This window comes from Pseudomonas batumici, assembly GCF_000820515.1.
Classification (GTDB): Bacteria; Pseudomonadota; Gammaproteobacteria; order Pseudomonadales; family Pseudomonadaceae; genus Aquipseudomonas; species Aquipseudomonas batumici.
The window spans coordinates 111,705-156,520 of sequence record NZ_JXDG01000045.1 but is presented as its reverse complement, the minus strand read 5'-3'; the positions used below and the strand labels follow the sequence as shown (position 1 = coordinate 156,520).

The window sequence follows — 44,816 nt, the reverse complement described above, 5'->3', positions numbered from 1 at the left end:
CCATGGCCTGGTGCGGCAGATCACTGAAATGACCGCGCAACTGACCGCGCTGGTTTCCCAGGTCAGTGATCAGGCCCAGCGTTCGGAACAGGCGATGGAGCGCCAGCGCCACGAGACCGACCAGGTGGCCACGGCGATCAACCAGATGTCCTCGGCGGCCCAGGAAGTGGCCCGTAGCGCCCAAGGTGCCGCGGTTGCCGCGCAGCAGACCGATGCCGAAGGCCAGACCGCCAAGCGGGTGGTCGATGGCAGCATCCAGCAGATCCATGCGCTGGTGCAGGACATTCGCCACAGCGGCACCTCCCTGGACAGCCTGCAGCAGGACGTGACTTCGATCGTCAGCGTGCTGGGGGTGATTCGTTCCATCGCCGAGCAGACCAACCTGCTGGCGCTCAACGCCGCCATCGAGGCGGCGCGGGCGGGTGAGGCCGGGCGTGGTTTCGCGGTGGTGGCCGATGAAGTACGGGCGCTGGCCAGCCGGACCCAGCAGAGTACCCAGGAAATCCAGGGCATGATCGACCGTCTGCAACAGGGCACGCAGGTGGCGGTTGAGGCCATGCGCCGTTCCAGCGAGGCTGGCGACGGCACCTCGGACCGGGCCAACGAGGCCGGTGCGTCGCTGGATACCATGGCGCAGCTGATCGGCACCATCAACACGATGAACGCGCAGATCGCCAGCGCCGCCGAGGAGCAGACCGCGGTGGCCGAAGAGATCAACCGCAGCGTGCACCAGATCGCCACGGCAGTGGACAGCGTGGCCGACGAAACCCAACGGGGTGCCCAGACCTCCCGCAGCCTGGCGGAACTGGGGCAGCGCCTGGGCAAGCAGGTGGGACAGTTCCGGATCTAAAAGCATCGCCGGCAAGCCGGCTCCCACAGGTTTTTCGGTCGTACACAAGACCCAGGTACGACGCGGACATTGTGGGAGCCGGCTTGCTGGCGATAGCGCCCGCCCAGGCGCCCGATGCCTATGAGGCCTCCACCAGATCCCGCATCAACAACCCAAACCGCAACTCCAGCTCATCCGGAACCGGCAGGTACACCGTGTGCCCATCCCCGGGCGCCACCTCGATCCGCTCGCCGCGCTCATTGCGCAGCTCATCCAGATCAAAATGCAGATTACCCCCCGGGGTCATCAGCTCCAGATGATCGCCAACCCCGAAGCGGTTCTTCACCTTGACCTGCGCCAGTCCCTCGCGACGTTCGCCGGTCAGTTCGCCGACAAACTGCTGGCGTTCCGAGACCGAACTGCCGTGCTGATAGTTCTGATACTCGTCATGCACATGTCGACGCAGGAAACCTTCGGTGTAACCGCGCTGGGCCAATGATTCGAGGTCATGCATCAGGTTGCGGTCGAACGCTCGCCCGGCCACTGCATCGTCAATGGCCCGGCGATAGACCTGGGTCGTTCGCGCACAGTAGAAATGCGATTTGGTCCGGCCTTCGATCTTCAGCGAATGCACGCCCATGCGGGTCAGACGCTCGACATGCTGCACGGCGCGCAGGTCCTTGGCGTTCATGATGTAGGTGCCGTGCTCGTCTTCGAAGGCCGGCATCGACTCGTCCGGTCGCTGGGACTCCTGGAGCAGGAACACCTGGTCGGTCGGCGCGCCCAGGCCCAGGGTCGGCTCGACGGGGTCGAACGCCTGGACAATCTCGCCCAACAGGTTTTCCGCCGCCGGCTGTGCCTTGTACTGCCAGCGGCAGGCATTGGTGCAACTGCCCTGGTTGGCGTCGCGGCGGTTCAAGTAGCCGGAGAGCAGGCAGCGCCCGGAGTAGGCCATGCACAGCGCGCCGTGGACGAACACCTCCAGCTCCATGTCCGGCACCTGCTCGCGGATTTCGCCGATCTCCTCCAGGGACAGCTCCCGGGAGAGGATGATCCGGCTCAAGCCCAGTTGCTGCCAGAACCGCACGCTGGCCCAGTTCACCGTATTGGCCTGCACCGACAGGTGAATCGGCATCTGCGGGAAATGCTCGCGCACCAGCATGATCAAGCCGGGGTCGGACATGATCAGCGCGTCCGGGGCCATGGCGATCACCGGTGCCAGGTCCTTGAGAAAGGTCTTGAGCTTGGCATTGTGCGGGGCGATGTTCACCACCACGTAGAAGCGCTTGCCCTGGGCCTGGGCTTCGCGAATGCCGAGGGCCAGGTTGACGTGGTCGAACTCGTTGTTGCGCACCCGCAGGCTGTAGCGCGGCTGGCCGGCGTAGACCGCATCGGCGCCGTAGGCGAAGGCGTAGCGCATGTTTTTCAGGGTGCCGGCGGGCGCCAGCAGTTCGGGGGAGGGGAGGGGCATGGTCGGATCGTTCGCAAAAGGTCGCGAGGCTAAGGCATCCGATCTTGCGCGATATTGACCTGGGTCTATGCCAGAAACAAAACACCCCGCCGGAGTTGCCTCGGGCGGGGTGTCGGGTACAACGGGCGGCTGCTTAGCTTGCCAGTACCGCGTGTTGCACCAGTTCCAGCAGCGGTTGCGGGTACAGGCCGAGGAAGAAGGCCAGTACCGCGATCGCCAGCAGCATCACGCCGCCAGCACGCTGTTCCCAGTGCAGCTGGGCATCGACACGACGCAGGTTCGGTTCGACCAGGTACAGGGTGACCATCACACGCAGGTAGTAGAACACGCCGATGGCACTGCCCAGTACCAGCGAACCGATCAGCCACCAGTGTTGCGACTCGACACCGGTCGCGATGATGTAGAACTTGCCGATGAAGCCGGCGGTCAGCGGGATACCGGCCAGGGACAGCATCATCACGGTCAGTACGGCGGTCAGGTACGGACGGCGCCAGAACAGGCCGCGGTACTCGTACAAGGCGTCCGCGTCACGGCCCTTGTAAGGCGAGGACATCAGGGTGATCACACCGAAGGCGCCGAGGCTGGTGATCACGTAGGTGACCAGGTACACGCCCATGGCTTCCATGGCCAGGCCCTTGCTCGCCACCAGGGCGATCAGCAGGTAGCCGAAGTGGGCGATGGACGAGTAACCCAGCAGACGCTTGAGGTTGTTCTGGGTCAGCGCCAGCAGGTTGCCCATCAGGATCGAGGCGATGGCGATCACTGCCAGCACATTGCTCAGTACGCCACTGCTGGCCACCGGCGAGAGCTGGAACAGGCGGATCATCACGGCGAAGACCGCGACCTTGCTGGCGGTGGCCAGGAAAGCCGCCACCGGCGCCGGGGCGCCTTCGTACACGTCCGGGGTCCAGAGGTGGAACGGCACCAGCGACAGCTTGAACGCCAGGCCCACCAGCATCATGCCCAGGCCCAGCTGGGCAATCGGGCTTGGCAGGCCGGTGGCCGCAAGGGCCTGGCCGATACCGCTGAAGCTCAGGGTGCCGGCTTCGGCGTAGAGCAGGGCCATGCCGAACAACAGGAAGGCGGAACCGGCGGCCGACAGCACCATGTACTTGATGCCGGCTTCCAGCGAACGCTTGTTGAAGAAGGCGTAGGCCACCAGGCCGTAGACCGGTACCGAGAGCAGCTCCAGGCCGATGAACAGGCTGGCCAGGTGCTGCGCGCTGACCAGGACCATGCCGCCGGCGGCGGCGGTCAGGATCAGCAGGTAGAGTTCTTCACGGTTGCCCGGGTAGCCGTCGCCGCCATCGCCCAGGTAGGCATGGGCGAGGGTGACGCACGCCAGGGTGGCGACCAGGATCAACGCCATGTACAGGCAGGAGAAGTCGTCGATCTGGATCAGCGCCGTCACCGCCAGTGGCGAGACTTTCAGCGCCGGCAGAATCGACAGCAGGGCCAGGTTGAGACCGGCCACCGAGAGTAGGAAGGTCTGTGAATGGTTGCGGCGCCAGGCGATCGCCAGCATCACCACGACAGCGGTGAGGCTGGTGATCAGCAGCGGAGCAAGCGCAATAAAGTGTTGAGTCGTCAGGTCCATAGCGCTCTTACCGGGCCGAAGCGAGTTGAGTGAAGGCGGTGCCGAACCACTGCTGCACGCCATGCATGGTGGCGGCGGAGGTATCGAGGAACGGTTGCGGGTAGACGCCGAGGTAAATCAGCAGCACCGCCAGTCCCAGCACCATGATCAGTTCGCGACCATCCATGCCATGCAGCACGGCATCGGATTTGGACGGGCCGAAGTAGGCACGGTGAATCATGATCAGCGAGTAGACCGAACCGAACACCAGGCCCGACGTGGCAATCGCGATGACCCACGGTGCCGCGGCGAAGGTACCGATCAGGATCAGGAACTCGCCGACGAAGTTACCGGTGCCCGGCAGGCCCAGCGACGCGGTGGCGAAGAACAGGCTGATGGCCGGCAGGTAGGCGATCTTCGACCACAGGCCACCCATCTCACGCATGTCGCGGGTATGGGTACGCTCGTAGAGCTGGCCGCTGAGGATAAAGAGTGCCGCCGCCGACAGGCCGTGGGCCAGCATCTGGATCACCGCGCCTTGCAGGGCCTGCTGGCTGCCGGAGTAGATCCCGATCAGCACGAAGCCCATGTGCGAAACGCTGGAGAAGGCGATCAGGCGCTTGATGTCGGTTTGTGCGAAGGCCAGGAACGCGCCGTAGAAAATCCCGATCAGACCCAGGGTCATGGCAAACGGCGCGAACGCCGCCGAAGCATTCGGGAACAGCGGCAGGGCGAAACGCAGCAGACCGTAGGCCGCGGTTTTCAGCAAGATACCGGCCAGGTCCACGGAACCGGCGGTCGGCGCCTGGGCGTGGGCATCCGGCAGCCAGGAGTGGAACGGCACCACCGGCAGTTTCACCGCGAAGGCGATGAAGAAGCCGGCCATCAGGATGTACTCGGTGCTCAGCGACATCTTGGTTTTCAACAGGTCGGCGTAGTTGAAGCTGATCACGCCGGTGCTGTTGAAGTGGACCAGGACCAGACCGAGGATCGCCACCAACATGATCAGGCCGGAAGCCTGGGTGAAGATGAAGAACTTGGTCGCCGCGTAGATCCGGGTTTTCTTGCCGTCCGAAGAACTGTGACCCCAGAGCGCGATGAGGAAGTACATCGGCACCAGCATCATTTCCCAGAAGAAGAAGAACATGAACAGGTCGAGGGCCAGGAACACGCCGACGACACCGCCCAGGATCCACATCAGGTTCAGGTGGAAGAAGCCCACCCGACGCTGGATCTCTTTCCACGAGCAGAGCACCGAGAGGACGCCCAGCAGGCCGGTCAGCAGGACCATCAGCAGCGACAGGCCGTCGAGGGCCAGGTGCACGTTGATGCCGAAGCGCTGGATCCAGACCTGCTTGAACTCGATCGCCCAGGTCGGATCGGCGCCGGGAGCCGGTGCCAGGTGGAATTCCCCGTGGGCCCACAGCCAGAGGCCGAGGGCGAGTTCGAGGGACATGGTCAGCAGCGCAATCCAGCGGGGGAGGGTGGCGCCGAAGCGCTCACCCAGCCAGCACAGCAGGCCGCCGATAAAGGGGATCAGGATTAGCCAAGGCAGAATCATGACGGGCTCAATTCCTTTCGCAATGTCGCAAGGTTCATAGTCAGACCGCTACCAGCACGATGGCGCCCAGCACCACGACTGCACCGGCGGCGAGCGACGCGGCATACCAACGCAGTTGACCGGTCTGGGTGCGGCTCAGGGCGGTGTTGCCGCCTTTGGCCATACGCGGGATCAGGCCGATGGTCTGGTCGAGCGGGTCTTTGCGCAGCATATGGATGATCGCCAGGTACGGCTTGACGAACAGCTTGTCGTAGATCCAGTCGAAGCCCCAGGCGGCGAACCACCAGGCCGACAGGACACGACCGATGCCGCTGTTGGCGACCGCGGTGGCGAAGCGACGCTTGCCGAGGAACAGCACGGCCGCCAGCAGGATACCGGCCAGGGCGATGGCACCCGAGGCGATTTCCAGGCTGTGCTTGGCTTCGCCGCCGGCATGACCGGCGCTTTCCGGCAGGACGCCCGCCAGTGGCGGATGAATCCAGGCACCGATGAAGGTCGACAGCACGATCAGCACGCTCAGCGGCAGCCAATGGGTAATCCCGTGGCCGGCGTGGGCTTCGGTCTTGGCTTCACCGTGGAAGGTGATGAAGATCAGGCGGAAGGTGTACAGCGAGGTCATGAACGCGCCCACCAGACCTGCATAGAGCAGATTCTGGTTACCGCTGGCGAAGGCTTCCCAGAGGATTTCGTCCTTGGAGTAGAAACCGGCGGTCACGATCGGCAGGGCGGCCAGGGCGGCGCCACCGACGATGAAGCTGGCGTAGGCCAATGGCAGTTTCTTCCACAGGCCGCCCATCTTGAAGATGTTCTGCTCGTGGTGGCAGGCCACGATCACCGCACCGGAGGCAAGGAACAGCAGGGCCTTGAAGAAGGCGTGGGTCATCAGGTGGAAGATCGCGCCTTCCCAGGCACCGACGCCCAGGGCCAGGAACATGTAGCCGATCTGGCTCATGGTCGAGTAGGCGAGGATCCGCTTGATGTCGGTCTGGACCAGGGCGGCGAAGCCGGCCAGGACCAGGGTCACGCCACCGACGATGCCGACCAGGTGCAGGATCTCCGGCGCCAGGGCGAACAGGCCGTGGGTACGGGCGATCAGGTAGACACCGGCGGTCACCATGGTCGCGGCGTGGATCAGTGCCGAAACCGGGGTAGGACCGGCCATGGCGTCCGCCAGCCAGGTCTGCAGCGGCAGCTGCGCGGACTTACCGACCGCGCCGCCCAGCAGCATCAGGGTCGCCAGGACGATCCAGAAGTCGCCGACCTTGAAGTGCTCGGGCGCCTTGACCAGCAGTTCCTGGATATTCAGCGTGCCCAGCTGCGTGAACAGGATGAACAGGCCGATGGCCATGAACACGTCGCCGACGCGGGTGACGATAAAGGCCTTGAGGGCGGCGTTACCGTTGTTGCGGTTGCCGTAGTAGAAACCGATCAACAGGTAGGAGCACAGGCCCACGCCTTCCCAGCCGAAGTACACGAACAACAGGTTATCGGCCAGTACCAGGAACAGCATGCTGGCGATAAACAGGTTGGTGTAGGCGAAGAAGCGCGAGTAACCGTCTTCACCGCGCATGTACCAGGAGGCGAACAGGTGGATCAGGAAACCCACGCCGACCACCACGCCGAGCATGGTGATCGACAGGCCGTCGACGTACAGGGCGAAGTTGGGGGCGAAGCCCTCCACCGACATCCACTGCCACAGCACCAGGGTGTAGTGGCCGCCCTCGGGCGGTGCGACGTTGAATTGCCAGATCAGGTAGGCGGCGACGATGGCCGACAGGCCGACGGAGCCGACCCCGATCAGGGCCGAGCCGTTTTCCGAGAGGCGTCCACGGGAGAACGCCAGCAGCAGGAAACCGATCAGGGGGAATACGAAAGTCAGAAAGATCATGTTCATCCGCGCATCTCACTGGCAGCGTCGATATCGAGCGTGTGGAAGCGGCGATACAGCTGCAGCAGGATCGCCAGGCCGATACTGGCCTCGGCGGCTGCCAGGCTGATCACCAGGATGAACATGACCTGTCCATCCGGTTGCGCCCAGCGTGCGCCCGCGACGATGAAGGCCAGTGCGGCGGCGTTCATCATCACTTCCAGGCTCATCAGCACGAAGAGGATGTTGCGGCGGACCATCAGGCCGATCAGGCCGAGGCAGAACAGGATGCCGGCGACAGCCAGGCCATGTTCCAAAGGGATAGCAGGCATGAGTTACTCCTTCGCCTCGTTGCGGCCCAAGTGGAATGCCGTGATGGCTGCGGCGAGCAGCAGCATCGAGGCAAGTTCGACCACCAGCAGGTACGGACCGAACAGGCTGATGCCCACGGTCTTGGGGCCCACGGTGGTTTGACCGATCGCGCCGCCGTTGCCGTGGCTGAACAGCACGTACAGCAGTTCGGCCAGCAGCAGGGCGGAGAGGATCACCGGCCCGATCCAGATCCCGGGCTTGAGCCAGTCGCGCTCTTGCAGCACCGAGGTCGGACCCAGGTTCAGCATCATCACCACGAACACGAACAGCACCATGATGGCACCGGCGTAGGCGATCACTTCCAGGGCGCCGGCAAAGGGTGCACCGAGGCTGAAGAACGTCATCGCCACGGAGAGCAGCGAGATAATCAGGTAGAGCAGGGCGTGCACAGGGTTGGTGTTGGTGATCACGCGCAGCGTGGCCAGAACAGCGACACCCGATGCGAAATAGAAAGCGAATTCCATCGTTCTTCCTTAAGGCAGCAAGCTCTTCACGTTGATCGGCTCGGCTTCGTTCTGGGCAGAGCCTTTCGGCTTCCCGGCAACCGCCATACCTGCAACACGATAGAAGTTGTAATCAGGGTTCTTGCCGGGGCCGGAGATCAGCAGATCTTCTTTCTCGTACACCAGGTCCTGACGTTTGAACTCGCCCATCTCGAAATCCGGTGTCAGCTGGATCGCGGTGGTCGGGCAGGCTTCCTCGCAGAGGCCGCAGAAAATGCAACGCGAGAAGTTGATGCGGAAGAACTCCGGGTACCAACGACCGTCGTCGGTCTCGGCTTTCTGCAGCGAGATGCAGCCCACCGGGCACGCCACGGCGCACAGGTTGCAGGCTACACAGCGCTCTTCGCCGTCGGGGTCGCGGGTCAGCACGATGCGACCGCGATAACGTGGCGGCAGGTACACCGCCTCTTCCGGGTATTGCAGGGTGTCGCGCTTGCGGAAGCCGTGGCCGAAAATCATCACCAGGCTTCGCAGCTGGGTACCGGTACCCTTAACGATGTCGCCAATATATTTGAACATGGGTCAAATCCTCACTGAACCGCGCCCGCAGGCGTGTTCAACAACACAATCGCAGCGGTCACCAGCATGTTGATCAGGGTCAGCGGCAGGCAGAATTTCCAGCTGAAGTCCATCACCTGGTCATACCGTGGGCGCGGGATGGAGGCGCGCAGCAGGATGAACATCATGATGAAGAACGCGGTCTTCAGGGCGAACCAGATGAACGACAGTTGCGGCAGGATGCCGAACGGACCGTGCCAGCCACCGAAGAACAGGGTGACCAGCAAGGCCGAGATCAGGATGATGCCGATGTACTCGCCGACGAAGAACATGCCCCATTTCATGCCGGCATATTCAATGTGGTAACCGTCGGCCAGTTCCTGTTCCGCTTCCGGCTGGTCGAAGGGGTGACGGTGAGTCACGGCCACGCCGGCGATGAAGAAGGTCAGGAAGCCGAAGATCTGCGGAATCACGAACCACAGGTGCTGGGCCTGGTAGTCGACGATGTCGCGCATGTTGAACGAGCCGACCTGGACCACGATGCCCATCAGCGACAGGCCCATGAACACTTCATAGGACACGGTCTGCGCCGAGGCGCGCAAGCTGCCCAGCAGGGCGTACTTGTTGGCGCTCGACCAACCGGCGAACAGCACCGCGTACACCGACAGACCGGCCATGGCGAAGAAGAACAGCAGGCCGATGTTCAGGTCCGCGACACCCCAGGTCGGGGTGATCGGGATGATCGAGAAGGCGATCAGCAGGGCGCTCATGGCCACCACCGGTGCCAGGGTGAAGATCACCTTGTCGGCGAACGGTGGCGTCCAGTCTTCCTTGAAGAACATCTTCAGCATGTCGGCGGCGATCTGGAACATGCCGAACGGGCCGACGCGGTTCGGACCGTAGCGGTCCTGCCACCAGCCCAGCAGGCGACGTTCGACGAAGCTCAGCAAGGCGCCGCAGACCACGACGGCCAGCAGCACCACGATGGCCTTGACGACCGAGAGGATCACGTCGATCACTTCAGGGGTGAACCAGGTCATTGAGCTGCCTCCTGCAGGCCGTCAACGGATTTACCGAAAAACGCCGGGGGAATGCCCGCCAGGCCGGCCGGCAAGGCCACCAGGCCAGCGCCCAGCTCGTCGTTGATTCGCAGCGGCAGACGCAGGGTGGTACCGGCTACGTTCAAGCTGAGCAGGGCACCGTCGTTGACGCCCAGGCGATCGGCTTCGGACTTGGCCAGCGACACGTAGGCTGCCGGGATGCGCTCTTGTACCGGCGCGGCCCTGGAAGAGTTCTCTTCGCTGCCGAACAGGTGGAAGAACGGCACGGCTTGCCAGGTGCCCTGGGCCGGGTTGAAGGCGCGCGGCACACTGGCGAACCAGTTCAGCGAGTCGCCCTGGCTTTCGATCAGGCGGGTGCCCGGGTCGCCGGCACGGATATGGCCACCGACTTCGTCCTGGAACTTGTTCCAGGCTTGCGGCGAGTTCCAGCCCGGCGACCAGGCGAATGGCACCTGCTGACGCGGTTCGGCGGAGCCCGAGTAACCTTCCATGGAGAAGGCGAACGCGGTGTCGACGTCCTGGGAGGTACGCGGTTCGTGCACGCTGATGTTGGCGCGCATGGCGGTACGGCCGGAGTAACGCAGCGGTTCGCGGGCCAGTTTCATGCCCTTGATGCGGAACGCGGCGGACGGTGCGGCGTCGACGATGCGGGCCAGTTGCGGAGTGCTGGAAGCGCAGGCCGCGGTGACGTGGTCCAGCTGGGTCCAGTCGATCGGCTGGTTCAGCAGGGTCGCGCGCAGGGCATGCAGCCAGCGCCAGCCTTCGTGAACCAGGATGCTGGCATCGAGGTACTTCGGATCGAAGACCTGGAAGAAGCGCTGGGCGCGGCCTTCCTGGCTGACCAGGGTGCCGTCGCCTTCAGCGAAGCTGGCAGCCGGCAGAACCAGCTGGGCGCGGTCGCTGGTGGCGGTTTTCTGGTGGTCGGCGACGATCAGCACTTTCGCGGCGTTCAGTGCGGCGTCGACCTTGGCTTTGTCGGTGCGGGTGTACAGATCGTTTTCCAGCACGACGATGGCGTCGGCCTTGCCGTCGATCACCGCTTGCAGGGCAGCGTCCACCGACTCGCCGCCGAACATGGCCAGGCCGAGGCTGTTGGCTTCCGGCACGATCAGGCTGATGGAGCCGTTCTTCTCGCGCAGCTTCAAGGCCTTGGCAATGTTGGCCGCCGCTTCGATCAGCGCCTTGGAACCCAGGGAGGTACCGGCGATGATCAGTGGGCGCTTGGCCGCGAGCAGGGCATTGGCGATACGCTGGGCCAGTTCCAGGGCTTCGGCGTCCAGGCCTTCGACGGCCGGTGCGCTGGCGTCGAGGGCATGAGCCACGGCGAAACCGAGGCGGGCCAGGTCGTCGGGCGCGGCGTGCACGCACTCTTCGGCGATGTCGTCGAGCTTGGTTTCAGCGAGGCTGGCGATGAACAGCGGGTTCAGCGCGTGCTGGCCGATGTTTTTTACCGCGGCGTCGAGCCAAGGCTGGACGCGCATGGCGTCGGCCATGTCCTCGGCCTTGCCCTTGACCGACTGGCGCAGGGCCAGGGCCATGCGGGCGGCGGTCTGGGTCAGGTCTTCACCGAGGACGAACACGGCGTCGTGGTCCTCGACCTCGCGCATGTTCGGCACCGGCAGCGGGCTGTCCTTGAGGACTTGCAGGACCAGGCGGATACGCTCCAGCTCAGCCGCTTCGATACCCGAGTAGAAGTGCTCGGCACCGACCAGCTCGCGCAGCGCGTGGTTGCTTTCCAGGCTGGCGCGGGGCGAACCGATACCAACGATGTTGCGACCGCGCAGCAGCTCGGCGGCTTTATCCAGCGCTTCGTCCAGGCTCAACTTGGCGCCATTGGCCAGCAGCGGCTGACGTGGACGGTCCTCGCGGTTGACGTAGCCATAGCCGAAACGGCCACGGTCGCAGAGGAAGTACTGGTTCACCGAACCGTTGTAGCGGTTTTCGATCCGGCGCAGTTCGCCGTAGCGCTCGCCCGGGCTGATGTTGCAACCGCTGGAGCAGCCATGGCAGATGCTCGGCGAGAACTGCATGTCCCACTTGCGGTTGTAGCGCTCGGAGTGGGTCTTGTCGGTGAACACACCGGTCGGGCAGACCTCGGTGAGGTTGCCGGAGAATTCGCTTTCCAGGGTGCCGTCTTCGACGCGACCGAAGTACACGTTGTCGTGGGCACCGAACACGCCGAGGTCAGTACCGCCGGCGTAGTCCTTATAGAAGCGCACGCAGCGATAGCAGGCGATGCAGCGGTTCATCTCGTGGGCGATGAACGGGCCGAGCTCCTGGTTCTGGTGGGTCCGCTTGGTGAAGCGATAACGGCGCTCGTTGTGGCCGGTCATCACGGTCATGTCTTGCAGGTGGCAGTGACCGCCTTCCTCGCAGACCGGGCAGTCGTGCGGGTGGTTGGTCATCAGCCATTCGACGACGCTGGCGCGGAACGCCTTGGACTCCTCGTCATCGATGGAGATCCAGGTGCCGTCGGAGGCCGGGGTCATGCAGGACATGACGATGCGACCACGGGTGTCGTTCTCGTCGTTGTACTGCTTGACCGCGCACTGGCGACAGGCACCGACGCTACCGAGCGCGGGGTGCCAGCAGAAATAAGGGATGTCGAGGCCTAGCGACAGACAAGCCTGTAACAGGTTGTCTGCCCCATCGACTTCGAGCGCTTTGCCGTCTACGTGGATAGTGGCCATGGTTCAAAGTTCTTCGTTGGCCCGCGTCTGCGGGCGTGGCTAATGGAATCCTGGTCCTCGCCTGGCGCATCGAAAGTGCGTCTTCAGGCGAGCAAGAGGGCGGCACGGACCGCCCTCCCTTTCGATACGTTATGCGCCGACTACGATCGGCCGTGCCAAAGGCGGGACGGCAGCACTTTTGGGTGCGATGCCGGCCTCGAACTCCGGACGGAAATACTTGATGGCGCTGCCCAGTGGCTCGACGGCACCCGGTGCGTGGGCACAGAAGGTCTTGCCCGGGCCGAGGAAACCGACCAGACCCAGCAGGGTCTCGATGTCGCCGGCCTGGCCTTCGCCGTTTTCCAGCGCGCGCAGCAGCTTGACGCTCCACGGCAGGCCATCGCGGCAAGGGGTGCAGAAACCGCACGACTCACGGGCGAAGAACTCTTCCATGTTGCGCAGCAGCGAGACCATGTTGACGCTGTCGTCCACCGCCATGGCCAGGCCCGTACCCATACGGGTGCCGACCTTGCCGATGCCACCGGCGTACATTTGCGCGTCCAGGTGCTCCGGCAGGAGGAAGCCGGTACCGGCGCCGCCTGGCTGCCAGCACTTGAGCTTGAAGCCATCGCGCATGCCGCCGGCGTAGTCTTCGAACAGCTCGCGAGCGGTGATGCCGAACGGCAGTTCCCACAGGCCGGGATTCTTCACCTTGCCGGAGAAGCCCATCAGCTTGGTGCCGTGGTCTTCGCTGCCTTCGCGGGCGAGGGCTTTGTACCAGTCGACGCCGTTGCCGATGATCGCCGGCACGTTGCACAGGGTCTCGACGTTGTTCACGCAGGTCGGCTTGCCCCAGACGCCGACGGCGGCGGGGAAGGGCGGCTTGGAGCGCGGGTTGGCGCGGCGGCCTTCGAGGGAGTTGATCAGAGCGGTTTCTTCACCGCAGATATAACGCCCGGCGCCGGTGTGGACGAACAGCTCGAAGTCGAAGCCGCTGCCGAGGATGTTCTTGCCCAGCAGGCCCGCTGCCTTGGCTTCTTCCACCGCACGGTTGAGGTGCTTGGCGGCGGTGACGTATTCGCCGCGCAGGAAGATGTAGCCACGGTAGGTTTTCAGCGCGCGGGCGCTGATCAGCATGCCTTCGATCAGTTGATGGGGCAGTTGCTCCATCAGCATGCGGTCTTTCCAGGTGTTGGGCTCCATTTCATCCGCGTTGCACAGCAGGTAGCGGATGTTCATGGATTCGTCTTTGGGCATCAGGCCCCACTTCACCCCGGTGGGGAAGCCTGCACCGCCGCGACCCTTGAGGCCGGAGTCCTTCACGGTCTGGACGATATCGTCCGCGGCCATGTCGGCGAACGCCTTGCGGGCGGCGGCATAGCCGTTCTTGGCCTGGTACTCGTCGAGCCACACGGGCTCGGCGTCGTCACGCAGGCGCCAGGTCAGCGGATGGGTTTCCGCCGAGCGCGCGATGCGGTTGGCAGGGCCGAAGGAAGTCAGGGTCATACGTAGCCCTCCAGCAGTTTGGCAACGCCGGCCGGCTGGACGTCGCCGAAGGTGTCGTCATCGATCATCAGCGCCGGGGCCTTGTCGCAGTTGCCGAGGCAGCAGACGGGCAGCAGGGTGAAGCGACCGTCGGCGGTGGTCTGACCCAGGCCGATGCCGAGCTTGCTCTGGATTTCGCCGACCACCGACTCGTGGCCGCCGATGTAGCAGACCATGCTGTCGCAGACGCGAATGATGTGACGACCCACCGGCTGGCGGAAGATCTGGCTGTAGAAGGTCGCAACGCCTTCGACGTCGCTGGCCGGAATGCCGAGGATCTCGCCGATGGCGTAGAGCGCGCCGTCAGGCACCCAGCCACGTTCCTTCTGGACGATCTTCAGGGCTTCGATGGACGCCGCGCGCGGGTCTTCGTAGTGATGCAGCTCGTGCTCGATGGCCGAGCGCTCGGTTTCGCTCAGGGCGAAACGGTCTGTCTGGATAAGCGGGCTGTTCATGCTTAGCGGTCCACGTCGGCCATAACGAAGTCGATACTACCCAGGTACGCGATCAAGTCCGCGACCATGCTGCCTCGGATCACCGAAGGGATCTGTTGCAGGTGCGGGAAGCTCGGGGTGCGGATCCGGGTACGGTAGCTCATGGTGCCGCCGTCGCTCGTCAGGTAATAACTGTTGATGCCCTTGGTCGCTTCGATCATCTGGAAGGATTCGTTGGCCGGCATGACCGGGCCCCACGAAACTTGCAGGAAGTGCGTGATCAGGGTCTCGATGTGCTGCAGTGTGCGCTCTTTCGGCGGCGGCGTGGTCAGCGGGTGGTCCGCCTTGTACGGGCCTTCCGGCATGTTGCGCAGGCACTGGTCGATGATCTTGATGCTCTGGCGCATTTCTTCGACGCGAACCATGCAGCGGTCATAGGCGTCGCCGTTGGCCGCCAGCGGGACTTCGAACTCGAAGTTCTCGTAGCCGGAGTACGGACGGGCCTTGCGCAGGTCGAAATCGCAACCGGTGGAACGCAGGCCGGAACCGGTGACGCCCCATTCCAGGGCTTCCTTGGTGTTGTAGGCGGCGACACCGATGGTCCGGCCCCTGAGAATGCTGTTCTGCAGGGCGGCCTTGGTGTACTCGTCGAGGCGCTTGGGCAGCCAGTCGACGAACTCCTTGACCAGCTTGTCCCAGCCGCGCGGCAGGTCGTGGGCGACGCCGCCGATGCGGTACCAGGCCGGGTGCAGGCGGAAGCCGGTGATGGCCTCGATCACCTTGTAGGCGCGCTGGCGGTCGGTGAAGGTGAAGAACACCGGGGTCATGGCGCCGACGTCCTGGATATAGGTACCCAGGAACAGCAGGTGGCTGGTGATCCGGAAGAACTCGGCCAGCATGATGCGGATGGTGTCGACCCGGTCCGGCACCTTGATGCCGGCCAGCTTCTCGACCGCGAGCACGTACGGCAGGTTGTTCATCACCCCGCCGAGGTAGTCGATACGGTCGGTGTAGGGGATGAAGCTGTGCCAGGACTGGCGCTCGGCCATTTTCTCGGCACCGCGGTGGTGGTAGCCGATGTCCGGGACGCAGTCGACGATCTCTTCGCCGTCCAGCTGCAGGACGATACGGAAGGCACCGTGGGCCGAAGGGTGGTTCGGACCCAGGTTGAGGAACATGTAGTCCTCGTTGCTGCCGGAACGCTTCATGCCCCAATCTTCCGGACGGAAGCGCGCGGCCTCTTCCTCGAGCTGCTGCTTGGCCAGGGTCAGGCTGTACGGATCGAATTCGGTGGCGCGGGCCGGGTAGTCCTTGCGCAGCGGGTGACCTTCCCAGGTCGGCGGCATCATGATGCGCGACAGGTGCGGGTGACCTGTGAAGTCGATGCCGAACATGTCCCAGACTTCACGTTCGTTCCAGTTGGCGTTCGGCCAGATGCCGGTGACGCTCGGCAAGCTGAGGTCGCTCTCGGACAAGGCGACCTTGATCATTACGTCACTATTACGCTCGATCGAGAGCAGGTGATAGAAGACGCTGAAATCGGCGCTCGGCAGGCCCTGGCGCTTGGTGCGCAGACGCTCGTCCACGCCGTGCAGGTCATAGAGCATGACGTACGGCTTGGGCAGGTTGCGCAGGAAGGTCAGGACTTCGACGAGCTTGGCCCGGGTCACCCACAGCACCGGCATGCCGGTGCGGGTGGCCTGGGCGGTAAAGGCCTCGGGGCCGAAACGGTTGTTCAGTTCGACGACCACATCCTGGTCGTCAGCCTTGTAAGGCGGGATGTACAGAGCACTGCCTGTAGTCATGGTTTCTTATCGCTTTCGGTCAACGTAAAGAATGAAGCCAGCTTCTCGTTTCTTTAATACAGAGCGGATCTGGATCAGACTTCGTCGGGGCTGCGCAGGTTGGTGACCTGAATACGCTGTTCGCGGCGCTGTTCCTTTTGCGACGGCATCTCGGCGCGGTACACGCCTTGATCACCGACGACCCAGGAAAGTGGGCGACGCTCCTGGCCAATCGATTCCTGCAGCAGCATCAAGCCTTGCAGGAATGCCTCGGGACGGGGCGGGCAGCCAGGCACGTAGACGTCCACGGGCAGGAACTTGTCCACCCCCTGGACCACGGAGTAGATGTCGTACATGCCGCCGGAGTTGGCGCACGAACCCATGGAGATGACCCACTTGGGCTCGAGCATTTGCTCGTAGAGACGCTGGATGATCGGCGCCATCTTGACGAAGCAGGTGCCGGCAATAACCATGAAATCCGCCTGGCGCGGCGATGCCCGGATAACCTCGGCGCCGAAGCGGGCGATGTCGTGGGGCGCCGTGAAGGCGGTGGTCATTTCCACGTAGCAGCAGGACAAGCCGAAGTTGTACGGCCACAGGGAGTTCTTGCGCCCCCAGTTGACCGCGCCGTTCAGCACGTCTTCCAGCTTGCCCATGAAGATGTTCTTGTGGACTTGATCTTCTAACGGATCGGAAACGGTTTCCCGTTGGCCAATCGGGTACTGCTCGTTAGGAGCATCCGGGTCGATTCGGGTGAGATTGTATTGCATTGCCAAAGCCTCATTGTTTCAGCTTCGCCTGCCGCTTATGACGAGCTTGCGGAGCCCAATCAAGCGCCCCCACTCGGTAAAGGTAGACAAGACCTGCCAACAGAATTGCTATGAAAACGAGTGCTTCGACGAATCCGGCCCAGCCGCTTTCGCGTACCGACACAGACCATGCAAAGAGAAAGAGGGCTTCGATATCGAAGATCACGAACAGCATCGCGACCAGATAGAATTTGGCGGAGAGCCGCAAGCGGGCGCTACCGGTGGGTAGCATGCCGGACTCGAACGGTTCGTTTTTGCTGCGTCCCCAGGCTTTTGACCCGAGCAGGCTGGATACACCGAGCATGAAGGCACAGAGGCCGGCGACGCCGAGCAGGAAAATGGCAAAGCCCCAGTTGTGGGCCATGAGTCCGGTCGCTTCGGTCATGCGGGTAATCCTTAACAGAGCGCAAGGGCTCTGAGCGTGATAAAGAAGTAAAAGCAGTGACGATATGTCGCAGTGCAATCTATCCCGGTGATTTTATGGCTAAACACCGGGCAAGTAAATTTTCTATAGCGAAATTATTGGCTGGAATAAGGACATGCTGAGGTCTCGATGGCTCGCAGGCCATGCGGCGTGGGCATTAGGGGCCTTTTTGTTAATTATGTTTTATCCAGGCTGTAATGAACGAAGTGAATATTGAATGATAATTGATATCGTTTAGCGGATTCCTATGAAGGTTGTAGGCGGTGAAGGGAGTGTAGTGGGTTTAAACGCACTCGCGATGAAAGTTGCGTCGCGCGTCGTTTTAGCGCTTTTTGTCGCAATTGATACCGCCCTGGATCAATGTTTTCGCGATCGGACGGGCAAAAAAACGCCCCGAACCAGTCGGGGCGTCAGTTTTTCAGGCATTCCAGTTAATTCTTGACCGCTCTGGAATGGCCGCTTGCTCGCTGCGGACTCAGTGGAACTGTTCTTCTTCGGTCGAACCGGTCAGCGCGGTCACCGAGGACGAACCGCCCTGGATCACGGTGGTCATGTCGTCGAAGTAGCCGGTGCCGACTTCCTGCTGGTGCGCCACGAAGGTGTAGCCCTTGGCCGCGTCGGCGAATTCCTGCTCCTGCAGCTTCACGTAGGCGGTCATGTCGTTGCGGGCGTAGTCGTGCGCCAGGTTGAACATGCTGTGCCACATGTTGTGGATGCCCGCCAGGGTGATGAACTGGTGCTTGTAGCCCATGGCCGACAGTTCGCGCTGGAACTTGGCGATGGTGGCGTCGTCCAGGTTCTTCTTCCAGTTGAAGGAAGGCGAGCAGTTGTAGGACAGGATCTGGTCCGGGTATTCCTTCTTGATGGCCTCGGCGAAACGACGGGCTTCGTCCAGGTCCGGCTTGGCGGTTTCGCACCAGATCAGGTCAGCGTACGGCGCGTAGGCCAGGCCGCGGGCAATGGCTTGATCGAGGCCGGCGCGGACCTTGTAGAAGCCTTCCTGGGTACGGGTGCCGGTGACGAACGGCTGGTCGTACGGGTCGCAGTCGGAGGTCAGCAGGTCGGCGGCGTTGGCGTCGGTCCGGGCCAGGATGATGGTCGGTACGCCGGCCACGTCGGCTGCCAGGCGAGCAGCGGTCAGCTTCTGCACGGCTTCCTGGGTTGGCACCAGGACCTTGCCGCCCATGTGGCCGCATTTCTTCACGGAAGCCAGCTGGTCTTCGAAGTGCACGCCGGCGGCGCCCGCTTCGATCATGCTCTTCATCAGCTCGTAGGCGTTCAGGACGCCGCCGAAACCGGCTTCGGCGTCGGCCACGATCGGTGCGAAGTAGTCGATGTAGCCGTCATCGCCCGGGTTCTTGCCAGCTTTCCACTGGATCTGGTCGGCGCGACGGAACGAGTTGTTGATGCGCTTGACCACGGTCGGCACGGAGTCCACCGGGTACAGCGACTGGTCGGGGTACATGGATTCGGCGGAGTTGTTGTCCGCGGCCACTTGCCAGCCCGACAGGTAGATCGCCTGGATACCGGCCTTGACCTGTTGCACGGCCTGGCCGCCGGTCAGGGCGCCCATGCAGTTGACGAAATCCTTGTCCGGACGGAAGGACGGCTTGGCGCCCTGGGTGACCAGGTTCCAGAGCTTCTCGGCGCCCATGCGGGCCAGGGTGTGCTCAGGTTGAACCGAGCCACGCAGGCGGACCACGTCAGCGGCGGAGTAAGTGCGTGTCACGCCTTTCCAGCGCGGGTTTTCAGCCCAGTCTTTTTCAAGGGCTGCAATTTGCTGTTCGCGTGTCAGTGCCATGGAGATAAACCTCGTCGCATAGGTCTTGGGTAGAAAATTCCTTGCTCCACCGGATGCGCAACTTGTTGTGCAAACGGCTGCTCGCTGACCAGAAGCTTAGGCACTCAGGTGCGGTCTGGCGGGGAATGCGACGATTGAACGATGGGGCTCAAGGGGGAAGTGAGCGAGGCGAGGGCGATCCGTCGGGCGCATTGGGGCGTCGTGGGCCTTCATGCGGACTTCAGAGGTCTTGCCGTTCTACCTGATTACGCTTCCGTCCCTCGGGACAACTTCGTTCCAGTCGCAATCTCGTCAAACACACCTTGTGGGCGGTACAGACACGAATCGGCTCAGGTGGGTAGGTTAGAGCGGCGATCCGAAGGCCCTTGCCAGGGCCCCTGATTAGCGGGAGCGAGGCCATCATGCCTTCGGTTTTTTGGCGCGTCAAACGTTTTGTAGTGCTTTTTTATCAGCACTACATCTTTGGTCTAATACGACTCATCGGTCAGTTTTTGGTGCCTTAGTCCAAGGTGTCGACTTTCACCCGCAAAGTCATGTCATTACGCCCGGAGGTCGAGTAGCTGCGGGTTAGCGCCTGCCGGTCGGCCTGGCTCTGGCCATTGACGCCGGCCAGGGTGATCCACTCGCCCAGGCGTCCGCTGACGGTTGTGTCGGTGCTTTGCACGTTCACTACATCCTGACGCTCCTGGCTGATCCGGTCACGATTGGTACTGATGGACAGGTGAACGATGTCGCCGGTGACGCTGGCGGTGACGTAGAACCCCTGGGTCACGTTGCGGTACTGGTTCTGGATCTGCGTCAGTGGCTGTTGGTTCGGGTTCAGGGTTTGCGTCGTGCCAGTGCCGGCGGCGGAGCCGGCACTTGTGCTGGTGCCGAAGGACTGATTGGTGCTGATGGCGGTGGTCAGTGGCACGCTCTGGCCGACCTGGATCAGCGCCGGGGCGCCTTCGACGGTCTGCACCTGTTGCAGGCCTCCGTCGCGACTCGCGGTGCCATAGTTGATGATGCGGGTCTGGTTCTGGCCGTTGATGGCTTCGTTCTGGTCGTTGTTTTCACTGGTGTCGACGCTGATCAGCAGGCGCTTGGCGGGTTTATCCAGCTGGCCGAGGAAATCGCGCAGTTCATTGATCTTGTCGGGTTCGGCATTGACGATCAGTTGGTTCTGGTAGGCGCTGACCTTGCCGTCCTTGCCGATGAAATCCCGGGCGACCGGCAGCAGGTCGGCGCTGGTGCGGTAGTTCAGGGGGATGATTTCGGTGGCGGCCTGGGCGCTGAGGGTGCAGGCCAGCAGCAGGCCGGTGAGCAGGGTGCGTAGGGACATGTCCGTTATCTCCGCGGTGGACTTGGCAATGGCTTGAGTTTGACAGTTTCTCGGCCATTGGTGGGTCAAGTTGAATCGCGGACGGCAAAACGCCCCGGCATCGGGGCGTTTTAGGGTGGCACGCTTCTGTAGGAGCCGGCTTGCTGGCGATAGGGGTAATGCGGTCTTTCAGGAGGTCCGCGTTATCGTTCATCGCTGGCAAGCCAGCTCCCACAAGGGGCGTCGGCGTCAGGCGGAGTTGCGCACCATGTCCACGTGGGGAATCCCGGCTTCGAGAAACTCCTCGCTGACAATGCTGAATCCCAGGCGCTCATAGAACCGGGTCGCCTGGACCTGGGCGCTGAGCATCTGTTGCTTGAGGCCGCGTTTCTCGGCCTCGCCGATCACCGCCTGCATCAGCGCGTCACCGACCTTCAGCCCGCGCCAGTCCCTGAGGACCGAAACCCGGCCGACATGGCCGTCCGGCAGTAGCCGTGCGGTGCCGATCGGGAAGTCGCCCTCGAAGGCCAGGAAATGCACGGCGCTGCTGTCATCGGCGTCCCACTCCAGTTCCGGTGGAACCGCCTGCTCGGCAATGAACACCGACTCACGAATGCGCCGAATCTCGGCGTTATCCTTCTGCCAGTCCGCGACACGTACGTGAATCTTATTCATCGGCAAATCCCAGGCTTCCTTGTTTGACCAGCTGGCAGAGCAGGGCGCGCCCATCTTCATCGGCCAGCCATGGCTGCAGATTATCCGCATGCAGTGCATCGGCCGCACAGACCATTTTCAACAGCTCGCGCAGTTTACCCGGCAGCAGGCGGCTCTGTCCGCTGGCGAACAGCAGCAGGTCGTCGTCGACTTCGGACCAGGCCAGGCGCGCGCTCGGGTTGCGGATCAGCACCGCGCCCTGTTGCAGGCCATCGAGCAGGTCTTCTTCCTCGAGTTCCGCCCCAGCCACCAGTTCCGGGTAGCGCGGTTCGGTCATGAACTGGCCGAACCAGGTGAGCAGCAGGCGCTCGTCGCTCATGTGCTCGGCCAGCAGGCTTTTCAGGCGGTCGAGGGCGTCGTGCTGGATCTGGTGCGGATCGGCCACCGGTTGCGCGTCGGCGTCGGTGTAGCGCTCTTCGTCCGGCAGGAACTGGGCGAGGAAGTCGGTGAAGTGGGTCAGCACTTCAGCGGCGCTCGGCGCGCGGAAGCCCACCGAATAGGTCATGCAGTCGTCCACGGCGACGCCGCAATGGGCCAGGCGTGGCGGCAGGTAGAGCATGTCGCCGGGTTCCAGGGTCCACTCGGCGGTTTCCTCGAACTCGGCGAGGATGCGCAGGTCGGCGTGTTCCAGCAGCGGGCTGTCGGAATCGCACATCTGGCCGATCTTCCAGTTGCGCTGGCCGTGGCCCTGGAGCAGGAACACATCGTAGTTGTCGAAGTGCGGACCGACGCTGCCGCCGGGCGCGGCAAAGCTGATCATCACGTCGTCGATGCGCCAGCTCGGCAGGAAGCGGAAGTGTTCCAGCAGCTCGGCGACTTCCGGGACGAATTGGTCCACGGCCTGCACCAGCAGGGTCCACTCGCGCTCCGGCAATTGGCTGAAGGCGTCTTCGGCGAACGGACCACGGCGCATTTCCCAAGGGCGTTCGCCGTGCTCGATGATCAGACGCGATTCGACTTCTTCTTCCAGGGCCAGGCCGGCCAGTTCGTTGGCGTCGATCGGGCTTTCGAAATCCGGAATGGCCTGGCGGATCAGCAGCGGCTTCTTCTGCCAGTAGTCACGCAGGAATTCCCGGGCGGTGAGGCCACCCAGAAGTTGCAGAGGAGTATCAGGATTCATGTGTAACCTATTGAAAAAACGTATTTTTCAGACTGGAATAAAAACGCCCGGCTCAGCCGGGCGTTCAGAGCGGGTACGGCGCGATCAGATACGCTGGGCCTGGGCCACGGCGTTGCCGATGTAGTTGGCCGGGGTGAGCTTTTTCAGCTCGGCCTTGGCCTGCGCAGGCATGTCGAGACCGTCGATGAAAGTCTGCAGGGCTTCCGGGCTGATGCCCTTGCCGCGGGTCAGTTCCTTCAGTTTTTCGTACGGGTTTTCGATGTTGTAGCGGCGCATGACGGTCTGGATCGGCTCGGCCAGGACCTCCCAGCAGGCGTCCAGGTCGGCGGCGATTTTCTGCTCGTTGAGCTCCAGCTTGCCGATGCCCTTGAGGCTGGCTTCGTAAGCAATCACGCTGTGGGCGAAGCCGACACCGAGGTTGCGCAGCACGGTGGAGTCGGTCAGGTCGCGCTGCCAGCGGGAGATCGGCAGCTTGCTGGCCAGGTGCTGGAACAGCGCGTTGGCGATACCCAGGTTGCCTTCGGAGTTCTCGAAGTCGATCGGGTTGACCTTGTGCGGCATGGTCGAGGAACCGATTTCGCCGGCAATGGTGCGCTGCTTGAAGTAGCCCAGGGAGATGTAGCCCCAGATATCGCGGTCGAAGTCGATCAGGATGGTGTTGAAGCGCGCGATCGCGTCGAACAGCTCGGCGATGTAGTCGTGCGGTTCGATCTGGGTGGTGTAGGGGTTGAAGCCCAGGCCCAGTTCGTCTTCGATGAAGGCGCGGGCGTTGGCTTCCCAGTCGATCTGCGGGTAGGCCGACAGGTGGGCGTTGTAGTTGCCGACGGCGCCGTTGATCTTGCCCAGCAGCGGCACGGCGGCGACCTGGGCGATCTGGCGCTCCAGGCGGTAGACGACGTTCGCCAGTTCCTTGCCCAGGGTGGTCGGCGAGGCCGGCTGGCCGTGGGTGCGCGACAGCATCGGCACGGCGGCGAAGCGCTGGGCCAGTTCGCGGATGGCTTCGGCGATCTGGCGCATCAGCGGCAGCAGCACGTCGTCACGGCCTTCGCGCAGCATCAGGGCGTGGGACAGGTTGTTGATGTCCTCGCTGGTGCAGGCGAAGTGGATGAATTCGCTGACGTTGGCCAGTTCAGGCAGCTTGGCGGCCTGTTCCTTGAGCAGGTACTCGATCGCCTTGACGTCGTGGTTGGTGGTGCGCTCGATTTCCTTGACACGCTCGGCGTGTTCCAGGGAGAAGTTTTCGGCGAGGGTGTTCAGGACCGCGTTGGCTTCGGCGGAAAACGCCGGAACTTCGCCGATTTCGGCGTGGGCGGCCAGGCGCTGGAGCCAGCGCACTTCCACCAGGACGCGAGCACGGATCAGGCCGTATTCGCTGAAAATAGGGCGCAGGGCCTGGGTTTTGCCGGCGTAGCGGCCGTCAACAGGGGAAACCGCAGTGAGCGAAGAGAGCTGCATGGGGTGTTCTCGGACAGTCGGGCAACGAAATGGGGCGCGTATCATACACGAAAATAACCACCGGTCTGTTGCCAACCGACCGGTGTGTTGCGCTTTTCGCCGATCACAGCGCCTAGGCGCTGCGCATCAACGGGTAGAGTTCCTTGAGCAGCTTGCGCCGGCTGACCACCAGTTGCCAGCGATGGCCGCCCAGTTGTCGCCACAGACGCGCCGAGCGGATGCCGGCCAGCAGCAGGGCGCGGATCTTCGAGGCATTGCTCGGTTGTTGCAGGTTGCGCATGTCGCCGTGCACCTGGATGCGCTGGCGCAGGGTGCTCAGGGTGTCCTGGTACAGGGCGCCGCAGGCCGCCACCACGTTTTCATGGGCGGGGCCGAAATGCTCGACCTGCGACTGGATCTGCGGCAGGCGCTTGCCGATGATGTCGAGCAGGTCGTCACGCTTGGCCAGTTGGCGCTCCAGGCCCAGCATCGACAGGGCGTAGCGCAGCGGTTCGCGTTGCAGGGTGCTGGGATCGCGCTCCAGGGCGCCGATCAGGGCACGGTAGCCGTCGCGCAACTGGAGGTCGTCGCCCCCATAGACTTCCAGGGTGTCCTTGGGATCGCGCACCAGCAGGCTGCCGAGCATGCAGATCAGGCCGGATTCGCTGGACTGGCCGGTCTTGGCGATCCTGTCCACCAGTACCGCCGCGAGAAACACACCGCCCAGCGCCGTCAATTGCTCCTGGGTCGGGCTCATGGGCGCGGGTCCTTGAAGGTCCAGGGCTCGGCGACTTCGATCACCCCGCCGCCCAGGCAGACCTCACCGTCGTAGAACACCACGGACTGGCCCGGCGTCACGGCGCGCTGCGGTTCGTCGAACACGGCGCGATAGCCGTTTTCGGTCTTTTCCAGGGTGCAGGACTGGTCGCCCTGGCGATAGCGGACCTTGGCCGTCAGCTTGCGCGGCACACTCAGGTCCACCGGGTTGACCCAGTAGATCTCGGAGGCGAGCAGGGCGCGGGAAAACAGCCACGGGTGGTCGTTGCCCTGGCCGACGATCAGTTCGTTGTGTTCCAGGTCCTTGTGCAGCACGTACCACGGCTCGTCACTGGCGTCCTTCAGGCCGCCGATGCCCAGGCCCTGGCGCTGGCCGATGGTGTGGTACATCAGGCCATGGTGGCGACCGATGACTTCGCCGTCGGTGGTCTTGATCTCGCCCGGCTGGGCCGGCAGGTATTGCTTGAGGAAGTCGCTGAAGCGCCGTTCACCGATAAAGCAGATCCCGGTGGAGTCCTTCTTCTTCGCCGTGGCCAGCTGGTGTTTCTCGGCGATGGCGCGTACTTCGGGCTTTTCCAGCTCGCCGACGGGGAACAGGGTCTTGGCGATCTGCTCGCCGCCGACGGCGTGGAGGAAGTAGCTCTGGTCCTTGTTCGGGTCCAGGCCCTTGAGCAGTTCGGTGCGGCCGTCGATGTCGCGGCGGCGCACGTAGTGGCCGGTGGCGATCAGGTCGGCGCCGAGCATCATGGCGTAGTCGAGGAACGCCTTGAACTTGATTTCGCGGTTGCAGAGGATGTCCGGGTTCGGCGTGCGTCCGGCCTTGTATTCGGCCAGGAAATGTTCGAACACGTTGTCCCAGTACTCGGCGGCGAAGTTGGCGGTGTGCAGCTTGATGCCGATCCTGTCGCACACGGCCTGGGCGTCCGCCAGGTCGTCCATGGCGGTGCAGTACTCGGTTCCGTCGTCTTCTTCCCAGTTCTTCATGAACAGGCCTTCCACCTGGTAGCCCTGCTCCATCAGCAGAACGGCGGAAACGGAAGAGTCCACGCCGCCGGACATGCCGACGATGACGCGCAGGTTTTCTGGGGCGGTGGCAGCTGGATCACGCATAGGGATTCAATGAGTGTCTTTGAAAAAGGACGCGATTCTAACAGGCCCGGGCCCGCAAGGCTAAAGAGAAGGGCGGATCAGCTCGAGACTGTGCAAGGGACCGGCCAGGTAATCGTCCAGGCAGCGGATGAGCAGCTCGCTGCGCCATTGTGGGCGTAACGCCAGCAATTCGTCGCGGGTCAGCCAGCGTGGGCCGATTATACCGTCATCCAGTTGATAGGTGGGGTGGTGTTTGACTGGCTTGCCGGCAAAGCACACGCGCTGGTAGGTCACGCCGTTGCTGGGGGCGGTGTACAGGTAAATACCGATGACGCCGGTCAGTTCGATGTCCCAGCCGGTTTCTTCCAGGGTTTCGCGGATAGCCGCTTCGCTCAGGCTTTCGTCCGGGTCCAGATGGCCGGCGGGCTGGTTGAAGACCACTTGTCCGTCTTGCAACTCTTCGACCAGCAGGAAACGACCGTTGTCTTCGACGACGGTGGCGACGGTGATGTGGGGTTGCCATTCCATAGAGAGTGCTCTGTTCGGGGGAAGGTCATCATAAGGCGAACGCGATCCCTGTAGGAGCCGGCTTGCTGGCGATGAGGCCAGTGAGCCTTGCATCGCCTGATCGGCCCTATCGCCAGCAAGCCGGCTCCCACAGGATTTGTATTCGCAGGTCGACGAATGCGCAGGCCAGAAACACAAACCCCGGCACTGGGCCGGGGCTTGTGGTACTGCCGAAGAGCTTACACCAGCGCAGCAATCGCCGCGTTGAGGGTAGCGCTCGGACGCATGGCCTGGCTGATCAGCTCGGCGCTGGCGTGGTAGTAGCCACCGATGTCCACCGGCTTGCCCTGGACAGCGTTGAGCTCAGCAACGATGGTCGCCTCGTTCTCGGTCAGGGTCTTGGCCAGCTGGGTGAACTGGCCTTGCAGCGCAGTGTCTTCGCTCTGGGCGGCCAGGGCCTGGGCCCAGTACAGCGCCAGGTAGAAGTGGCTGCCGCGGTTGTCGATGTTGCCGACTTTACGCGATGGCGACTTGTTGTTGTCGAGGAACTGGCCAGTGGCCTGGTCCAGGGTCTTCGACAGCACCAGGGCTTTCGGGTTGTTGTAGGTCACGCCCAGGTGCTCGAGGGAAGCGGCCAGGGCGAGGAATTCACCCAGGGAGTCCCAGCGCAGGAAGTTTTCTTCCACCAGTTGCTGGACGTGCTTCGGTGCCGAACCGCCGGCGCCGGTTTCGAACAGGCCGCCGCCATTCATCAGCGGAACGATCGACAGCATCTTCGCGCTGGTGCCCAGTTCCATGATCGGGAACAGGTCGGTCAGGTAGTCACGCAGGACGTTGCCGGTGACCGAGATGGTGTCCTTGCCTGCGCGGGTGCGGGCCAGGGTGAACTTCATCGCGTCGACCGGCGACATGATCTGGATGTCCAGGCCGCTGGTGTCGTGGTCCTTGAGGTAGGCCTGGACCTTCTCGATCACCACGCCGTCATGGGCGCGCATCGGGTCCAGCCAGAAGATCGCCGGGGTGCTGCTGGCGCGAGCACGGTTGACGGCCAGCTTGACCCAATCCTGGATCGGTGCGTCCTTGGTCTGGCACATGCGGAAGATGTCGCCCGCTTCCACGCTTTGTTCCAGCAGGGTGCGACCGGTGTTGTCGGAAACCCGAACCACGCCGTTGCTCTTGATCTGGAAGGTCTTGTCGTGGGAACCGTACTCTTCGGCTTTCTTCGCCATCAAGCCGACGTTCGGCACGCTGCCCATGGTGGTGGGGTCGAAGGCGCCGTGTTGCTTGCAGTCTTCGATCACCGCCTGGTAGATGGTGGCGTAGCAGCGATCCGGGATCACCGCCTTGGTGTCGTGCAGCTGGCCGTCGGTGCCCCACATTTTTCCGGAGTCACGGATCATGGCCGGCATCGAGGCGTCGACGATCACGTCGCTCGGCACGTGCAGGTTGGTGATGCCCTTGTCGGAGTTGACCATGGCCAGCGCCGGACGAGCGGCGTAGACCGCCTGGATGTCCGCTTCGATCTGCGCCTGCAGCTCGGTCGGCAGGGTCTTGATGCGGGCGTACAGGTCGCCGATGCCGTTGTTCAGGTTGAAGCCGATCTGCTCCAGCACGGCGGCGTGCTTGGTCAGGGCATCCTTGTAGAACTCGGCGACGATCTGGCCGAACATGATCGGGTCGGAGACCTTCATCATGGTGGCTTTCAGGTGAACCGACAGCAGTACGCCTTGTTGCTTGGCGTCTTCGATTTCAGCGGCGATGAAGCTGCGCAGGGCGTTCTTGCTCAGCACGGCGCAATCGAGGATCTCACCGGCTTGTACGCTGGTCTTTTCCTTCAGGACGCTGGAAGTACCGTCCTGGGCGATCAGCTCGATCTTGACGCTGCCGGCAGCCTCGATCAGGGCGGCTTTTTCGCTGCCGTAGAAGTCGCCGCTGCTCATGTGGGCCACGTGGGACTTGGAGTCGGCAGCCCAGGCGCCCATCTTGTGCGGGTGCTTGCGTGCGTAGTTCTTGACCGACAGCGGCGCGCGGCGGTCGGAGTTGCCTTCGCGCAGGACCGGGTTCACGGCGCTGCCCTTGACCTTGTCGTAACGCGCGCGGGCGTCTTTCTCGGCGTCGTTGGTAACGGTTTCCGGGTAATCCGGAATGTTGAAGCCCTGGGCTTGCAGTTCCTTGATCGCGGCCTGCAGCTGTGGCACCGAGGCGCTGATGTTCGGCAGCTTGATGATGTTGGCTTCGGGGGTGATGGCCAGCTCGCCCAGTTCGGCGAGGTGATCCGGCGCGGCCTTGGCGCCCAATTGTTCGGGGAAGCTTGCGAGAATGCGTCCGGCCAGGGAGATATCGCGGGTTTCCACGGCGATATCGGCCGAAGCGGTAAAGGCCTCTACGATAGGCAGCAGCGAATAGGTGGCGAGGGCAGGGGCTTCGTCGGTGAAGGTGTAGATGATCTTCGAACGGTTGGGCATATCGGGTTAACTCTCTTCTTTGCTAAAGCAGGCGCAGAAACTCGAGATGCGCCGGGTAAGCGCGTTCGTTCAAAAGTCATCCATGAGCCGAATGTCGAGGTTTCTTCGCGCGCGGTGATGTTGGGTGCATCAGTCGAGCGTCAAGCGGTCGGACTGCGGTAGCAATCCGGCTTTGGGCGGAAAGTCTCGGCTACATTTTCCGGTAGCAGAGCGGTCGGCCGGCGTGACCCCACGGTCAGCGGCGCGATTATACATAGGTTGCTGGCAAAACGCCGATGCTTCATAAGCGACTACACTCGTCCATTGGTCTAACTGTCGCAGGGGGAGCTGTGGCAAGGCGTCGCAAGAAGTGCTCTATTTTGGCATTTTTACCTTTGATTTCAAGCTTGTAGGCCGCGAATTCAAGGTTTTTCGCGGCAGACGGGTCGGGCGTGAGGTTCCCGCGCGCAAGCAAACGGGGTACGCTCGAACGCAGCCAGATGTTCAATCCATAGATGGAGTTCAACATGGGATACAAGAAGATTCAGGTTCCGGCAGTCGGCGACAAAATCACCGTCAACGCAGACCATTCTCTCAATGTTCCTGACAACCCGATCATCCCCTTCATCGAAGGCGATGGTATTGGCGTCGATATCAGCCCGGTGATGATCAAGGTCGTCGACGCGGCGGTGCACAAGGCCTACGGTGGCAAGCGCAAGATCTCCTGGATGGAAGTCTATGCCGGCGAGAAAGCCACCCAGGTCTATGACCAGGACACCTGGCTGCCCCAGGAAACCCTGGACGCGGTCAAGGACTATGTTGTCTCCATCAAGGGCCCGCTGACCACGCCGGTGGGCGGCGGTATCCGTTCGCTGAACGTGGCCTTGCGCCAGCAGCTCGACCTGTACGTCTGCCTGCGTCCGGTACGCTGGTTCGAAGGCGTGCCCAGCCCGGTCAAGAAGCCTGGCGATGTCGACATGACCATCTTCCGCGAGAACTCCGAGGACATCTACGCCGGTATCGAATGGAAGGCCGGTTCGCCGGAAGCGAACAAGGTCATCAAGTTCCTGAAGGAAGAAATGGGCGTGACCAAGATCCGTTTCGACCAGGACTGCGGGATCGGCGTCAAGCCGGTGTCGAAAGAGGGCACCAAGCGCCTGGCGCGCAAGGCCCTGCAATATGTCGTCGACAACGATCGCAAGTCGCTGACCATCGTGCACAAGGGCAACATCATGAAGTTCACCGAAGGTGCCTTCAAGGAGTGGGCCTATGAAGTGGCGGCCGAGGAGTTCGGCGCGACGCTGCTCGACGGCGGTCCGTGGATGCAGTTCAAGAACCCGAAGACCGGGCGCAATGTCGTGGTCAAGGACGCCATCGCCGACGCCATGCTCCAGCAGATCCTGCTGCGTCCGGCCGAATATGACGTGATCGCGACCCTGAACCTGAACGGCGACTACCTGTCCGACGCCCTGGCCGCCGAAGTGGGCGGTATCGGTATCGCGCCGGGCGCCAACCTGTCCGACACCGTGGCCATGTTCGAGGCGACCCACGGCACGGCGCCCAAGTACGCCGGCAAGGACCAGGTCAACCCCGGTTCGCTGATCCTGTCGGCGGAAATGATGCTGCGGCACCTGGGCTGGACCGAAGCGGCCGACCTGATCATCAAGGGCACCAATGGCGCCATTGGTGCGAAAACCGTGACTTATGACTTCGAGCGTCTGATGGACGGTGCGACGCTGGTGTCGTCTTCCGGCTTTGGCGATGCGCTGATCAAGCACATGTGATGCGACGGGTGCTCCAATGAAAACGCCCGATCCAGGTGACTGGATCGGGCGTTTTTTGTCCGAAAGCTTGTGCTTTCAGGCTCTGGCCGTTGCGGCGGGGGCTTGGGCCCCGGCGTTCTGCGGCTTGGTGGCGGGGGTTGCGGCGGTCACGAGTTGCCGGATGTTGACCGCGTGCAGCCCCTTGGGGCCCTGGATGATCTCAAAGCTTACTGCCTGGCCAGCCTTAAGGGTTTTATAGCCATCCATCTGGATGGCGGAGTAGTGGGCGAACAGGTCTTCATTCTTGCCTTCTTCAATGATGAAGCCGTAGCCCTTGGCATTGTTGAACCACTTGACTTTACCACTCAGCATGCTCATATCCCTCTGCAAACGACCCCATCACTGGAGTATCATCCAGTTCATCCTTCACTGCGTGAACCAGAAAAACGGTTGACGGTATGGACCTTTGTTACCCAATCTGGGCTCTATTGGTTGTAACACCGTTTTGCCGATAGTCAAGGCGGCCTGGCGGACAGTGTTGAAATCTGTCCGAAACGCCCCCATCACTGTAATTGCTCAACTGACGAACCTTTCTTTCCATGCATGCAATCAGCCAGATTCGACTAACATTCAATCAGGATCGCCCGGATTCCCACGACGACGATTCCGCGGGTATTGCTGTACAGGAATCCAAGCCCGCGTTGCAGGCGCCACCGATGTACAAGGTGGTTTTGTTCAACGATGACTACACACCGATGGATTTCGTCGTCGAAGTGCTCGAGGTGTTTTTTAACCTGAATCGCGAGCTGGCGACCAAGGTCATGCTGGCCGTCCACACGGAAGGACGGGCAGTATGTGGAGTGTTTACCCGCGACATCGCCGAGACCAAGGCCATGCAGGTCAACCAGTACGCCAGGGAAAGCCAGCATCCGCTACTCTGTGAAATCGAGAAGGACGGTTAATGCCGACCACTTGGGTATGAGGTGAACTATGTTAAACCGCGAACTCGAAGTCACCCTCAATCTTGCCTTCAAGGAGGCTCGCTCGAAGCGTCATGAATTCATGACCGTCGAGCACCTGCTGCTGGCCCTTTTGGATAATGAGGCGGCTGCTACCGTCCTGCGTGCCTGTGGCGCCAACCTCGACAAACTCAAGCACGACCTGCAGGAGTTCATCGACTCCACCACGCCGCTGATCCCCGTCCACGACGAAGATCGCGAAACCCAGCCAACCCTGGGCTTCCAGCGGGTCCTGCAACGTGCTGTCTTCCATGTGCAGAGTTCCGGTAAGCGTGAAGTGACGGGCGCCAATGTGCTGGTCGCGATCTTCAGTGAACAGGAAAGCCAGGCGGTGTTCCTGCTCAAGCAACAAAGCGTTGCACGTATCGACGTCGTCAACTACATCGCCCATGGCATCTCCAAGGTGCCCGGGCACGGCGATCATTCCGAAGGCGAGCAAGACATGCAGGACGAAGAGGGCGGTGAGTCTTCATCTTCAGGCAATCCACTGGACGCTTACGCCAGCAATCTGAACGAACTGGCGCGCCAGGGTCGTATCGATCCGTTGGTCGGGCGTGAGCTGGAAGTCGAGCGCGTGGCGCAGATCCTCGCGCGTCGGCGCAAGAACAACCCGCTGCTGGTGGGTGAGGCGGGCGTGGGCAAGACGGCCATCGCCGAGGGCCTGGCCAAGCGCATCGTCGACAACCAGGTGCCGGACCTGCTGGCCAATAGCGTGGTCTATTCCCTCGACCTGGGGGCGTTGCTGGCCGGTACCAAATACCGCGGTGATTTCGAGAAGCGCTTCAAGGCGTTGCTCGGCGAGCTGAAAAAGCGTCCGCAGGCGATCCTGTTCATCGACGAAATCCACACCATCATCGGTGCGGGTGCCGCTTCCGGCGGCGTCATGGATGCCTCGAACCTGCTCAAGCCGTTGCTGTCCTCGGGTGATATCCGTTGCATCGGTTCGACCACCTTCCAGGAATTCCGCGGCATCTTCGAGAAGGACCGTGCCCTGGCGCGGCGCTTCCAGAAGGTCGACGTGTCCGAGCCTTCGGTGGAAGACACCATCGGCATCCTGCGGGGTCTCAAGGGCCGTTTCGAGCTGCATCACAACATCGAGTACAGCGACGAGGCCTTGCGCGCCGCCGCCGAACTGGCGTCGCGTTATATCAATGACCGGCACATGCCGGACAAGGCCATCGACGTCATCGACGAGGCGGGAGCCTATCAGCGCCTGCAACCGATCGATAAGCGGGTAAAACGCATCGAAGTGGCGCAGGTCGAGGATATCGTGGCGAAAATCGCCAGGATTCCGCCAAAACACGTCACCAGCTCCGACAAGGAACTGCTGCGTAACCTGGAGCGCGACCTGAAACTGACCGTGTTCGGCCAGGATGCGGCCATCGATTCGCTGTCGACCGCCATCAAGCTGTCCCGTGCCGGCTTGAAGTCGCCGGACAAACCGGTCGGTTCGTTCCTGTTCGCCGGTCCTACCGGTGTCGGCAAGACCGAGGCGGCGCGGCAGTTGGCCAAGGCGATGGGCATCGAGCTGGTGCGTTTCGACATGTCCGAGTACATGGAGCGCCACACCGTTTCGCGTCTGATCGGTGCGCCTCCGGGCTATGTCGGTTTCGACCAGGGCGGCCTGTTGACCGAAGCCATCACCAAGCAGCCGCATTGCGTCCTGTTGCTCGATGAAATCGAGAAGGCCCACCCCGAAGTCTTCAACCTGCTGTTGCAGGTGATGGACCACGGGACCCTGACCGACAACAACGGGCGCAAGGCGGATTTCCGCAACGTGATCATCATCATGACCACCAACGCCGGTGCCGAGACCGCGGCGCGTGCATCCATCGGTTTCACGCACCAGGATCACTCTTCCGATGCGATGGAAGTGGTCAAGAAGAGCTTCACGCCGGAGTTCCGCAACCGTCTGGACACCATTATCCAGTTTGGTCGCCTCAGTCATGAGGTCATCAAGAGCGTGGTGGACAAGTTCCTTACCGAGCTCCAGGCGCAGTTGGAAGACAAGCGTGTGCAGCTGGAAGTCACCGATGCGGCGCGCAGCTGGCTGGCGGAAGGCGGTTACGACGCGGCGATGGGCGCACGCCCAATGGCGCGTCTGATCCAGGACAAGATCAAGCGGCCGTTGGCCGAGGAGATCCTGTTCGGCGAGTTGTCCGACCATGGCGGTGTGGTGCACATCGACATCAAGGATGGCGAGTTGACCTTCGAGTTCGAAACCACGGCTGAAATGGCCTGATTCGAGGCTGCAAACAAAAACGCCCGGCAATGCCGGGCGTTTTTGTATCGACTTGCTTAGCGAGCGCGGTAGGTGATGCGCCCTTTGCTCAAGTCGTAGGGCGTCAGCTCGACGCGCACTTTGTCACCGGTGAGAATACGAATGTAGTTCTTGCGCATCTTTCCGGAGATATGCGCGGTTACGACGTGCCCATTTTCCAATTCCACGCGAAACATGGTGTTTGGCAGGGTGTCGACGACAGTGCCTTCCATTTCGAAGCTGTCTTCTTTCGACATGCAGTAAAGCCCTCGGTGTCCAGTGAATGGCCCGGTGCAACTGCGCCAGGCAAAAGCGGCGTGCATTGTGCCCGAAAAAGGGGTGTCACGCCAAGGGGTTAGTACCGGCCTCGTCAATACGGCCCGATTCTGCTGACCTAGCTGAGGGTGACCCAGCGTTGATTGATCAGTAGCTCGATCGGTCGGTACTGGGTCTTGTAGTTCATCTTCTTGCAGTTCTTGATCCAGTAGCCGAGGTAGACCGCTTCCAGGCCCAGTCGGTGCGCTTCGCCGATCTGCCAGAGGATCGCATAGCGTCCCAGGCTGCGACGCTCCTCCTGGGGTTCGTAGAAGGTGTAGACCGCCGACAGGCCGTTGGGCAGCAGGTCGGTGACCGCCACGGCCACCAGGCGCCCCTCCAGGCGGAATTCATAGAAGCGGGAGAACGGCAGGTCGCGGACCAGAAAAGTGGAGAACTGGTCGCGACTGGGCGGGAACATGTCGCCATCGGCGTGACGTTGTTCGATATAGCGCCGGTACAGGTCGAAGTATTCCTCGCTGAACCCCGGTTTGACGGGCTTGACCTTGAGGTCGGCGTTGCGCTTGAGGATGCGTTTCTGCTGGCGATCGGGCAGGAACTGCGTCACGGGGATGCGCGCCGGCACGCAGGCGTTGCAGTTCTGGCAGTGTGGCCGGTACAGGTGGTCGCCGCTACGACGAAAGCCCATTTCCGACAGGTCTGCATAGACATGCACATCCATGGGCTGGCTAGGGTCGAGGAACAGCGTGGTGGCCTGCTCTTCGGGCAGATAACTGCAAGAGTGGGGTTGAGTGGCATAAAACTTCAAACGCGCCAGCTCGGTCATGATCGACCCTCGGAATAAGCTTTCAATTGCATTGAATCAAGTGTAAGCCAGCCTGGGAAAAGACGCCTACGCACTGTGTGAAGGTTACCTGATCGTGGTAGGTCAGGGCATCCAGGTGGCGCTGTTGGGCTGGTCCAGGTGCTCGCTCAGGTAGCGGGCAAAGGTCTCGCGGGGAATGGCCCGGGCACCGAGGCTGTGCAGGTGGTCGGTGGGCATCTGGCAGTCGATCAGGACGAAGCCTGCTGCCTCGAGGTGCCGGACCAGGGTGGCGAAGCCGAATTTCGAGGCGTTGTCGGCGCGGCTGAACATGGATTCGCCGAAAAATAGCTGGCCCATTGCCAGGCCGTAGAGGCCGCCCACCAGTTGCCCGTTGTCCCAGACCTCCACCGAGTGGGCGAAACCGCGTTCGTGCAGTTGCAGATAGGCGTTCTGCATGGCTTCGGTGATCCAGGTGCCGTCGGCATAGGCGCGCGGCGCGGCGCAGGCGCGGATCACGGCGGCGAAGTCGTGGTCGAAGGTGACCTGGTAGCGTTGCTGGCGCAACAGCTTGTTCAGGCTGCGGGACACGTGCAGCTCGTCGGGAAACAGCACGGTGCGCGGGTCCGGCGACCACCAGAGGATCGGCTGGCCTTCGGAGAACCAGGGGAAGCAGCCATGGCGGTAGGCCTGGATCAGTCGATCGGCGGACAGGTCGCCACCGGCGGCCAGCAGGCCATTGGGTTCGCGCATGGCCTTGGCCAGGGGCGGGAAATTCAGGGAGTCGCGTTGTAACCAGGTCAGCATGGCATTTGGGCTTGAGCAGAGGAGGGGAGGGCGGTCATGTACAGTCTCGCAGGCACCGCGCAACCCTGTGGGAGCCGGCTTGCTGGCGATGGCGGCCGATCAGGCGATGCAAGGCTCACTGGCCCCATCGCCAGCAAGCCGGCTCCTACAGGGATCGCGTTCAATTGGCTCATAAGGTCGGTGTTCGGTCGGCCCACAAGGTCGGCGTTCAGTCAGTTATCGTCCAGGAATTTCTCGGCGTCCAGTGCCGCCATGCAGCCGGCTCCGGCGGAGGTCACGGCCTGGCGATAGACATGGTCGGCCACATCGCCGGCGGCGAACACCCCGGGAATTTCCGTTGCCGTGGCATTGCCCTCGCTGCCGCCCTTTATCCGCAGGTAGCCGTTGTGCATCGTCAACTGGCCCTGGAACAGGTCGGTGTTGGGCTTGTGGCCGATCGCGATGAACACGCCGGTCAGCGGCAGCTCGCGGGTTTCGCCGGTCTCGCTGTGACGCAGGCGGGCGCCGGTGACGCCGCTGGCGTCGCCCAGCACTTCATCGAGGTTTTCGTTCCAGTGCAGGCGGATATTGCCGTTGGCGGCTCGCTCGAAGAGCTTGTCCTGGAGGATCTTCTCCGCCCGCAGCTTGTCCCGGCGATGCACCAGGTGCACCTCCCTGGCGATATTGGCCAGGTACAGCGCTTCCTCGACCGCGGTATTGCCGCCGCCGACCACCGCCACCACCTGGTTGCGGTAGAAGAATCCGTCACAGGTGGCGCAGGCCGAGACACCCTTGCCGGCAAAGGCGTCCTCGGAGGGCAGGCCCAGGTACTGCGCCGAGGCGCCGGTGGCGATGATCAGGGCGTCGCAGCTATAGACGCCGCTGTCGCCCGCGAGGACAAACGGGCGCTGCTGCAACTTGGCCGTGTGGATGTGGTCATAGATGACCTCGGTGTCGAAACGCTCGGCGTGTTTCTGCATGCGTTCCATCAGCACCGGGCCGGTCAGGCCTTCGACATCGCCGGGCCAGTTGTCGACTTCAGTGGTGGTGGTCAATTGACCGCCGGCTTGCATGCCCGTAATGACCAAAGGCTTGAGGTTGGCGCGGGCGGCATAAACCGCCGCGCTGTAACCGGCGGGGCCGGAACCCAGGATGATCAGGCGCGAATGCTTGGTTGCGTTCATGAAACACCTCATAAGCCTTTGTCACGAAAGAGAATGCGTGCTCAAATTGAACCGCGTGAAAAGTGCTGTCGGTTATGCTACACCCATGCGGTGACAGCGTGGCATCGGGCGGACAAATCCGTACAATGCCGGTTATGTAATGAAGCAGTGAATCATTTTGAAGAAATCCACCGCCACACCCTCTAAAACGGTTGTTCCGCTCTGGCGCCAGCAACTGCATTATCGCCTCAAGGAAGGTGCGCTGATCGCTATCGGCGCGTTGTGCCTGTTCCTGATGATGGCCTTGCTCACCTATGGCAAGGACGATCCGGGCTGGAGCCACAACAGCAAGATCGATGATGTGCAGAATTTCGGCGGTCCCGCCGGCTCCTACAGCGCCGATATCCTGTTCATGGTGCTGGGGTATTTCGCCTATGTGTTTCCCTTGCTGCTGGCGATCAAGACCTACCAGATCTTCCGCCAGCGCCACGAGCCCTGGCAGTGGAGCGGCTGGCTGTTTTCCTGGCGCCTGATCGGCCTGGTGTTCCTGGTGCTGTCCGGGGCCGCGCTGGCCCATATCCATTTCCATTCGCCCATCGGCTTGCCGGCGGGTGCCGGCGGTGCCCTGGGCGAGAGCCTCGGCAACCTGGCGAAGAACGCCCTGAACATCCAGGGCAGCACGCTGCTGTTCATCGCCTTGTTCCTGTTCGGCCTGACGGTGTTCACCGACCTGTCCTGGTTCAAGGTCATGGACGTCACCGGCAAGATCACCCTGGACCTGTTCGAACTGTTCCAGGGCGCGCTGAACCGCTGGTGGTCGGCCCGGGTCGAGCGCAAGCAACTGGTGGCGCAACTGCGTGAGGTCGACGACCGCGTCCACGAGGTGGTGGCCCCGGCGGTGCCGGACAAGCGCGAGCAGGCCAAGGTCAAGGAGCGCCTGATCGAGCGCGAGCAGGCCCTGAGCAAGCACATGTCCGAGCGCGAGAAGCAGGTGCCGCCGGTGATCGCCCCGGCACCGGTGAAGCCGCCGCAGCCGAGCAAGCGCGTGGAGAAGGAGAAACAGGCGCCGTTGTTCATCGACAGCGCGGTGGAAGGTACCTTGCCGCCGATTTCGATCCTCGATCCCGCGGAAAAGAAGCAGCTCAACTACTCGCCGGAATCCCTGGCGGCCGTCGGCCACCTGCTGGAAATCAAGCTCAAGGAGTTCGGCGTCGAGGTCTCGGTGGATTCCATTCACCCGGGTCCCGTGATCACCCGCTACGAGATTCAACCGGCGGCGGGGGTCAAGGTCAGCCGGATCGCCAACCTGGCCAAGGACCTGGCGCGCTCGCTGGCCGTAACCAGCGTGCGGGTGGTGGAAGTCATTCCCGGCAAGACCACCGTGGGGATCGAGATCCCCAACGAGGACCGCCAGATCGTGCGTTTCTCCGAGGTGCTTTCGACTCCGGAGTACGATGACGCCAAGTCCCCGGTCACCCTGGCCCTGGGCCACGATATCGGCGGCAAGCCGGTCATCACCGACCTTGCGAAGATGCCGCACCTGCTGGTGGCCGGTACCACCGGTTCCGGTAAGTCGGTGGGGGTGAACGCGATGATCCTGTCGATCCTGTTCAAGTCCGGCCCGGAAGACGCCAAGCTGATCATGATCGACCCGAAAATGCTCGAATTGTCGATCTACGAAGGCATTCCGCACCTGCTCTGCCCGGTGGTCACCGACATGAAGGACGCCGCCAACGCCTTGCGCTGGAGCGTGGCCGAGATGGAGCGGCGCTACAAGCTGATGGCCAAGATGGGCGTGCGTAACCTGTCGGGCTTCAACCACAAGGTCAAGGAAGCCCAGGACGCCGGCACGCCACTGACCGACCCGCTGTACAACCGCGAAAGCATCCACGATGAAGCGCCGCTGCTGACCAAGCTGCCGACCATTGTCGTGGTGGTCGACGAATTCGCCGACATGATGATGATCGTCGGCAAGAAGGTCGAGGAACTGATCGCCCGTATCGCCCAGAAGGCCCGGGCCGCCGGTATCCACCTGATTCTCGCGACCCAGCGGCCGTCGGTGGACGTGATCACCGGCCTGATCAAGGCCAACATCCCGACCCGCATGGCGTTCCAGGTGTCGAGCAAGATCGACTCGCGGACCATCATCGACCAGGGTGGCGCCGAGCAATTGCTCGGTCACGGTGACATGCTCTACATGCCGCCGGGCACCAGCCTGCCGATCCGCGTCCACGGCGCCTTCGTTTCCGACGATGAGGTCCACCGCGTGGTGGAGGCCTGGAAGCTGCGCGGCGCGCCGGAATACAACGACGATATCCTCAACGGTGTCGAAGAGGCCGGGAGTGGTTTTGAAGGTGGCGGCAGCGGCGGCGGTGACGATGATGCCGAGACCGATGCGCTGTATGACGAAGCTGTGCAGTTTGTGCTGGAAAGCCGTCGGGCCTCCATTTCCGCGGTTCAACGCAAGCTGAAGATCGGCTACAACCGGGCCGCCCGCATGATCGAAGCCATGGAAATGGCCGGGGTCGTGACCGCCATGAACACCAACGGTTCGCGCGAAGTCATCGCCCCCGGGCCGTCGCGCGACTGATCCGTGCCGCGTGGTTTCACGCGGCACGCCCTTTCAACGAGTTCAATGAGGATTCCCATGCGTTTTATCCGCATGCTGTTGCTGCCGGTTCTGGCCCTGACCACGCTGTCGGCCCACGCCGACCAGAAGGACGTGGCACGTTTGACCCAGTTGCTCGAAAAGTCCCAGACCCTCACCGCGCGTTTCTCGCAGTTGACCCTGGACGGCAGCGGTACCCAGTTGCAGGAAACGGCCGGCGAGATGTCCCTCAAGCGTCCGGGCCTGTTCTTCTGGCACACCGATGCGCCGCAGGAACAGACCATGATCTCCGACGGCCAGAAGGTCACCCTCTGGGACCCGGACCTGCAACAGGTGACCATCAAGAAGCTCGACCTGCGCCTGACCCAGACCCCGGCCCTGTTGCTGTCCGGTGATGTCTCCAAGATCAGCGAGAGCTTCGACATCAGCGCCAAGGAGGCCGGCGGGGTGGTCGACTTCATCCTCAAGCCGAAAACCAAGGACACCCTGTTCGACAGCCTGCGCCTGTCGTTCCGCAACGGCCTGATCAATGACATGCAACTGGTCGACAGCGTCGGCCAGCGCACCAACCTGTTGTTCACCGGGGTCAAGGCCAATGAACCCATCGATGCCGCCAAGTTCAAGTTCGCCATCCCCAAGGGTGCGGACGTGATCCAGGAATAAGAGGTTTCAGACGCCCCCCATGGACCTGTTCAGCCGTGCCCCGATCGCCCAGCCCCTGGCCGCCCGTCTGCGGGCGACCAACCTGGACGAGTACGTCGGCCAGGAGCACCTGCTGGCTCGCGGCAAGCCGCTGCGCGAAGCCCTGGAGCAGGGCGCGCTGCACTCGATGATCTTCTGGGGGCCGCCGGGCGTGGGCAAGACCACCCTGGCGCGGCTGTTGGCGGAGGTCTCGGAGGCACACTTCGAGACCGTCTCGGCGGTGCTGGCCGGGGTCAAGGAGATCCGTCAGGCGGTGGAGGTCGCCAAGCAGCAGGCCGGGCAGTACGGCCGGCGCACCATCCTGTTCGTCGACGAAGTGCATCGCTTCAACAAGTCCCAGCAGGACGCCTTCCTGCCCTATGTGGAAGACGGCACGCTGATCTTTATCGGCGCCACCACCGAAAACCCCTCGTTCGAACTGAACAACGCCTTGCTCTCCCGGGCGCGGGTCTATGTGCTCAAGAGCCTCGACGAAGCGGCGCTGCACAAGCTGGTGCAGCGCGCCTTGAGCGAAGAGCGCGGCCTGGGCAAGCGCCAGCTGAGCCTGGGCGATGAAGGTTTCAAGATGCTGCTGGCGGCGGCGGACGGCGATGGACGGCGACTGCTCAACCTGCTGGAAAACGCCTCGGACCTGGCCGAAGACGGCGGTGAGATCGGCGTCGAACTGCTGCAAAGCCTGCTGGGCGATACCCGCCGACGTTTCGACAAGGGCGGCGAGGCGTTCTACGACCAGATTTCCGCCTTGCACAAGTCGGTGCGCGGCTCCAATCCCGATGCGGCCCTGTACTGGTTCGCGCGCATGCTCGACGGCGGCTGCGACCCGCTCTACCTGGCGCGCCGGGTGGTGCGCATGGCCAGCGAGGACATCGGCAACGCCGACCCGCGGGCCCTGAGCCTGTGCCTGGCGGCCTGGGATGTGCAGGAGCGTCTGGGCAGTCCCGAAGGCGAACTGGCGGTGGCCCAGGCCATCACCTACCTGGCTTGCGCACCGAAGAGCAATGCCGTCTACATGGGCTTCAAGGCCGCCATGCGCAGCGCCGCCGAGCATGGCTCGCTGGAAGTCCCGCTGCACCTGCGCAACGCGCCGACCAAGCTGATGAAACAGCTGGGCTACGGCGACGAATACCGCTACGCCCATGACGAGCCCGACGCCTATGCGGCGGGCGAGGACTATTTCCCCGAAGAACTGGCGCCGCAGCCGTTCTACCAGCCGGTGCCGCGCGGGCTGGAATTGAAGATCGGCGAAAAGCTCAACCACCTTGCCACCCTCGACCGCAACAGCCCGAGACAACGGAGAAAGTCTTGATCCGCACCATCCTTGCCGTGTCTGTCGCCGGTATTATCGGCACCTTGGCGCGCTTCGCCACGGGCAACCTGATCAACGCCAACTGGCCGCGGCACTTCTATACTGCGACATTGGCCGTTAATATCGTCGGCTGCCTGGTGATTGGCGTGCTCTACGGCCTGTTTTTGGTGCGTCCCGAGGTGCCGATCGAGATCCGCGCCGGCTTGATCGTGGGGTTCGTCGGCGGCTTGACCACATTTTCATCCTTTTCACTGGATACGGTGCGCCTGCTGGAAAGCGGGCAGGTGCTCATTGCCCTGGGCTATGCGGCCCTCAGCGTATTCGGCGGGCTGCTCGCAACCTGGGCTGGCCTGTCCTTGACCAAACTCTGATAACGAGAAACCGACATGCTCGATTCCAAACTGTTACGTAGCAACCTTCAGGACGTAGCGGATCGTCTGGCCTCCCGTGGCTTCAGCCTCGATGTCGACCGCATCGACGCGCTGGAAAACCAGCGCAAGGTGGTGCAGACCCGCACTGAACAATTGCAGGCCGAGCGCAATGCGGTTTCCAAGAGTATCGGTCAGGCCAAGCAGCGCGGCGAAGACATCGCCCCGTTGATGGCCAGTGTCGAAACCATGGGTTCCGAGCTGAGCGAAGGCAAGGTCGCGCTGGACCAGATCCAGTCCGAGCTGGACCAGATCCTGCTGGGCATTCCGAACCTGCCGCATGAGTCCGTGCCGGTCGGTAGCGATGAAGACGGCAACCTCGAAGTGCGCCGCTGGGGCACGCCGACCGCCTTCGACTTCCCGGTCCAGGACCACGTCGCCCTGGGCGAGAAGTTCGGCTGGCTGGATTTCGAGACCGCTGCCAAGCTGTCCGGCGCGCGTTTCTCCCTGCTGCGTGGCCCGATTGCCCGCCTGCACCGCGCCCTGGCGCAGTTCATGATCAACCTGCACACCGCCGAGCACGGCTACGAAGAGGCCTACACGCCTTATCTGGTCCAGGCGCCGGCCCTGCAAGGCACCGGCCAGCTGCCGAAGTTCGAGGAAGACCTGTTCAAGATCGGCCGCGAAGGCGAAGCCGACCTGTACCTGATCCCGACCGCCGAAGTGTCGCTGACCAACATCGTTTCCGGTGAAATCATCGATCCGAAGCAACTGCCGTTGAAGTTCGTCGCCCACACCCCGTGCTTCCGCAGTGAAGCCGGTGCGTCGGGGCGTGACACCCGCGGCATGATCCGCCAGCACCAGTTCGACAAGGTCGAGATGGTCCAGATCGTCGAGCCGTCGACGTCCATGCAAGCCCTGGAAGACCTGACCGCCAACGCCGAGAAGGTCCTGCAACTGCTGGAGCTGCCTTACCGCGTTCTGGCGTTGTGCACCGGCGACATGGGCTTCAGCGCCGTGAAGACCTATGACCTGGAAGTCTGGGTGCCGAGCCAGGACAAATATCGTGAAATTTCGTCGTGCTCCAACTGCGGCGACTTCCAGGCCCGCCGCATGCAGGCGCGCTTCCGTAACCCGGAAACCGGCAAGCCCGAGCTGGTTCACACCCTGAACGGTTCCGGCCTGGCCGTGGGCCGTACGCTGGTGGCAGTGCTGGAAAACTACCAGCAGGCCGACGGTTCGATCCGTGTGCCGGCAGTGCTCAAGCCGTACATGGGCGGCCTTGAGGTCATCGGCTAAATGGAATTTCTGCCGCTGTTCCACAACCTGCGCGGCCGGCGTGTGCTGGTGGTCGGCGGGGGCGAGATTGCCTTGCGCAAATCCCGCCTGCTGGCCGATGCTGGCGCCGTGCTGCGGGTTGTCGCGCCCGAGATCGAGGGCCAGCTGCGCGAGCTGGTCGGCGCCAGCGGCGGCGAATACCTGTTGCGCGGTTACCTGGAGTCCGATCTCGACGGCTGCGGGCTGGTCATTGCCGCCACCGACGACGAAACGCTCAACGCCCGGGTGTCGGCGGATGCCCATCGGCGCTGCGTGCCGGTCAACGTGGTGGATGCGCCGGCCTTGTGCAGCGTGATCTTCCCGGCCATTGTCGATCGCTCGCCACTGATCATCGCGGTGTCCAGCGGCGGCGATGCGCCGGTGCTGGCGCGGCTGATCCGGGCCAAGCTGGAAACCTGGATTCCTTCGACCTACGGCCAGTTGGCCGGTCTGGCGGCGCGCTTCCGGACCCAGGTCAAGGGCCTGTTTCCGGGTGTGCAACAGCGCCGGGCGTTCTGGGAAGAGGTGTTCCAGGGGCCGATCGCCGATCGGCAACTGGCCGGGCAGGGCGCTGAAGCCGAGCGCCTGCTGCTGGAAAAGATCAACGGCATGGCGCCGAATGCGCCGGGCGAGGTGTATCTGGTGGGGGCGGGGCCGGGTGATCCGGACCTGTTGACCTTCCGTGCCCTGCGCCTGATGCAGCAGGCGGACGTGGTGCTGTATGACCGCCTGGTGGCGCCGGCGATCCTGGAACTGTGCCGCCGTGATGCGGACCGGATCTACGTCGGCAAGCGTCGCGCCGATCACGCTGTACCCCAGGACCAGATCAACCAGCAATTGGTCGACCTGGCGAAGCAGGGCAAGCGGGTGCTGCGTTTGAAGGGTGGCGATCCGTTCATCTTCGGCCGTGGCGGCGAAGAGATCGAGGAACTGGCGGCCCAGGGCATTCCGTTCCAGGTGGTGCCGGGAATCACGGCGGCCAGCGGTTGCTCGGCCTATGCCGGGATCCCGTTGACTCATCGCGATTATGCGCAGTCGGTGCGTTTCATCACCGGTCACTTGAAGGATGGCTCCACGGACCTGCCCTGGGCGGATCTGGTGGCGCCGGCGCAGACCCTGGTGTTCTACATGGGGCTGGTCGGCTTGCCGGTGATCTGCGAGCAGTTGATTGCCCATGGTCGTTCGGCGCAGACGCCGGCAGCCTTGATCCAGCAGGGCACCACGGCCAATCAGCGGGTGTTTACCGGTACCCTAGCCAACCTGTCGCAACTGGTGGCGGAGCATGAAGTGCATGCGCCGACGCTGGTGATCGTCGGGGAAGTGGTCCAGCTGCGCGAGAAGCTGGCCTGGTTCGAAGGCGCGCAATCCCAGGTTTGACGCCATCCTTACGGTTGACGCGAATCTCTACTGTGGGAGCCGGCTTGCCGGCGATAGGGCCCTTGAGGACGCCATCGCCAGCAAGCCGGCTCCTACAGGCTGTGCGGCACGCCTGTCAGCTCTTCCAGACCCCACGCCCCGTCAGCCGCTCACGATCATGCGCGGCCATGAAATCCTGCTCCGGCCCCTTGGGCACGATCCCCGTCGGATTGATGGTCCGGTGACTGGCGTAGTAATGCCCTTTGATATGGGTAAAGTCCACCGTCTCGGCCACCCCCGGCCATTGAAACAGCTCCCGCAGCCAGTTCGACAGATTCGGATAATCGGCAATCCGCCGCAGGTTACATTTGAAGTGGCCGTGGTACACCGCATCGAAACGGATCAGCGTGGTGAACAGGCGTATATCCGCTTCGGTCAGGTATTCCCCCGCCAGATAACGGTTCTCCCCCAGATGCCGCTCCAGATGCTCCAGTTCGCCGA

At 62.7% G+C, this 44,816-nt stretch carries 39 protein-coding genes (1 of these 39 only partly in view); 10 read left to right on the top strand and 29 right to left on the bottom strand.

What is annotated here, in order from left to right; all coding sequences use genetic code 11:
- A partial coding sequence (locus UCMB321_RS17960) for a methyl-accepting chemotaxis protein (RefSeq protein ID WP_040069347.1) occupies positions 1-850 on the top strand: 850 nt, incomplete at its 5' end.
- 118 nt (positions 851-968) lie between these two features.
- Here the strand turns inward: UCMB321_RS17960 and trhP are convergent.
- From trhP to UCMB321_RS17845, 23 genes are all read right to left on the bottom strand, one after another.
- Positions 969-2,300 (bottom strand): prephenate-dependent tRNA uridine(34) hydroxylase TrhP, encoded by a 1,332-nt coding sequence (trhP, locus tag UCMB321_RS17955; RefSeq protein WP_040069344.1) that lies wholly within the window; start codon positions 2,298-2,300, stop codon positions 969-971.
- A 133-nt stretch (positions 2,301-2,433) separates the two neighbouring features.
- The gene (gene nuoN, locus UCMB321_RS17950; RefSeq protein ID WP_040069342.1) at positions 2,434-3,897 is read right to left on the bottom strand and encodes an NADH-quinone oxidoreductase subunit NuoN; all 1,464 of its coding nucleotides are present in this window, start codon (positions 3,895-3,897) and stop codon (positions 2,434-2,436) included.
- Between the two features lie 7 nt (positions 3,898-3,904).
- On the bottom strand, positions 3,905-5,437 hold the full coding sequence (nuoM, locus tag UCMB321_RS17945; RefSeq protein WP_040069340.1) for an NADH-quinone oxidoreductase subunit M: 1,533 nt from the start codon (positions 5,435-5,437) through the stop codon (positions 3,905-3,907).
- A 40-nt stretch (positions 5,438-5,477) separates the two neighbouring features.
- Complete coding sequence (gene nuoL, locus UCMB321_RS17940) at positions 5,478-7,331, bottom strand: NADH-quinone oxidoreductase subunit L (RefSeq protein ID WP_040069339.1); 1,854 nt, start codon at positions 7,329-7,331, stop codon at positions 5,478-5,480.
- Positions 7,328-7,636: an NADH-quinone oxidoreductase subunit NuoK gene (gene nuoK, locus UCMB321_RS17935; RefSeq protein ID WP_040069337.1), complete on the bottom strand. Its 309-nt coding sequence runs from the start codon at positions 7,634-7,636 to the stop codon at positions 7,328-7,330. The genes nuoL and nuoK overlap by 4 nt, the downstream gene beginning before the upstream one ends.
- Positions 7,637-7,639: 3 nt before the next feature.
- On the bottom strand, positions 7,640-8,140 hold the full coding sequence (gene nuoJ / locus UCMB321_RS17930; RefSeq protein WP_040069334.1) for an NADH-quinone oxidoreductase subunit J: 501 nt from the start codon (positions 8,138-8,140) through the stop codon (positions 7,640-7,642).
- A 9-nt stretch (positions 8,141-8,149) separates the two neighbouring features.
- Positions 8,150-8,698 carry an NADH-quinone oxidoreductase subunit NuoI gene (nuoI, locus tag UCMB321_RS17925; protein WP_040069332.1) on the bottom strand — a complete coding sequence of 183 codons (549 nt, stop codon included), beginning with the start codon at positions 8,696-8,698 and terminating at the stop codon, positions 8,150-8,152.
- A gap of 11 nt (positions 8,699-8,709) precedes the next feature.
- A complete protein-coding gene (gene nuoH / locus UCMB321_RS17920) occupies positions 8,710-9,717 on the bottom strand; it encodes an NADH-quinone oxidoreductase subunit NuoH (RefSeq protein ID WP_040069330.1) in 1,008 nt (335 codons plus the stop codon).
- A complete protein-coding gene (gene nuoG / locus UCMB321_RS17915) occupies positions 9,714-12,428 on the bottom strand; it encodes an NADH-quinone oxidoreductase subunit NuoG (RefSeq protein WP_040069328.1) in 2,715 nt (904 codons plus the stop codon). Before nuoG ends, nuoH begins: the two co-directional genes overlap by 4 nt.
- Positions 12,429-12,557: 129 nt before the next feature.
- Positions 12,558-13,913 carry an NADH-quinone oxidoreductase subunit NuoF gene (gene nuoF / locus UCMB321_RS17910; protein ID WP_040069327.1) on the bottom strand — a complete coding sequence of 452 codons (1,356 nt, stop codon included), beginning with the start codon at positions 13,911-13,913 and terminating at the stop codon, positions 12,558-12,560.
- On the bottom strand, positions 13,910-14,407 hold the full coding sequence (gene nuoE, locus UCMB321_RS17905) for an NADH-quinone oxidoreductase subunit NuoE (protein WP_040069325.1): 498 nt from the start codon (positions 14,405-14,407) through the stop codon (positions 13,910-13,912). Before nuoE ends, nuoF begins: the two co-directional genes overlap by 4 nt.
- A 2-nt stretch (positions 14,408-14,409) precedes the next feature.
- Positions 14,410-16,191, bottom strand: coding sequence for an NADH-quinone oxidoreductase subunit C/D (nuoC, locus tag UCMB321_RS17900; protein WP_040069322.1), 1,782 nt, complete (start codon positions 16,189-16,191; stop codon positions 14,410-14,412).
- Positions 16,192-16,265: 74 nt separating this feature from the next.
- A complete protein-coding gene (locus UCMB321_RS17895; RefSeq protein WP_040069320.1) occupies positions 16,266-16,940 on the bottom strand; it encodes a NuoB/complex I 20 kDa subunit family protein in 675 nt (224 codons plus the stop codon).
- A 10-nt stretch (positions 16,941-16,950) separates the two neighbouring features.
- On the bottom strand, positions 16,951-17,364 hold the full coding sequence (locus tag UCMB321_RS17890) for an NADH-quinone oxidoreductase subunit A (protein WP_040069318.1): 414 nt from the start codon (positions 17,362-17,364) through the stop codon (positions 16,951-16,953).
- 514 nt (positions 17,365-17,878) lie between these two features.
- Entirely contained in the window at positions 17,879-19,204 is a 1,326-nt protein-coding gene (gene aceA / locus UCMB321_RS17885) for an isocitrate lyase (RefSeq protein ID WP_017123838.1), read from the bottom strand.
- A 499-nt stretch (positions 19,205-19,703) separates the two neighbouring features.
- A complete protein-coding gene (locus tag UCMB321_RS17880; RefSeq protein WP_040069315.1) occupies positions 19,704-20,525 on the bottom strand; it encodes a secretin N-terminal domain-containing protein in 822 nt (273 codons plus the stop codon).
- A 228-nt stretch (positions 20,526-20,753) separates the two neighbouring features.
- Complete coding sequence (locus UCMB321_RS17875; protein ID WP_040069313.1) at positions 20,754-21,179, bottom strand: GNAT family N-acetyltransferase; 426 nt, start codon at positions 21,177-21,179, stop codon at positions 20,754-20,756.
- The gene (locus tag UCMB321_RS17870) at positions 21,172-22,338 is read right to left on the bottom strand and encodes a ribosomal protein uL16 3-hydroxylase (protein WP_040069312.1); all 1,167 of its coding nucleotides are present in this window, start codon (positions 22,336-22,338) and stop codon (positions 21,172-21,174) included. The genes UCMB321_RS17875 and UCMB321_RS17870 overlap by 8 nt, the downstream gene beginning before the upstream one ends.
- A gap of 84 nt (positions 22,339-22,422) precedes the next feature.
- Positions 22,423-23,793 (bottom strand): adenylosuccinate lyase, encoded by a 1,371-nt coding sequence (gene purB / locus UCMB321_RS17865; RefSeq protein WP_040069310.1) that lies wholly within the window; start codon positions 23,791-23,793, stop codon positions 22,423-22,425.
- A 112-nt stretch (positions 23,794-23,905) separates the two neighbouring features.
- Positions 23,906-24,529: a high frequency lysogenization protein HflD gene (hflD, locus tag UCMB321_RS17860; protein ID WP_040069308.1), complete on the bottom strand. Its 624-nt coding sequence runs from the start codon at positions 24,527-24,529 to the stop codon at positions 23,906-23,908.
- The gene (gene mnmA / locus UCMB321_RS17855) at positions 24,526-25,659 is read right to left on the bottom strand and encodes a tRNA 2-thiouridine(34) synthase MnmA (protein ID WP_040069307.1); all 1,134 of its coding nucleotides are present in this window, start codon (positions 25,657-25,659) and stop codon (positions 24,526-24,528) included. Before mnmA ends, hflD begins: the two co-directional genes overlap by 4 nt.
- A gap of 60 nt (positions 25,660-25,719) precedes the next feature.
- A complete protein-coding gene (locus tag UCMB321_RS17850) occupies positions 25,720-26,166 on the bottom strand; it encodes an NUDIX hydrolase (RefSeq protein ID WP_040069306.1) in 447 nt (148 codons plus the stop codon).
- 218 nt (positions 26,167-26,384) lie between these two features.
- Positions 26,385-28,610, bottom strand: a complete 2,226-nt coding sequence (locus tag UCMB321_RS17845) for an NADP-dependent isocitrate dehydrogenase (RefSeq protein ID WP_040069304.1) — start codon at positions 28,608-28,610, stop codon at positions 26,385-26,387.
- A 506-nt stretch (positions 28,611-29,116) separates the two neighbouring features.
- On the opposite strand from UCMB321_RS17845, the gene icd reads away from it, so the two are divergent.
- Positions 29,117-30,373 (top strand): NADP-dependent isocitrate dehydrogenase, encoded by a 1,257-nt coding sequence (icd, locus tag UCMB321_RS17840; RefSeq protein WP_040069303.1) that lies wholly within the window; start codon positions 29,117-29,119, stop codon positions 30,371-30,373.
- 75 nt (positions 30,374-30,448) lie between these two features.
- On the opposite strand, the gene cspD is transcribed toward icd, so the two are convergent.
- A complete protein-coding gene (gene cspD / locus UCMB321_RS17835; protein ID WP_040069372.1) occupies positions 30,449-30,724 on the bottom strand; it encodes a cold shock domain-containing protein CspD in 276 nt (91 codons plus the stop codon).
- Between the two features lie 227 nt (positions 30,725-30,951).
- On the opposite strand from cspD, the gene clpS reads away from it, so the two are divergent.
- Positions 30,952-31,314 (top strand): ATP-dependent Clp protease adapter ClpS, encoded by a 363-nt coding sequence (clpS, locus tag UCMB321_RS17830; RefSeq protein WP_040069302.1) that lies wholly within the window; start codon positions 30,952-30,954, stop codon positions 31,312-31,314.
- Positions 31,315-31,342: 28 nt separating this feature from the next.
- Positions 31,343-33,613, top strand: coding sequence for an ATP-dependent Clp protease ATP-binding subunit ClpA (clpA, locus tag UCMB321_RS17825; protein WP_040069300.1), 2,271 nt, complete (start codon positions 31,343-31,345; stop codon positions 33,611-33,613).
- A 56-nt stretch (positions 33,614-33,669) separates the two neighbouring features.
- Here the strand turns inward: clpA and infA are convergent, their stop codons facing one another.
- The 4 genes from infA to trxB all read right to left on the bottom strand — a co-directional run bounded on the left by infA (position 33,670) and on the right by trxB (position 36,679).
- Positions 33,670-33,888 (bottom strand): translation initiation factor IF-1, encoded by a 219-nt coding sequence (infA, locus tag UCMB321_RS17820; protein ID WP_002553999.1) that lies wholly within the window; start codon positions 33,886-33,888, stop codon positions 33,670-33,672.
- 137 nt (positions 33,889-34,025) lie between these two features.
- Entirely contained in the window at positions 34,026-34,733 is a 708-nt protein-coding gene (locus tag UCMB321_RS17815) for an arginyltransferase (RefSeq protein ID WP_040069296.1), read from the bottom strand.
- Positions 34,734-34,835: 102 nt separating this feature from the next.
- Entirely contained in the window at positions 34,836-35,516 is a 681-nt protein-coding gene (gene aat / locus UCMB321_RS17810) for a leucyl/phenylalanyl-tRNA--protein transferase (RefSeq protein WP_040069292.1), read from the bottom strand.
- A 212-nt stretch (positions 35,517-35,728) separates the two neighbouring features.
- A complete protein-coding gene (gene trxB, locus UCMB321_RS17805) occupies positions 35,729-36,679 on the bottom strand; it encodes a thioredoxin-disulfide reductase (RefSeq protein WP_040069289.1) in 951 nt (316 codons plus the stop codon).
- Positions 36,680-36,836: 157 nt separating this feature from the next.
- On the opposite strand from trxB, the gene ftsK reads away from it, so the two are divergent.
- From ftsK to cysG, 6 genes are read left to right on the top strand one after another with little or no spacing between them, the layout of a single operon-like run.
- Positions 36,837-39,248, top strand: a complete 2,412-nt coding sequence (gene ftsK, locus UCMB321_RS17800) for a DNA translocase FtsK (RefSeq protein WP_040069286.1) — start codon at positions 36,837-36,839, stop codon at positions 39,246-39,248.
- Positions 39,249-39,305: 57 nt separating this feature from the next.
- Positions 39,306-39,929 (top strand): outer membrane lipoprotein periplasmic chaperone LolA, encoded by a 624-nt coding sequence (gene lolA, locus UCMB321_RS17795; protein WP_040069283.1) that lies wholly within the window; start codon positions 39,306-39,308, stop codon positions 39,927-39,929.
- Between the two features lie 19 nt (positions 39,930-39,948).
- Positions 39,949-41,274, top strand: a complete 1,326-nt coding sequence (locus UCMB321_RS17790; protein WP_040069281.1) for a replication-associated recombination protein A — start codon at positions 39,949-39,951, stop codon at positions 41,272-41,274.
- On the top strand, positions 41,271-41,645 hold the full coding sequence (gene crcB, locus UCMB321_RS17785; RefSeq protein WP_040069279.1) for a fluoride efflux transporter CrcB: 375 nt from the start codon (positions 41,271-41,273) through the stop codon (positions 41,643-41,645). Before UCMB321_RS17790 ends, crcB begins: the two co-directional genes overlap by 4 nt.
- A gap of 15 nt (positions 41,646-41,660) precedes the next feature.
- Positions 41,661-42,941, top strand: a complete 1,281-nt coding sequence (serS, locus tag UCMB321_RS17780; protein WP_040069276.1) for a serine--tRNA ligase — start codon at positions 41,661-41,663, stop codon at positions 42,939-42,941.
- Positions 42,942-44,336, top strand: coding sequence for a siroheme synthase CysG (cysG, locus tag UCMB321_RS17775; protein WP_040069273.1), 1,395 nt, complete (start codon positions 42,942-42,944; stop codon positions 44,334-44,336).
- Between the two features lie 115 nt (positions 44,337-44,451).
- On the opposite strand, the gene UCMB321_RS17770 is transcribed toward cysG, so the two are convergent.
- A protein-coding gene (locus tag UCMB321_RS17770; RefSeq protein ID WP_040069271.1) for a glutathione S-transferase family protein crosses the window boundary here: on the bottom strand, positions 44,452-44,816 show its 3' portion. Its footprint extends 634 nt past the window's final position; only the last 365 of its 999 coding nucleotides appear in the window; the start codon falls outside the window, past its right edge; its stop codon occupies positions 44,452-44,454.

What these genes read in the sequence shown, in the direction of transcription:
- trhP (WP_040069344.1), bottom strand. Translation starts at nt 2,300, where the DNA reads ATGCCCCTCCCCTCCCCCGAACTGCTGGCGCCCGCCGGCACCCTGAAA.
- nuoN (WP_040069342.1), bottom strand. Translation starts at nt 3,897, where the DNA reads ATGGACCTGACGACTCAACACTTTATTGCGCTTGCTCCGCTGCTGATC.
- nuoM (WP_040069340.1), bottom strand. Translation starts at nt 5,437, where the DNA reads ATGATTCTGCCTTGGCTAATCCTGATCCCCTTTATCGGCGGCCTGCTG.
- nuoL (WP_040069339.1), bottom strand. Translation starts at nt 7,331, where the DNA reads ATGAACATGATCTTTCTGACTTTCGTATTCCCCCTGATCGGTTTCCTG.
- nuoK (WP_040069337.1), bottom strand. Translation starts at nt 7,636, where the DNA reads ATGCCTGCTATCCCTTTGGAACATGGCCTGGCTGTCGCCGGCATCCTG.
- nuoJ (WP_040069334.1), bottom strand. Translation starts at nt 8,140, where the DNA reads ATGGAATTCGCTTTCTATTTCGCATCGGGTGTCGCTGTTCTGGCCACG.
- nuoI (WP_040069332.1), bottom strand. Translation starts at nt 8,698, where the DNA reads ATGTTCAAATATATTGGCGACATCGTTAAGGGTACCGGTACCCAGCTG.
- nuoH (WP_040069330.1), bottom strand. Translation starts at nt 9,717, where the DNA reads ATGACCTGGTTCACCCCTGAAGTGATCGACGTGATCCTCTCGGTCGTC.
- nuoG (WP_040069328.1), bottom strand. Translation starts at nt 12,428, where the DNA reads ATGGCCACTATCCACGTAGACGGCAAAGCGCTCGAAGTCGATGGGGCA.
- nuoF (WP_040069327.1), bottom strand. Translation starts at nt 13,913, where the DNA reads ATGACCCTGACTTCCTTCGGCCCTGCCAACCGCATCGCGCGCTCGGCG.
- nuoE (WP_040069325.1), bottom strand. Translation starts at nt 14,407, where the DNA reads ATGAACAGCCCGCTTATCCAGACAGACCGTTTCGCCCTGAGCGAAACC.
- nuoC (WP_040069322.1), bottom strand. Translation starts at nt 16,191, where the DNA reads ATGACTACAGGCAGTGCTCTGTACATCCCGCCTTACAAGGCTGACGAC.
- UCMB321_RS17895 (WP_040069320.1), bottom strand. Translation starts at nt 16,940, where the DNA reads ATGCAATACAATCTCACCCGAATCGACCCGGATGCTCCTAACGAGCAG.
- UCMB321_RS17890 (WP_040069318.1), bottom strand. Translation starts at nt 17,364, where the DNA reads ATGACCGAAGCGACCGGACTCATGGCCCACAACTGGGGCTTTGCCATT.
- aceA (WP_017123838.1), bottom strand. Translation starts at nt 19,204, where the DNA reads ATGGCACTGACACGCGAACAGCAAATTGCAGCCCTTGAAAAAGACTGG.
- UCMB321_RS17880 (WP_040069315.1), bottom strand. Translation starts at nt 20,525, where the DNA reads ATGTCCCTACGCACCCTGCTCACCGGCCTGCTGCTGGCCTGCACCCTC.
- UCMB321_RS17875 (WP_040069313.1), bottom strand. Translation starts at nt 21,179, where the DNA reads ATGAATAAGATTCACGTACGTGTCGCGGACTGGCAGAAGGATAACGCC.
- UCMB321_RS17870 (WP_040069312.1), bottom strand. Translation starts at nt 22,338, where the DNA reads ATGAATCCTGATACTCCTCTGCAACTTCTGGGTGGCCTCACCGCCCGG.
- purB (WP_040069310.1), bottom strand. Translation starts at nt 23,793, where the DNA reads ATGCAGCTCTCTTCGCTCACTGCGGTTTCCCCTGTTGACGGCCGCTAC.
- hflD (WP_040069308.1), bottom strand. Translation starts at nt 24,529, where the DNA reads ATGAGCCCGACCCAGGAGCAATTGACGGCGCTGGGCGGTGTGTTTCTC.
- mnmA (WP_040069307.1), bottom strand. Translation starts at nt 25,659, where the DNA reads ATGCGTGATCCAGCTGCCACCGCCCCAGAAAACCTGCGCGTCATCGTC.
- UCMB321_RS17850 (WP_040069306.1), bottom strand. Translation starts at nt 26,166, where the DNA reads ATGGAATGGCAACCCCACATCACCGTCGCCACCGTCGTCGAAGACAAC.
- UCMB321_RS17845 (WP_040069304.1), bottom strand. Translation starts at nt 28,610, where the DNA reads ATGCCCAACCGTTCGAAGATCATCTACACCTTCACCGACGAAGCCCCT.
- icd (WP_040069303.1), top strand. Translation starts at nt 29,117, where the DNA reads ATGGGATACAAGAAGATTCAGGTTCCGGCAGTCGGCGACAAAATCACC.
- cspD (WP_040069372.1), bottom strand. Translation starts at nt 30,724, where the DNA reads ATGCTGAGTGGTAAAGTCAAGTGGTTCAACAATGCCAAGGGCTACGGC.
- clpS (WP_040069302.1), top strand. Translation starts at nt 30,952, where the DNA reads ATGCATGCAATCAGCCAGATTCGACTAACATTCAATCAGGATCGCCCG.
- clpA (WP_040069300.1), top strand. Translation starts at nt 31,343, where the DNA reads ATGTTAAACCGCGAACTCGAAGTCACCCTCAATCTTGCCTTCAAGGAG.
- infA (WP_002553999.1), bottom strand. Translation starts at nt 33,888, where the DNA reads ATGTCGAAAGAAGACAGCTTCGAAATGGAAGGCACTGTCGTCGACACC.
- UCMB321_RS17815 (WP_040069296.1), bottom strand. Translation starts at nt 34,733, where the DNA reads ATGACCGAGCTGGCGCGTTTGAAGTTTTATGCCACTCAACCCCACTCT.
- aat (WP_040069292.1), bottom strand. Translation starts at nt 35,516, where the DNA reads ATGCTGACCTGGTTACAACGCGACTCCCTGAATTTCCCGCCCCTGGCC.
- trxB (WP_040069289.1), bottom strand. Translation starts at nt 36,679, where the DNA reads ATGAACGCAACCAAGCATTCGCGCCTGATCATCCTGGGTTCCGGCCCC.
- lolA (WP_040069283.1), top strand. Translation starts at nt 39,306, where the DNA reads ATGCGTTTTATCCGCATGCTGTTGCTGCCGGTTCTGGCCCTGACCACG.
- UCMB321_RS17790 (WP_040069281.1), top strand. Translation starts at nt 39,949, where the DNA reads ATGGACCTGTTCAGCCGTGCCCCGATCGCCCAGCCCCTGGCCGCCCGT.
- serS (WP_040069276.1), top strand. Translation starts at nt 41,661, where the DNA reads ATGCTCGATTCCAAACTGTTACGTAGCAACCTTCAGGACGTAGCGGAT.
- cysG (WP_040069273.1), top strand. Translation starts at nt 42,942, where the DNA reads ATGGAATTTCTGCCGCTGTTCCACAACCTGCGCGGCCGGCGTGTGCTG.